The organism is Nocardioides sp., from assembly GCF_014360585.1.
GTDB lineage: Bacteria > Actinomycetota > Actinomycetes > Propionibacteriales > Nocardioidaceae > Nocardioides.
Genome location: NZ_JACIXG010000001.1, coordinates 130,001 through 177,367 on the forward strand (window position 1 = coordinate 130,001; position 47,367 = coordinate 177,367).

Annotated in this window: 51 protein-coding genes, 3 tRNA genes and 2 rRNA genes (1 of these 56 running past the window's edge); 29 read left to right on the forward strand and 27 right to left on the reverse strand. The window is 67.4% G+C overall.

The window, feature by feature from the left end; all coding sequences use genetic code 11:
* From H5T77_RS00575 to H5T77_RS00585, 3 genes are all read left to right on the forward strand, one after another.
* Positions 1–2,076 (forward strand): 23S ribosomal RNA (locus H5T77_RS00575) (it extends 1,017 nt beyond the left edge of the window).
* A 119-nt stretch (positions 2,077–2,195) separates the two neighbouring features.
* Positions 2,196–2,312 (forward strand): 5S ribosomal RNA (rrf, locus tag H5T77_RS00580).
* 94 nt (positions 2,313–2,406) lie between these two features.
* Complete coding sequence (locus H5T77_RS00585) at positions 2,407–2,583, forward strand: hypothetical protein (protein ID WP_292643895.1); 177 nt, start codon at positions 2,407–2,409, stop codon at positions 2,581–2,583.
* Between the two features lie 77 nt (positions 2,584–2,660).
* Here H5T77_RS00585 and H5T77_RS00590 read toward each other — a convergent pair whose 3' ends face one another.
* The 4 genes from H5T77_RS00590 to H5T77_RS00605 form a co-directional block, all read right to left on the reverse strand.
* Positions 2,661–3,950, reverse strand: coding sequence for an MFS transporter (locus H5T77_RS00590; RefSeq protein ID WP_292643897.1), 1,290 nt, complete (start codon positions 3,948–3,950; stop codon positions 2,661–2,663).
* Positions 3,951–4,073: 123 nt separating this feature from the next.
* A complete protein-coding gene (locus tag H5T77_RS00595) occupies positions 4,074–5,339 on the reverse strand; it encodes an Nramp family divalent metal transporter (RefSeq protein ID WP_292643899.1) in 1,266 nt (421 codons plus the stop codon).
* Positions 5,340–5,360: 21 nt separating this feature from the next.
* Positions 5,361–6,602, reverse strand: coding sequence for an RNA polymerase sigma factor (locus H5T77_RS00600; RefSeq protein ID WP_292643900.1), 1,242 nt, complete (start codon positions 6,600–6,602; stop codon positions 5,361–5,363).
* A gap of 119 nt (positions 6,603–6,721) precedes the next feature.
* Positions 6,722–7,150, reverse strand: a complete 429-nt coding sequence (locus H5T77_RS00605; protein WP_292643902.1) for a YciI family protein — start codon at positions 7,148–7,150, stop codon at positions 6,722–6,724.
* Positions 7,151–7,297: 147 nt separating this feature from the next.
* Between H5T77_RS00605 and H5T77_RS00610 the strand changes: the two genes are divergently transcribed.
* Entirely contained in the window at positions 7,298–8,182 is an 885-nt protein-coding gene (locus tag H5T77_RS00610) for an LLM class flavin-dependent oxidoreductase (RefSeq protein ID WP_292643904.1), read from the forward strand.
* On the opposite strand, the gene H5T77_RS00615 is transcribed toward H5T77_RS00610, so the two are convergent.
* Entirely contained in the window at positions 8,179–9,000 is an 822-nt protein-coding gene (locus H5T77_RS00615; RefSeq protein ID WP_292643906.1) for a nicotianamine synthase family protein, read from the reverse strand. The genes H5T77_RS00610 and H5T77_RS00615 overlap by 4 nt on opposite strands.
* Positions 9,001–9,179: 179 nt before the next feature.
* Between H5T77_RS00615 and H5T77_RS00620 the strand changes: the two genes are divergently transcribed.
* The 10 genes from H5T77_RS00620 to H5T77_RS00665 all read left to right on the forward strand — a co-directional run bounded on the left by H5T77_RS00620 (position 9,180) and on the right by H5T77_RS00665 (position 23,039).
* Positions 9,180–9,557 carry a YciI family protein gene (locus H5T77_RS00620; protein WP_179660350.1) on the forward strand — a complete coding sequence of 126 codons (378 nt, stop codon included), beginning with the start codon at positions 9,180–9,182 and terminating at the stop codon, positions 9,555–9,557.
* Between the two features lies 1 nt (position 9,558).
* Positions 9,559–10,791 carry an RNA polymerase sigma factor gene (locus tag H5T77_RS00625; protein ID WP_292643912.1) on the forward strand — a complete coding sequence of 411 codons (1,233 nt, stop codon included), beginning with the start codon at positions 9,559–9,561 and terminating at the stop codon, positions 10,789–10,791.
* 76 nt (positions 10,792–10,867) lie between these two features.
* Positions 10,868–11,650 carry an HAD family hydrolase gene (locus H5T77_RS00630; RefSeq protein WP_292643914.1) on the forward strand — a complete coding sequence of 261 codons (783 nt, stop codon included), beginning with the start codon at positions 10,868–10,870 and terminating at the stop codon, positions 11,648–11,650.
* A 470-nt stretch (positions 11,651–12,120) separates the two neighbouring features.
* The gene (locus H5T77_RS00635; protein ID WP_292643915.1) at positions 12,121–12,975 is read left to right on the forward strand and encodes an urea amidolyase associated protein UAAP1; all 855 of its coding nucleotides are present in this window, start codon (positions 12,121–12,123) and stop codon (positions 12,973–12,975) included.
* Entirely contained in the window at positions 12,972–13,772 is an 801-nt protein-coding gene (locus H5T77_RS00640; protein ID WP_292643917.1) for an urea amidolyase associated protein UAAP2, read from the forward strand. Before H5T77_RS00635 ends, H5T77_RS00640 begins: the two co-directional genes overlap by 4 nt.
* Positions 13,769–17,449 carry an urea carboxylase gene (uca, locus tag H5T77_RS00645; RefSeq protein WP_292643918.1) on the forward strand — a complete coding sequence of 1,227 codons (3,681 nt, stop codon included), beginning with the start codon at positions 13,769–13,771 and terminating at the stop codon, positions 17,447–17,449. The genes H5T77_RS00640 and uca overlap by 4 nt, the downstream gene beginning before the upstream one ends.
* Entirely contained in the window at positions 17,446–19,143 is a 1,698-nt protein-coding gene (gene atzF / locus H5T77_RS00650; RefSeq protein WP_292643920.1) for an allophanate hydrolase, read from the forward strand. Before uca ends, atzF begins: the two co-directional genes overlap by 4 nt.
* Positions 19,144–19,416: 273 nt before the next feature.
* A complete protein-coding gene (locus H5T77_RS00655; protein ID WP_366816600.1) occupies positions 19,417–20,130 on the forward strand; it encodes a TetR/AcrR family transcriptional regulator in 714 nt (237 codons plus the stop codon).
* A 160-nt stretch (positions 20,131–20,290) separates the two neighbouring features.
* Positions 20,291–21,535: a hypothetical protein gene (locus H5T77_RS00660; protein WP_292643924.1), complete on the forward strand. Its 1,245-nt coding sequence runs from the start codon at positions 20,291–20,293 to the stop codon at positions 21,533–21,535.
* Positions 21,536–21,647: 112 nt separating this feature from the next.
* On the forward strand, positions 21,648–23,039 hold the full coding sequence (locus H5T77_RS00665) for a cytochrome P450 (protein ID WP_292643926.1): 1,392 nt from the start codon (positions 21,648–21,650) through the stop codon (positions 23,037–23,039).
* 63 nt (positions 23,040–23,102) lie between these two features.
* Here the strand turns inward: H5T77_RS00665 and H5T77_RS00670 are convergent, their stop codons facing one another.
* Positions 23,103–24,053, reverse strand: coding sequence for a helix-turn-helix transcriptional regulator (locus tag H5T77_RS00670; protein WP_292643928.1), 951 nt, complete (start codon positions 24,051–24,053; stop codon positions 23,103–23,105).
* 83 nt (positions 24,054–24,136) lie between these two features.
* On the opposite strand from H5T77_RS00670, the gene H5T77_RS00675 reads away from it, so the two are divergent.
* From H5T77_RS00675 to H5T77_RS00685, 3 genes are read left to right on the forward strand one after another with little or no spacing between them, the layout of a single operon-like run.
* Complete coding sequence (locus tag H5T77_RS00675) at positions 24,137–24,772, forward strand: histidine phosphatase family protein (RefSeq protein ID WP_292643929.1); 636 nt, start codon at positions 24,137–24,139, stop codon at positions 24,770–24,772.
* Complete coding sequence (locus H5T77_RS00680) at positions 24,769–25,098, forward strand: YnfA family protein (RefSeq protein ID WP_292643931.1); 330 nt, start codon at positions 24,769–24,771, stop codon at positions 25,096–25,098. The genes H5T77_RS00675 and H5T77_RS00680 overlap by 4 nt, the downstream gene beginning before the upstream one ends.
* 10 nt (positions 25,099–25,108) lie before the next feature.
* Positions 25,109–25,696 (forward strand): NUDIX hydrolase, encoded by a 588-nt coding sequence (locus tag H5T77_RS00685; RefSeq protein ID WP_292643933.1) that lies wholly within the window; start codon positions 25,109–25,111, stop codon positions 25,694–25,696.
* A gap of 272 nt (positions 25,697–25,968) precedes the next feature.
* Here H5T77_RS00685 and H5T77_RS00690 read toward each other — a convergent pair whose 3' ends face one another.
* Positions 25,969–26,184, reverse strand: a complete 216-nt coding sequence (locus H5T77_RS00690; protein WP_292643935.1) for a hypothetical protein — start codon at positions 26,182–26,184, stop codon at positions 25,969–25,971.
* Between the two features lie 165 nt (positions 26,185–26,349).
* On the opposite strand from H5T77_RS00690, the gene chrA reads away from it, so the two are divergent.
* Positions 26,350–27,486 carry a chromate efflux transporter gene (chrA, locus tag H5T77_RS00695; protein ID WP_292643936.1) on the forward strand — a complete coding sequence of 379 codons (1,137 nt, stop codon included), beginning with the start codon at positions 26,350–26,352 and terminating at the stop codon, positions 27,484–27,486.
* A gap of 40 nt (positions 27,487–27,526) precedes the next feature.
* On the opposite strand, the gene H5T77_RS00700 is transcribed toward chrA, so the two are convergent.
* The 3 genes from H5T77_RS00700 to mobA all read right to left on the reverse strand — a co-directional run bounded on the left by H5T77_RS00700 (position 27,527) and on the right by mobA (position 29,825).
* Positions 27,527–28,120, reverse strand: a complete 594-nt coding sequence (locus tag H5T77_RS00700; protein WP_292643938.1) for a bacterial proteasome activator family protein — start codon at positions 28,118–28,120, stop codon at positions 27,527–27,529.
* 14 nt (positions 28,121–28,134) lie between these two features.
* The gene (locus H5T77_RS00705) at positions 28,135–29,109 is read right to left on the reverse strand and encodes an NAD(P)H-quinone oxidoreductase (protein WP_292643940.1); all 975 of its coding nucleotides are present in this window, start codon (positions 29,107–29,109) and stop codon (positions 28,135–28,137) included.
* Positions 29,110–29,255: 146 nt separating this feature from the next.
* The gene (gene mobA / locus H5T77_RS00710) at positions 29,256–29,825 is read right to left on the reverse strand and encodes a molybdenum cofactor guanylyltransferase (protein ID WP_292643942.1); all 570 of its coding nucleotides are present in this window, start codon (positions 29,823–29,825) and stop codon (positions 29,256–29,258) included.
* A gap of 106 nt (positions 29,826–29,931) precedes the next feature.
* Between mobA and H5T77_RS00715 the strand changes: the two genes are divergently transcribed.
* The 4 genes from H5T77_RS00715 (at position 29,932) to H5T77_RS00730 (ending at position 32,955) form a co-directional block, all read left to right on the forward strand.
* Complete coding sequence (locus tag H5T77_RS00715) at positions 29,932–30,708, forward strand: carbon-nitrogen hydrolase family protein (RefSeq protein WP_292643944.1); 777 nt, start codon at positions 29,932–29,934, stop codon at positions 30,706–30,708.
* 85 nt (positions 30,709–30,793) lie between these two features.
* The gene (locus H5T77_RS00720) at positions 30,794–32,545 is read left to right on the forward strand and encodes a hypothetical protein (protein WP_292643946.1); all 1,752 of its coding nucleotides are present in this window, start codon (positions 30,794–30,796) and stop codon (positions 32,543–32,545) included.
* Positions 32,546–32,593: 48 nt separating this feature from the next.
* Positions 32,594–32,824, forward strand: a complete 231-nt coding sequence (locus tag H5T77_RS00725; RefSeq protein WP_292643948.1) for a biotin/lipoyl-binding carrier protein — start codon at positions 32,594–32,596, stop codon at positions 32,822–32,824.
* A gap of 43 nt (positions 32,825–32,867) precedes the next feature.
* Positions 32,868–32,955 (forward strand) — tRNA-Ser (locus H5T77_RS00730).
* 23 nt (positions 32,956–32,978) lie between these two features.
* Here the strand turns inward: H5T77_RS00730 and H5T77_RS00735 are convergent.
* Positions 32,979–33,305, reverse strand: a complete 327-nt coding sequence (locus tag H5T77_RS00735; protein WP_292643950.1) for a hypothetical protein — start codon at positions 33,303–33,305, stop codon at positions 32,979–32,981.
* Positions 33,306–33,382: 77 nt separating this feature from the next.
* On the opposite strand from H5T77_RS00735, the gene H5T77_RS00740 reads away from it, so the two are divergent.
* The 3 genes from H5T77_RS00740 (at position 33,383) to H5T77_RS00750 (ending at position 34,362) form a co-directional block, all read left to right on the forward strand.
* Positions 33,383–33,868 carry a hypothetical protein gene (locus tag H5T77_RS00740; RefSeq protein ID WP_292643952.1) on the forward strand — a complete coding sequence of 162 codons (486 nt, stop codon included), beginning with the start codon at positions 33,383–33,385 and terminating at the stop codon, positions 33,866–33,868.
* Between the two features lie 44 nt (positions 33,869–33,912).
* A tRNA-Ser gene (locus H5T77_RS00745) sits at positions 33,913–34,006 on the forward strand.
* 179 nt (positions 34,007–34,185) lie between these two features.
* Complete coding sequence (locus H5T77_RS00750) at positions 34,186–34,362, forward strand: hypothetical protein (protein WP_292643954.1); 177 nt, start codon at positions 34,186–34,188, stop codon at positions 34,360–34,362.
* Positions 34,363–34,403: 41 nt separating this feature from the next.
* On the opposite strand, the gene H5T77_RS00755 is transcribed toward H5T77_RS00750, so the two are convergent.
* On the reverse strand, positions 34,404–35,450 hold the full coding sequence (locus H5T77_RS00755; RefSeq protein ID WP_292643956.1) for a TrmB family transcriptional regulator: 1,047 nt from the start codon (positions 35,448–35,450) through the stop codon (positions 34,404–34,406).
* Positions 35,451–35,557: 107 nt separating this feature from the next.
* On the opposite strand from H5T77_RS00755, the gene H5T77_RS00760 reads away from it, so the two are divergent.
* Positions 35,558–35,630, forward strand: a tRNA-Arg gene (locus tag H5T77_RS00760).
* A gap of 106 nt (positions 35,631–35,736) precedes the next feature.
* On the opposite strand, the gene H5T77_RS00765 is transcribed toward H5T77_RS00760, so the two are convergent.
* The 11 genes from H5T77_RS00765 to H5T77_RS00810 all read right to left on the reverse strand — a co-directional run bounded on the left by H5T77_RS00765 (position 35,737) and on the right by H5T77_RS00810 (position 42,623).
* A complete protein-coding gene (locus H5T77_RS00765) occupies positions 35,737–36,921 on the reverse strand; it encodes a tyrosine-type recombinase/integrase (RefSeq protein ID WP_292643957.1) in 1,185 nt (394 codons plus the stop codon).
* Positions 36,918–37,124, reverse strand: coding sequence for a helix-turn-helix transcriptional regulator (locus H5T77_RS25610; RefSeq protein WP_366816601.1), 207 nt, complete (start codon positions 37,122–37,124; stop codon positions 36,918–36,920). The genes H5T77_RS00765 and H5T77_RS25610 overlap by 4 nt, the downstream gene beginning before the upstream one ends.
* A 12-nt stretch (positions 37,125–37,136) precedes the next feature.
* A complete protein-coding gene (locus tag H5T77_RS00770) occupies positions 37,137–38,720 on the reverse strand; it encodes a replication initiator (protein ID WP_292643959.1) in 1,584 nt (527 codons plus the stop codon).
* Positions 38,717–38,959 carry a hypothetical protein gene (locus tag H5T77_RS00775; RefSeq protein ID WP_292643961.1) on the reverse strand — a complete coding sequence of 81 codons (243 nt, stop codon included), beginning with the start codon at positions 38,957–38,959 and terminating at the stop codon, positions 38,717–38,719. Before H5T77_RS00775 ends, H5T77_RS00770 begins: the two co-directional genes overlap by 4 nt.
* Positions 38,956–39,225 (reverse strand): WhiB family transcriptional regulator, encoded by a 270-nt coding sequence (locus tag H5T77_RS00780; RefSeq protein WP_292643963.1) that lies wholly within the window; start codon positions 39,223–39,225, stop codon positions 38,956–38,958. Before H5T77_RS00780 ends, H5T77_RS00775 begins: the two co-directional genes overlap by 4 nt.
* Positions 39,222–40,943, reverse strand: a complete 1,722-nt coding sequence (locus H5T77_RS00785) for an FtsK/SpoIIIE domain-containing protein (protein WP_292643965.1) — start codon at positions 40,941–40,943, stop codon at positions 39,222–39,224. The genes H5T77_RS00780 and H5T77_RS00785 overlap by 4 nt, the downstream gene beginning before the upstream one ends.
* Positions 40,943–41,230 (reverse strand): hypothetical protein, encoded by a 288-nt coding sequence (locus H5T77_RS00790; RefSeq protein WP_292643967.1) that lies wholly within the window; start codon positions 41,228–41,230, stop codon positions 40,943–40,945. The genes H5T77_RS00785 and H5T77_RS00790 overlap by 1 nt, the downstream gene beginning before the upstream one ends.
* Positions 41,230–41,511 carry a hypothetical protein gene (locus H5T77_RS00795; RefSeq protein ID WP_292643969.1) on the reverse strand — a complete coding sequence of 94 codons (282 nt, stop codon included), beginning with the start codon at positions 41,509–41,511 and terminating at the stop codon, positions 41,230–41,232. The genes H5T77_RS00790 and H5T77_RS00795 overlap by 1 nt, the downstream gene beginning before the upstream one ends.
* A 124-nt stretch (positions 41,512–41,635) precedes the next feature.
* Positions 41,636–41,812: a hypothetical protein gene (locus tag H5T77_RS00800; protein ID WP_292643971.1), complete on the reverse strand. Its 177-nt coding sequence runs from the start codon at positions 41,810–41,812 to the stop codon at positions 41,636–41,638.
* Positions 41,809–42,177 carry a hypothetical protein gene (locus tag H5T77_RS00805; RefSeq protein WP_292643973.1) on the reverse strand — a complete coding sequence of 123 codons (369 nt, stop codon included), beginning with the start codon at positions 42,175–42,177 and terminating at the stop codon, positions 41,809–41,811. The genes H5T77_RS00800 and H5T77_RS00805 overlap by 4 nt, the downstream gene beginning before the upstream one ends.
* Positions 42,177–42,623, reverse strand: a complete 447-nt coding sequence (locus H5T77_RS00810) for a plasmid replication, integration and excision activator (protein ID WP_292643975.1) — start codon at positions 42,621–42,623, stop codon at positions 42,177–42,179. Before H5T77_RS00810 ends, H5T77_RS00805 begins: the two co-directional genes overlap by 1 nt.
* Positions 42,624–42,747: 124 nt before the next feature.
* Here H5T77_RS00810 and H5T77_RS00815 point away from each other — a divergent pair, with 124 nt between their 5' ends.
* The 3 genes from H5T77_RS00815 (at position 42,748) to H5T77_RS00825 (ending at position 44,591) form a co-directional block, all read left to right on the forward strand.
* On the forward strand, positions 42,748–43,515 hold the full coding sequence (locus H5T77_RS00815) for a GntR family transcriptional regulator (protein ID WP_292643977.1): 768 nt from the start codon (positions 42,748–42,750) through the stop codon (positions 43,513–43,515).
* A 2-nt stretch (positions 43,516–43,517) separates the two neighbouring features.
* Positions 43,518–44,288 (forward strand): protein phosphatase 2C domain-containing protein, encoded by a 771-nt coding sequence (locus H5T77_RS00820; protein WP_292643979.1) that lies wholly within the window; start codon positions 43,518–43,520, stop codon positions 44,286–44,288.
* A 132-nt stretch (positions 44,289–44,420) separates the two neighbouring features.
* On the forward strand, positions 44,421–44,591 hold the full coding sequence (locus H5T77_RS00825; RefSeq protein WP_292643981.1) for a hypothetical protein: 171 nt from the start codon (positions 44,421–44,423) through the stop codon (positions 44,589–44,591).
* Between the two features lie 111 nt (positions 44,592–44,702).
* On the opposite strand, the gene H5T77_RS00830 is transcribed toward H5T77_RS00825, so the two are convergent.
* The 4 genes from H5T77_RS00830 to H5T77_RS00845 form a co-directional block, all read right to left on the reverse strand.
* Positions 44,703–45,320 (reverse strand): hypothetical protein, encoded by a 618-nt coding sequence (locus tag H5T77_RS00830; protein ID WP_292643982.1) that lies wholly within the window; start codon positions 45,318–45,320, stop codon positions 44,703–44,705.
* Positions 45,321–45,488: 168 nt separating this feature from the next.
* Positions 45,489–45,938 carry a hypothetical protein gene (locus H5T77_RS00835; RefSeq protein ID WP_292643984.1) on the reverse strand — a complete coding sequence of 150 codons (450 nt, stop codon included), beginning with the start codon at positions 45,936–45,938 and terminating at the stop codon, positions 45,489–45,491.
* Complete coding sequence (locus H5T77_RS00840) at positions 45,935–46,219, reverse strand: hypothetical protein (protein WP_292643986.1); 285 nt, start codon at positions 46,217–46,219, stop codon at positions 45,935–45,937. The genes H5T77_RS00835 and H5T77_RS00840 overlap by 4 nt, the downstream gene beginning before the upstream one ends.
* Positions 46,220–46,565: 346 nt before the next feature.
* The gene (locus H5T77_RS00845; protein WP_292643988.1) at positions 46,566–47,066 is read right to left on the reverse strand and encodes a hypothetical protein; all 501 of its coding nucleotides are present in this window, start codon (positions 47,064–47,066) and stop codon (positions 46,566–46,568) included.
* Between the last annotated feature and the right edge of the window lie 301 nt (positions 47,067–47,367).

Below are 47,367 nucleotides of genomic sequence, written 5' to 3' on the forward strand. Positions count from 1 at the left end.
GAATGCCGGTAAGTGAGAGCGCAGCAGTGAGACAGTGGGGGATAAGCTCCATTGTCGAGAGGGAAACAGCCCAGACCATCAGCTAAGGCCCCTAAGCGGTAACTAAGTGGAAAAGGATGTGGAGTCGCAGTGACAACCAGGAGGTTGGCTTGGAAGCAGCCACCCTTGAAAGAGTGCGTAATAGCTCACTGGTCAAGTGATTCCGCGCCGACAATGTAGCGGGGCTCAAGTTATCCGCCGAAGCTATGGCACTCCGGTTTTCCGGGGTGGGTAGGGGAGCGTCGTGTAACCAGTGAAGCAGCGGAGTGATCCAGCGGTGGAGGTTACGCGAGTGAGAATGCAGGCATGAGTAGCGAATGATGTGTGAGAAACACATCCGCCGAATGATCAAGGGTTCCAGGGTCAAGCTAATCTGCCCTGGGTAAGTCGGGACCTAAGGCGAGGCCGACAGGCGTAGTCGATGGACAACGGGTTGATATTCCCGTACCGGCGAAGTGACGCCCATGATGAGGCGCATGATGCTAACCATCTGAAGCATGCGTGACCGATCCCTTCGGGGTGAGGCGTGTGTGTGGAACATGGGACCCAAGTGTGTAGTAGTCAAGTGATGGGGTGACGCAGGAAGGCAGCCGATCCGGCGCGATGGTAGTCGCCGGCCAAGCATGTAGGACTGAGTCTAGGCAAATCCGGGCTCTGTATGTCTGAGATGTGATGGGGAGCCGTTAGGCGAAGTCGGTGATCCTATGCTGTCGAGAAAAACCTCTAGCGAGTCATGAGCCGCCCGTACCCCAAACCGACTCAGGTGATCAGGTAGAGAATACCAAGGCGATCGAGCGAACCATGGTTAAGGAACTCGGCAAAATGCCCCCGTAACTTCGGGAGAAGGGGGGCCTGGATCGTGAACCCACTAGCTGGGGGAAGCGTGAAAGGCCGCAGAGACCAGGCCCAAGCGACTGTTTACTAAAAACACAGGTCCGTGCGAAGTTGTAAGACGATGTATACGGACTGACTCCTGCCCGGTGCTGGAAGGTTAAGAGGACGGGTTAGCCTCACGGCGAAGCTCAGAATTTAAGCCCCAGTAAACGGCGGTGGTAACTATAACCATCCTAAGGTAGCGAAATTCCTTGTCGGGTAAGTTCCGACCTGCACGAATGGAGTAACGACTTGGGCGCTGTCTCAACCGTGGACTCGGCGAAATTGCACTACGAGTAAAGATGCTCGTTACGCGCGGCAGGACGGAAAGACCCCGGGACCTTTACTATAGTTTGGTATTGGTGTTTGGTTCGGCTTGTGTAGGATAGGTGGGAGACTGTGAAGCGCACACGCCAGTGTGTGTGGAGTCAACGTTGAAATACCACTCTGGTCGTACTAGATGTCTAACTTCGGACCATGATCTGGTTCAGGGACAGTGCCTGATGGGTAGTTTAACTGGGGCGGTTGCCTCCTAAAGTGTAACGGAGGCGCTCAAAGGTTCCCTCAGCCTGGTTGGCAATCAGGTGGCGAGTGTAAGTGCACAAGGGAGCTTGACTGTGAGACAGACATGTCGAGCAGGGACGAAAGTCGGAACTAGTGATCTGGCCACGGCATGTGGAAGCGTGGTCACTCAACGGATAAAAGGTACCCCGGGGATAACAGGCTGATCTTCCCCAAGAGTCCATATCGACGGGATGGTTTGGCACCTCGATGTCGGCTCGTCGCATCCTGGGGCTGGAGTAGGTCCCAAGGGTTGGGCTGTTCGCCCATTAAAGCGGCACGCGAGCTGGGTTTAGAACGTCGTGAGACAGTTCGGTCCCTATCCGCCGCGCGCGTAGGAAACTTGAGAAATGCTGTCCCTAGTACGAGAGGACCGGGATGGACGAACCTCTGGTGTGCCAGTTGTACCGCCAGGTGCATGGCTGGTTGGCTACGTTCGGAAGTGATAACCGCTGAACGCATCTAAGCGGGAAGCACGTTTCAAGATGAGGTTTCCCACCCTTTATGGGTTAAGGCCCCCTACAGACCATGGGGTTGATAGGCCGGAGGTGTACAGCAGTGATGCCCAGCCGACCGGTACTAATAGGCCGAGGGCTTATCTTTCATAAACCCTCAACAAAAACAACAACCATCGAAGACAACATTCTTTGATGAGACTGTTCGCGTCCACGAACCAACTGTTGTAACACAGGTTTGGTCACCCGATGGGTGATCTCAAGAGTTACGGCGGCCATAGCGAAGGGGAAATACCCGGTCCCATCCCGAACCCGGAAGTCAAGCCCTTCAGCGCCGATGGTACTGCAACCGAGAGGTTGTGGGAGAGTAGGACGCCGCCGGACATAACTTTGCGCAGGGCCACCTCTTCGGAGGTGGCCCTGCTGCCATTTGTAGCCACTTTTGAGCCGGCGTATCGGGCCGCTCGAGACGATTGGCGTGGCCACTTTGCGCCACGCCCGGTTGACGTGGGTAGTGACGCGGGGTTCCAATGTCATAGTTGGCAGTCCGTATCACTATCTCGAACTAGGAGTTCCCATGGTCAAGAAGCTGATCATCGCCGCCGTCGTCGCCGCGGGTCTCGGTGTGGCCATCAAGCTGGTCGCCAGCCGCTGATCCCCAGAGCTTCGTCGGTTGCCCGGTGCCCTCGAGGTGCCGGGCAACTGTCATCTAGACAAGCTCGATACATCGCATCAGGTGCTCTGCGTGGCTTCTGCGTCCGGGGCAACCTCGGCGGGAGGGACGGGCTCTTCCTTCGGCTGGTCGACCGCGGCCAGGGACCGGCGCGCGCTGGGGATGGCGAGGATCCCGGCCACCACGACGAAGAGCAGCACTCCGGCGAGGATGAGCAGGGACTCGACCGAGAACTGATCCGCGAGCGGGCCGAAGACGACCATCGACAGCGGCATCGCGACCGACATGACGATGCCGACGATGCCGAAGACGCGTCCCTGCATCGCTGGCTCGACGCGCTCCTGGAGGATCGTCATCGCAGGTGCGCTCAAGAACGAGAAGAGCACACCGATCAGCAGCCCGCAGGTGAAGAAGATCCACATGTTCGTCGAGACTCCGAGCCCGACCACCAACAGTCCGATGAGGATGACCGATCCGACCATCAGCCGGATGCGGTGCACGATCTTGGGCCCCAACGTGGCGATGGCGGCGCCACCGGCCAGCATGCCGAAGCCCCAGAACAGCTCGTTGGCGGTGAGCTTCCAGACCTCGTCACCGAAAGTGCGGGTGACCATCAGCGGGGTGAGATAGGACGGTGCGCCGACCATGACCATGACCAGCGTGAACAGGACGAGGATCCAACGCACCTGCGGATGCGTGGATGCGTACTTCAGGCCAGCTCGTAGGTCTCCGAAGTAGGAGACCTTTCCCTTGTCGGCACGGACGATGCGGGCAACCGGGACCAGCGCGAGGAGGCCTACCCCGATGAGCGCTGTGATCGCGTCGATGAAGAAGACTGCGACGATGTCCATGCTGGCGTAGATGACCGCAGCGAGCGCGGGAGCCAGGAGCGTCATCGCGGCCTGGACGGTCTGGAACGCTCCGTTGATGCGGAGCAGCTGGGACTCCGGAACGATCTGCGGGATCATCGCGGTGACTGCCGGCATCTGGATGCCGGCGAAGACAGAGCGTACGGCCAAGGCGAGGTAGATGATCCAGAGGTCGTCGATGCCACTGGCCATCAAGCTGGCGAGGATCAGGGTGGCGACCGCGATGGTGGCGTCGGAGCCCATGATCAGGAACTTGCGGTGATGTCGGTCGGCCCAGACGCCACCGAAGATCGACATGAAGGCCTGCGGCAGCATCCCGAAGACGAGACTCAGCATCAGGACGGACCCGGAGCGGGTCTCGATGGTGAGATGCCACATCACGGCGTACATCACCAGCATCGAGCCGAGCAGGGAGACCGTTTGGCCGGCGAGGAAGATCGCTGCGTTGCGCCTCCAGCCGGAAAGCTCGTCGGCGGGCATGCCGTCCAGCCTCGACCCGGACTGAAGAGGCGTCAACCGACTTTCTCTCGTCAGCAGAGACGACGAAGGCGGCGAGCAGATGCTCGCCGCCTTCGTCGTTTTGCAGGGTGTGGTGTGCGGGCTCTAGCCGAGCAGGCTCTCGATGGACGTGCGGATCTGGTCGTAGGCCAGCCAGGCGAAGATCAGGGCGCAGAGCACCAGGCCGATGTTGGAGACCCACTTGCTGCGCCACTCCACGGGGGTGTGGCGGGTGTTGAGGAGCCAGAGCAGGGTGACCGCCAAGAAGGGCATGAAGAAGGCGCCGAGCACGCCGTAGATGAGGATCAGCCAGGTGGGCTCGTCAGCGAGCAGGAGCCAGATCATCGGGGGGAAGGTGAGCCAGAGGATGTAGGCGCGGTACCAGAGGCCACCGCTCTTCGCCTCGGGCTCGTCCGCCTTTCCGCGGATGGTCCCCATGAAGTCTGCGAACATCAGGCTGACGCCGTTCCAGACGCCGACCAGGGACGACATCGCCGCGGCCCAGAAGCCGATCAGGAAGAGCTTGCCGAACCAGTTGCCGTAGCGGTCGGCGAGCACCCTGGACAGGTCGAGCATGCCCTGGTCGCCGGTGCCGATGGCGATCCGAGCCGAGTAGAGCAGCTCGGCACCCACGATGAGGGTCGCGACCACGAAGATGCCGGTGACGACGTACGCGGTGGTGTTGTCGATCCGCATCACCCGCATGAACTTCGGGGTGCTCCAGCCCTTCTCACGCAGCCAGTAGCCGTAGGCGGCCAGCGTGATCGTGCCGCCGACGCCGCCGGCGACCGAGAGCACGTTGACCAGGGCGCCGTCCGGGATCGTCGGCGCCAAGCCCTTGAAGAGCTCGGGGAGGTTGGGCACGGTGATGATCGCGGCCGCGACCATGGTGACGAACATGATCCCGACCAGGCCGGCGAGGAACTTCTCGAACAGGCTGTAGCGGCCGGCCCACACGATGGCGAGGCCGATCAGGCCGGAGGCGATGCCCCAGACCTTCACCGAGGCGAACGAGAACAGCGCGGTCAGGGCCAGGCCGGTGCCGGCCATCGCCGCGGCGCCGTAGATGAAGCCCCAGATCACGATGTAGGGACCGAAGTAGATCGTCGTCCAGATGCCCAGACGTCGCCAGCCCTGGAAGATCGTCTCGCCGGTCGCCAGGCTGTAGCGCCCCGCGCCCTCGACGAGCACGACCTTCAGGACACATCCGATGACCACGGCCCAGAGCAGGGCGTAGCCGTACTTGCTGCCCGCGATCAAGGTGGCGACCAGGTCGGCGGCACCGACACCGGTTGCGGCTACGACGAGGCCGGGGCCAAGGATCCGCCAGCGCGGGGTTTCGGACGACTCAGTCCTCGCTGCTTGTGACATGAGCGACAGGTATACCCCGTTTTAGGGGAGATCAGCGACTTTTTGCTGAAGTACGGCGCGCTCGCGCTCGTTGGTGCACATCTCCGCAGCCCGCTCCAGCTCCTCACGCGCCTCGACGGTCCGGCCCAGCCGGCGCAGCAGCTCGCCGCGTACGGTCGGCAGGAGGTGGGTGTGGTCGAGGCGCCCCGCCCCTGTGATCGGGTCGGCGATCCGATCGACCAGCTCCAGCGCAGGCATCGGCCCGTGAGCCATCGCCACCGCGACGGCCCGGTTGAGATCGACGATCGGGTTCGGTGCGATCCGCCCGAGGGCCTCGTAGAGCACGATGATCCGTTCCCAGTCGGTCGTCGCGACAGAGTCCGCGACCGCATGCGTCCCGGCGATGGCGGCCTGCAGACCATAGGGTCCCAGGCCGCGAGGCGTCGCCTGTTCCAGCGCCGCCAGCCCGCGCCGGATCGAACCCCGGTCCCATCGCGTCCGGTCCTGGTCCTCGAGGAGGATGGCATCACCGTTGCTGTCGGTGCGCGCCGGGAAGCGGGAGGCGGTCAGCTCCATGAGCGCGAGCAGGCCGTACGCCTCCGGCTCATCGGGCAGCACGCCGATCAGCACTCGGGTCAGCCTCCGTGCCTCCCGGGCTAGATCCGTGCGGATCAGCTCCTCGCCGGAGGTCGCGGTGGAGCCCTCGGTGAAGATCAGGTAGAGGACGTTGAGGACACCGGGGAGCCGCTGCCTGCGCTCCTCTGGCGAGGGCGCCTCGAACGGCACCTTCGCGGCCGCGATCGTCTTCTTCGCGCGGGTGATGCGAGCCTGGATCGTCGGCACCGGCACCAGGAACGCCCGAGCGATCTCCTCGCTGCTCAGACCGCCGACGACCCTGAGCGTGAGCGCCACCCGAGCCTCCTTCGACAGCACCGGATGGCAGGAGATGAACATCAGCGCGAGGACGTCGTCGTCGATGCGCTCGATGTCCAGGTCGTCGGCGTACGTCTCGTCCTGGTCGTGGGCGATCGACTCGTACTTCTCGCGCTGGACGCCGGCACGGCGGATCGTGTCGATCGCCCGCCGTTTGGCCGTGGTCATCAGCCAGCCGACGGGGTTGGCGGGCTGGCCGTCGCGCGGCCAGGAGACCAGCGCCTCGGCGAGGGCCTCCTGGGCCGCGTCCTCGGCGAGGGCGAAGTCGCCGGTGTAGCGCGCGAGGGCGCCGACGATGCGGGCGGACTCGATTCGCCAGATCGCCTCGACGGCGCGCGTCGCGTCACTCACTTGGGTCTCCTCATTTCGTGCTCGGTCTCGACCCGCCGTCGCGTCGGCGCGGCTTCGCCTTGCCGACGCGGGCTCGCTCGACCTGGTCAGCGTCCTGAGCTCGCTCCTTCGTCGCGGTCTCAGAGCTGACCAGTCTTGGTCCGCCAGTCGAGCTCCTTCTGGATCCACGGGTTGTCCTGCGGAAACTCGTCGATCGTCGGAACCCGACGGAGCTCGACGGCGGAGCCAGGGAAGTAGCTGAGCCGCTTGGCCCACTCGATGGCCTCCTCCTTCGAGGCGACCGAGATCAGGTAGAAGCCCCCGAAGAGCTCCTTCGTCTCGCCGTAGGGGCCGTCGGTGACCACCGGCGCCTCCTCGGCCTCGGTGTAGGTGACGACGGTGTGCTCCTCCGGATCCAGGCCCTCCATGGCGAGCAGCACGCCCGACTTGATGAGCTCGTCGTTGAGGCGCCCCATCTTCTCGAGCATCTCCTCGAAGGGGATCTCGGCCATCGCGGCGTTCTGCTTGTCCTCGTCGATGGTGCGCCAGATCAGCATGTACTTCGGCATCTCGGTTCTCCTGTGTCGGTCGGGCCGTCTTGCCGGCCCGTTCACCCCTTGGTCGAACGAGGTCTACGCGGGATCGACAACACTGCCAAGAATATTTTCGGAGGTCTCGACAGGCTCGACCACCGGTGCTCTGGGTAGGTTGGGGACGTGAAGATCTCGCTGTGGCCCAATCACACCTCCTCCACCGCCGACATCCTTGCCGAGGCGCAGGCGGCTGACCAGGCCGGTTGGTACGGCGTCTGGGTCGCCGACCACTACATGCCCAACACCGGCACCGAGGACGTGGAGGACGGGCCGACGCACGAGGTCTGGGGGATCCTGCCGGCGCTGGCCGCGACGACCCAGAACGTACGCATCGGCCCCCTCGTCTCCCCGACGACGATCCACCACCCGGCGCTGCTCGCGAACCGGTCCGCGACGATCGACCACATCGCCGGTGGGCGGTTCGTGCTCGGCATGGGGGCCGGCTGGCAGATCAACGAGCACAAGGCGTACGGCATCGACCTGCCGAGCGCGAAGGTGCTGGTCGACCGGTTCGAGGAGGCGATCGAGGTCACCCGGTCGCTGCTCGACAAGCCCCGCACGACCTTCGAGGGGACCTACTTCCAGCTCACCGACGCGCCGTGCGAGCCGAAGCCGGTGGCCTCGCCGCTGCCGATCCTGGTCGGCGCCAAGGGCCCGCGGATGCTGAAGGTTGTCGCCCGGCACGCCGACGAGTGGAACACCTGGGGCACGCCCGAGAGCGCCGGCGCGGTGCGGGCCAAGCTCCTGGAGGCGTGCGAGCAGGTGGGTCGCGATCCCGAGACGATCAAGACGACCACCAATTTCATGCTCGATCTGGACGGTGCGAACCCGGGCTTCGCCAGGACGCAGACCGGCTCGGCCGGGGAGCTGCAGGACCTGATCGGCCGCTATGCCGCGGCCGGGTTCGACGAGTTCATCCTGCCGACGTGGAACCTGGGTGAGACGGGTGCCGAGCGGATCGAGCGGGCCGCACAGCTCAAGGCCGAGGTCCTCGACCCCGCTCTCTAGGAAGGGCGGGCGAGGATCGCGCTGTTGATCACGTCGGTTCCCGCGGCGTCGACCTCGGGGTTGGCCTCCGCGACCACGGTCAGGCCGGCCAGAGCCTGCGGACCGACCGGCGGATAGAGCAGCGTACGCAGCCCCCGGGCGCTCCGAGCCAGGACGAGGCCGCGCGGGTCGAGGTGGGTGACGGCCTGGTCGAGCACCTCGGCCTTGGCGGCATCGTCGGCTCCGACCAGGCCGGCGAGGAGCACGACGTCGACGGGTCGCGGTGGCGTGGCGGCCGCGGCGTCGGCGTGCTCGAACGTCACGCCGACCGTGCCCACGCGATCGGCGACGACGGAGGACAGCCGGATCGCCTCGGCATCGTGGTCGACACAGTGCACCGCGATCCCCAGGTCGGCCAGGCAGAACGCGGTCAGGGGCAGCGGCCCCGAGCCGAGGAGCAGCACCTGCCGGGGAACGGTGCCTTCCCGGTGTACGGCCGCCAGCTCCATCTCGACGAGGAGCCGGTAGTTCTCGCGGTAGGGGAAGCGGGCGAACGCCCGCGCGGGGTCGGGGGAGCCGGCGATCCGGTCGGCCCAGACCCGCTCGAGGGCGTGCTCGCCCGCGGACGCGACCGAACGGAAGACAGCCGGCGAGCGTGTGGGCGGCAAGGCGGCCAGCACCGTATCGGCGGCCGCCTCAGGCACGCTCAGCACCGCGGTCACCAACCGGTTGAAGAGCGCGTCGACGACGATGCCGGGCGCCAGGGACTGCTGGTCGAGCAGATCGTCGAGGGTGGAGACCAGACGTTCGTCGATGGCTTCGAACGCTCTCGGATTCACAACCGGCCACGATTCCACATCGGCGACGGCCGCTGCACGGTGTTCCACGAGGAGGGCCGCTCAGCGGAACGGAAGTGGTCGGCGGCACGCTTCTGGGACGATGTAGAACTACGCCGCCCGGTTACGACGTACCCCCGCAAGCACGCCCAGGAAGGCGTCCAGGAAAGGGAAGAAGAACCATGAAGTACGTCATTCTCATCCACTCCAACCCGCAGCCGTGGGGTCACCCGACGGGGGACTTCATCCCGGAGTTCCAGTCGCTGCCGCAGGAGACGAGGGAGAAGCTCAACGGTGCCTTCGAGACGGTCCTGGAGGAGCTCTCGGCCAACGGGGAGCTCCTCGGCGGGCAGGCGCTCGCAGACCCGGCCTCGGCAAGGCTCTACCGCTGGGACGCCGGCGAGCCGATCGTCACCGACGGCCCCTATTCGGAGGCGAAGGAGCATCTGGCCGGCTTCTTCCTGATCGATGTCGAGTCCCAGGAGAGGGCCGAGGAGGTCGTACGCAGCTTCAGCGGGCCCGGTGAGACGGTCGAGCTGCGGCCGGTGGCAACCTACTGACATGACGGTGACGGGAGTCGAGGACGTGTGGCGGCAGGAGTCCGCCCACGTCCTCGGCGCCCTGCTCCGGGTCCACCCCGACCTTCCCGACTGTGAGGACGCCGCGCAGGAGGCGCTGATCGCTGCCAGCCGGCAGTGGCCCGGCGATGGCCTGCCGGCCGATCCGCGCGCCTGGTTGATCCGGGTGGCCCACCGGCGGCTCATCGACCAGATGCGGGCTGACACCGCCCGGAGACGACGCGAGATCGCCGACGGGATGGCCCGGCGGCTCGACGAGACGGATCCCGCGGTCGTGGAGATCGGTTCGGCCTACGACGACTCGCTGCGGCTGATGATGATGTGCGCCCATCCTGCGCTGCGCCGCCCTTCCCAGGTGGCGATCACGCTGCGATGCGTGGGCGGACTGACGACGACGGAGATCGCGGCTGCGTACCTGGTTCCGGAGGCGACCATGGGGCAACGCCTCAGCCGGGCGCGGGCGACGCTGAAGAACGAGGGCTTCTGCTCGCCGGCGCCCGACGAGCTGCCCGAGCGGATCGCCTGCGTGCTCGACGTCTGTCACCTGATCTTCAACGAGGGCCACACCCGCACCAGCGGACCTGACCTGCAGGGGGTCGAGCTCACCGATGAGGCGATCCGGTTGACCCGGATCGTGCGCGGAGTGCTCCCCGAGCACGACGAGGCCACCGGCCTGCTAGCCCTCATGCTGCTGACCCGGGCGCGCTCGTGCGGGCGCGTCGACCATCTCGGCGACCTGGTCCCGCTCAAGGACCAGGACCGCTCGCAGTGGGACCGCGCGCTCATCCGCGAAGGTGTGGCGCTGCTCGAGGACGTACTCCCGCAGGGGTCGGTGGGGCGCTTCCAGCTGCAGGCGGCGATCGCGGCGGTCCATGCCGAGGCGGAGTCCTACGAGGTCACCGACTGGCTCCAGATCAACCTGCTCTACGGGATGCTCGCCCAGGTGGCGCCTTCGCCGGCGGTCACGCTCAACCGGGCTGTCGCCGTGGCGATGAGCCTCGGGCCCGAGCATGGGATCGAGATCGTCCGCGACCTGCTTGAGCACCCGGCCATGCAGCGACACCACCGAGCCCATGCGGTGCTCGCGCACCTGCTCGAGCAGTCCGGCGACCTCGTAGTGGCCAGGGAGCACTACGTGCTGGCGGCGAGGCTGACCCGGAGCGTCCCCGAGCAGCGCTACCTGAACCGACGGATCGAAGCGCTCGGCCGACCGTAGTTGAACAGTCACGCAGATGTGCCGGGCAGCGGAAGAGGTCGTTCAGCATCGGTCCGAACTTGGTTAGAGTGAGTCCATGGACGAGGGTCGCGTGCGCGCAGTCCTCTTCGGTCTTCACGACACGCTGATCCCGGGCGGCTCCAGAGCCGAGCGAGCAGCGATGGCTCGCGGGATGGGAGCGGACCTCGGGATCGACCCTGTTGCATTCGCCTCGGCAACGGCCGAGACGCTCGATGAGCGGACTCGTGGCCTGATGGCCAGCGTGCATCACACGGTCCGCTATCTGTCTCGGCGCTTGGGGGCGGTCCCCACCGAGAGCCAGGTCGAAGCAGCCATCCGGCGCCGTCTCGATTTCACGCTCTCCCTGCACGCCGCGACCTGGGCGCTTCCTGCCTTGAGCGCACTGCGTGCGCGTGGCTTCGGCCTCGGCCTGGTCTCCGACTCCTGCTGCGCTACGACCGAGGTCTGGCCGGACAGCCCGCTCAGCGAGTACTTCGGTGCGGCCTCGTTCTCGTGCCAGACCGGTGTGCGGAAGCCGGACTCCGGTGCCTACATGGTGGCCGCGGCCGCGCTCGAGGTGCCGACCACCGAGTGCGTCTACGTCGGGGACGGCGGCGATGGTGAGCTGTACGGTGCAGAGGCCCTGGGGATGAGGGCCGTGCGTTTCCTGGCTGAGGATCCGGCGCAGCGGCCGGAGGTCGTGCCCGATCTCGATCCCGAGTGGAACGGCCCGACGATCGGTGATCTGAGCGAGCTCGTCGCGATGGTCGGGGTGCCGGAGCCGCGCAACGGGTCCGCATCGCGGACTTTTGTGTCCGGAAATGTCGTGCCGTGGGGATCGGCGCGATCGCGGCGCTGACCGTCAACTGAGCGCGCGACCGCCGCATCGGCGGCGACTAGGGGCCCGTCGCGCCCGGGTCAGGGTCCCACTCGCGGGAGGCCGATGTAAGTGGAATCCGTGATTCGACCGACGATCCGGTCCGCTCCTCGGCACGGTTGCGGATCCCTCTCGGATCGGTGTCCGGCCCGCCATGAGCTCTGTTACCTGTCCAGTGACAGTTTCTGGCGGGAGGTCGCGGACTCCGCCTCAAGGGGATCGCTCCATCAGGCGGCACCACAGGTGTGAATTCGGCACGAAATGGTCGATGCCCCCTAGCCAGCCCTGGTAGAAAACGATAAGAATCGATCGACCGACAGGGAAGAATTTCTCCGACGCCGACCCCACATTTCGGAGTCAGGTTCCCAACAGTCTTGGTTTGCCCCCGACGCCCTTGACGTACATGCTTACCTGTCAGTCGACAGGTTCATTATGTTTCGAGGAGGCCACGGGTGGCGCTAGCTGCAGACCACAGCACGGACACGGTGCTGAACGCACGGGCAGATGCTCGCGCGCAAGGGGGACAGGTCAGCGACTGGATGCCGTACCTCCCAGCATCATCGAGCCCGTTCTGTCCCGAGGACGTGGCCGCGGACAGCCTGACGTGGGCCGAGACAGTCGCTCCTGGTGGCTACACCCACAAGGTCCTTGCCCGCGGCACGCGGTTCCGGCTCGAGGATCCGACCGGCGAGGCCTGTGCCCACACGCTGCTCTACAACGCACTCGAGCCGACCGAGCGCCTCAACGTCGCCGACACCCAGAAGATCCCGTGGCAGGCGTACCTCGGCGCCGGGCACCCGCTGCTCTCCGGTGACGGCCGGGTGCTCGCCACGATCCTCACCGACACCTCGGGGCGGCACGACGCGTTCTGCGGGACGAGCACGGCCGCCTGGAACGCCCTGCGCTACGGCACCGCGCTGCCTGAGGGGCCTGCGCCCGCGGGCCGCGATCTCTTCGTGAAGGCGGCCGCCAAGCACGGGCTCGGCCCGGCCGACGTACCCCCTTCGGTGTCGTTCTTTCAGGGCGTGCGGGTCGCGGGGGACGGGAGCTTCGACTGGTTCGGCTCATCAGGTGCCGGGACCGCGGTCGAGCTCGTGGCGGAGCTGCCCCTGATCGTGCTGATCGCCAACGTCCCGCATCCGCGGGACCCACGTCCGGAGTACGTCGTCGGGCCGCTGCGGGTGCACGCCTGGCGTACTCCGGAGACCAACCCGACCACCCCGGCGGACGAGCGTTTCGACGCCTCTCCCGAGGTGCGGCGGGCGTATCTGAACACACTCGACTATGCGGAGGCTCGGGGCCTGTGACTACCACGATCGACAACCCGGTGATGAGGCCAGTGACGACTGTTCCGGTTCCGACGGCCACCTATCTGACGCCCGACGGGCAGCTGGTCTCCAGCGTGCCGGTCGGCGCGTCGTACGCCGACGACCACACTCACCTGGAGTGGGGTGACCCGCTGGTGCCGGGTGCCGTCGTGCTGGACGAGCAGGTAGCTCCGCGGGCCTCGTGGTCGGGCGTCGTGCGGGCCGGGCAGGTGCTGACGATCGTCGACGTCGGGGGGAACCAGTCGGGCGACTGTCTGCTCTACAACGCGCAGCACACCGACGAGCGCTACAGCGCCCCGGACACGCTCGCCTGGCAGGACAACGCCTACATCCGTACCGGGACCGTCCTGCGGAGCAACCTCGGCCGCGCCCTGATGACCGTGGTCGACAACGAGATCGACCGCCAGGACACCATCGGCGGCGCCTGCTCGCGCGAGTCGAACACCCTGCGCTACGGCCACCATGTGATGTATCACCACGGTTGCCGGGAGAACTTCCTGACCGAAGGTGCCAAGCACGGGCTCGGCATGCGCGACATCGTCTCCAACATCAACTGGTTCATGAACGTGCCCATCGAGGATGACGGTGCGCTCGGCATCGTCGACGGCATGTCCGCGCCCGGGAAGCGGGTCGCGCTGCGAGCCGAGATCGACACGCTCGTGCTGATCTCCAACTGCCCGCAGATGAACAACCCCTGCAACGACTTCAACCCGACGCCCCTGCGGATGATCGTCTCGGAGCCGGACACCGACCTCGAGTACGAGGCCGACGCATGACGTCTGGCCCATCCTTCGACACCGTTCTCGTCGCGAACCGCGGAGAGATCGCCCGCCGAGTGATGCGCACGGCGCGCGAGCTCGGCCTGCGTACGGTCGCGGTCTTCTCCGAGACCGACCGAGCGGCGCCACACGTGCGGGAGGCGGACGAGGCCGTCTGTCTGGGCTCCGCGCCCGCACGGGACTCTTATCTCCGTGGCGATCTGATCATCGCAGCAGCCCTGCGCACCGGCGCGGGGCTGCTGCATCCCGGCTACGGTTTCCTGTCCGAGAGCGCCGCCTTCGCCCGCGAGGTCGAGGCGGCGGGGATCCGGTTCGTGGGCCCGACGCCGGAGCAGATCGGTGCTTTCGGTGAGAAGCACTCGGCTCGCCGGCTCGCTGAGAACGCCGGGGTGCCGATGCTGGCCGGCTCCGGCCTGCTCTCCGGTCCCGACGAGGCAGCCGAGGAGGCCGCCCGGATCGGGCTGCCGGTGATGGTCAAGGCGACCGGTGGCGGTGGTGGCATCGGGATGACCGCGTGCAGCTCGGAGGAGGACGTCCGGGTCGCCTTCGAGCGGGTCGCGCGGCTCGCTCAGACCAGCTTCGGCACCGCCGGGGTGTTCCTGGAGCGCCTCGTACGGCCGGCGCGCCATGTCGAGGTGCAGGTCTTCGGCGACGGACAGGGCCAAGTCGCTGTGCTCGGCGACCGCGACTGCTCGCTGCAGCGCCGCAACCAGAAGGTGATCGAGGAGGCGCCCGCGCCGGCTCTCCCCGAGCACGTCCGGACCGTCCTGCACGACTCCGCGCGACAGCTCGCCAAGTCGGTCTCCTACCGCTCGGCCGGGACCGTGGAGTTCGTCTACGACCCGGTCCGCGAGCTGGTCTCCTTCCTGGAGATGAACACTCGTCTCCAGGTCGAGCACGCGGTCACCGAGCAGGTGATGGGCATCGACATCGTCGAGCTCATGCTGCGGTTGGCCGGCGACGGGGTCGTGGCGCTGCCCGACGAGCTCTTCCGCAAGTGCCCCGCACCCAAGGCGTACGCCGTCGAAGCACGTGTCTACGCCGAGGACCCGGCCAAGGACTCGATGCCGTCGTCCGGCCTGGTGACGCGTGTGGTCCTGCCGGAGCCGACCGACACCGTCAGGGTGGACTCCTGGATCGAGACCGGGCTCGAGGTCTCGCCTCACTACGATCCGCTGGTCGCCAAGGTGATCGCCACCGGCGCGACCCGTGACGAGGCGCTGGACACGCTGGGCGACGCACTCGCCCGGACCCGGATCGACGGCATCGTCACCAACGTCTCCGCGCTGCGGGCGATGACGACGTACGAGGAGCTCCGCTCGGCCACGCACTCCACCTCGACGTTGGCCGAACGGGCCAAGCAGGGCAGAGGTGGCGACCCGGACCCGCGCATCGACGTCCTCGACCCGGGCGTGCTCACCACCGTCCAGGATCTTCCCGGCCGGGTCGGCTACTGGCAGGTCGGCGTCCCCCCGTCGGGGCCGTTCGACCCGGTCTCCTTCGCCGAGGCGAACCTTGCGGTCGGCAACCACCGAGGTGCACCCGGGCTCGAGGTCACCGTTCCGCTGGCGACCGGCCGGACGACCTCTGGCGGGCCGGCGTTGCTCTTCTCCGATCCCGCCGTCGTCTGCGTGACCGGTTCCCCCATGCCGGTCACCGTCGACGGCGTCCCTGCCCCGCAGTGGGAGCCGATCGAGCTCCCCGCGGGCGCCACGCTGAAGCTGGGCCGCACCGACGGGCCGGGGCTGCGGACCTACATCGCGGTCCGGGGCGGCCTGGACGTGCCCGAGTATCTCGGCAGCGCCTCGACGTTCACGCTCGGCGGGTTCGGCGGGCACGCCGGACGTACGCTCCAGCGCGGCGACGTGCTCCGGCCGGGGACGGCGATCGACCCCCAGGCGCAGCCCGCGGCGACCCCGGCGTCGCGGCGGCCGGCGCTGACCAACAGCTGGCAGATCGGTGTCACCGAGGGCCCGCACGGTGCCCCGGAGTTCTTCACGCGATCAGACCTGGACCAGCTCTACTCGGCCAGCTACCGGGTCCACCACAACTCGGCCCGCACCGGCGTACGTCTGATCGGGCCGAAGCCGACCTGGGCCCGTGCCGACGGTGGCGATGCCGGGCTGCATCCCTCGAACATCCACGACACCCCCTACACGGTGGGCTCGCTCGACTTCACCGGCGACACCCCGATCATCCTCGGCCCCGACGGCCCCTCGCTGGGCGGCTTCGTCTGCCCTGCCGTGGTCGCCAGCGGCGAGCTGTGGAAGATCGGGCAGCTGCGCCCCGGCGACACGGTCCGGTTCGTACCGGTGCGCGAAGACAGGGCCGCCGGTCTGGTCGATCACCGTGCTTCCTTGGCAGTGGTCGGCGGCGCTGGTGGCGACGGCGACGACGGCGTCATGGGCGGGCTGCCCGGAACTCCGGAGCGGCCGGAGGTCACCTACCGGCGCAGCGGGGACAACTCCGTGCTGGTCGAGTACGGGCCGATGACTCTCGACCTCGGCCTCCGGATGCGGGTGCACGCGCTGCAGTCGGCACTTGCCGAGCACGCGCCTGCGGGCATCATCGACGTCACGCCGGGGATCCGGTCGCTGCAGGTCCACACCGACTCCTCGGTCCTGCGGGCCGGCCAGGTCGCGGCGCTGCTGCGTGAGCTGGAGGAGGACCTGCCCGCCACCTCGGAGCTGGCCGTGCCTTCGCGGCGGGTGCGGCTGCCGCTCTCCTGGGACGACCCGGCGACCCGGGAGGCGATCGAGCGCTACACCGCAGGCGTACGCGACGACGCGCCGTGGGCGCCGTGGAACATCGAGTTCATCCGCCGGATCAACGGGCTCGCCTCGGTCGAGGAGGTCCACCGGACCGTCTTCGACGCGTCGTACCTCGTCCTCGGGCTGGGGGACGTCTATCTGGGGGCGCCGGTCGCGACGCCGTTGGATCCCCGGCACCGGCTGGTGACCACGAAGTACAACCCGGCGCGGACCTGGACGGCGGAGAACTCCGTCGGGATCGGTGGCGCGTACATGTGCATCTACGGGATGGAGGGGCCGGGCGGCTATCAGCTCGTCGGCCGGACCACGCAGGTGTTCAACCGGTTCCGGCGCTCCACGTCGGCCGGCGGACTCTTCCACGACGAGCCGTGGGCGCTGCGGTTCTTCGACCGGATCGAGTGGTACCCGGTCTCCGCCGAGGAGCTCCTGGAGCTGCGGGCGGAGGTCGATGCCGGTCGCGGTGAGTTCGAGACCGAGGAGGGTACCTTCTCGATCAAGGAGTACGACCGCTTCCTGACCGACAACGCGGGCTCGATCGCCGACTTCCGCGACCGGCAGTCCGCCGCCTTCGACGAGGAGCGCGAGCGCTGGAAGGTGGCGGGGGAGTTCGACATCTGCGACCGCATCGACGCGCGAGGCGAGCCGTCGGAGGTCGAGGTGCCGGACGGTTGCGTGCAGGTGACCGCGCCGTTCACCTCGACGGTCTGGAAGGTGGTCGCCAGCCGCGGGGCGCGGCTCGCGCAGGACGCGCCATTGATGGTCGTCGAGGCGATGAAGATGGAGGCGAGCGTCCCGATCCCGGTCGCCGGCGAGGTGGTCGAGCTCTACGTGAAGCCGGGCGAGCAGATCGTCCCGGGACAGATCATCGCCGCGGTGCGACCGGCCGTCGGGGCCGAGGCTTGATCCACTCGCTCGCAGGTGGTGCGGTCGCCCGCGCTGCGGAGGCCCTCGACCGGATCGAGGCGTCGGACCGACCGGAGATCTGGATCTCGTTGCGTACTCGGGCGGAGCTGCTCGAGGAGGCGGCTGCGATCGACGCGAGGGTGGCCGACGGTGAGGTCCTGCCGCTGGCCGGGCGCCTGCTGGCGGTCAAGGACAACATCGACGTGCGGGGCCTGCCGACGACCGCCGGAGCACCCTCCTTCGCCTACCAGCCGGCCCGCGACGCCACCGCCGTCGCCCGGCTTCGGGCGGCCGGTGCGCTGGTCGTGGGAAAGACCAACCTGGACCAGTTCGCGACCGGGCTGGTCGGCACCCGGAGTCCCTACGGTCCGGTCCGCAACGCCTGGGACCTCACCCGGATCTCGGGCGGATCCTCGTCGGGCTCGGCGGTCGCGGTCGCTCTCGGCCTCGTCGACCTCGCGCTGGGGACCGACACCGCGGGCTCCGGGCGGGTTCCGGCGGCGCTCAACGGCATCGTCGGGGTGAAGCCATCGCGTGGGTTGGTGCCGGTCACCGGTGTCGTACCCGCCTGCTACACGCTCGACTGCGTCACCGTCTTCGCCCGGGACCTCGCGGCTGCGCGGGCGGCGGCGGAGCTGATGACCGGCCCCGACCCTTCGGACCCGTTGTCTCGTACGCTGCCCCCGGAGGCCGCGCTGCCGCCGGTGCCGAGGGTGGCCGTGCCGTCCGGTGAGCACCTCGACGGGCTCGCCCCGGGATGGGCCGACGCCTTCCGCGCGGTGGTCGCGCGTCTCGACTCGGCCGGGGTCGAGATCGTCGAGGTCGACATCTCGCCGCTGCTCGAGGCCGCTCGGCTGCTCTACGAGGGCGCCTTCGTCGCCGAGAGGTACGCCGCGGTCGGCTCGCACCTCGAAGCCAACCGTGACCTCATCGGGACGGATCTGGACCCGACGGTCGCGGAGATCGTGCTCGCCGGGGCATCAGCCAGCGCAGCCGACTGGGCGCGCGACGTGGCTCTACTGGCGCGCCTCGGAGCAGAGGGGCGAGCGGCGCTCACCGGATGCTCGGCGCTGCTGACGCCGACGACGACCCGGCACCCGACCCTCGCCGAGGTGGCGGCGGATCCTGTCGGCGCCAACGCTCGCCTCGGTCGCTACACGAACTTCGCGAACCTGCTCGACATGGCTTCGCTCGCCGTCCCCGCGGGACAGGTCGGCGGGCTGCCGTTCGGGGTGATGCTGACCGGGGCGGCTGGCAGCGACCGCACCCTGGCGGCGCTCGGCCACGCGCTTCTCAGCCCGAGCGTCGATCTCTTCGTGGTGGGTGCCCATCTGTCGGGGATGCCGCTCAACAACCAGCTGGTCGAGGCCGGTGCCACGCTGCTGCGCCCGGCCTCGACCTCGGCCGACTACCGGCTGTTCGCACTGGAGACCGTGCCGCCCAAGCCTGGACTGGTCCGGACAGGTGGTTCTGAGACCGGGGTGCGGATCGAGGGCGAGCTCTGGCGTGTCCCGGCCGCGGGTTTCGGGGCGTTCGTGGGCGGCGTACCTGCTCCGATGGCCATCGGCAAGGTCACGTTGTCGGACGGCTCCGCCGTCTGCGGATTCCTCGTCGAGCCGTTCGCCGTCGAGGGGGCTGTCGACATCTCGTCGCACGGAGGGTGGCGCGCTCACCAGTCTGAGCAGGGCGTTTAACGGCCGACGGGAGTAGTGAGCAGCGAACCGACGGCATTCCCTCTGACGGAACGCGATCCTGTTCAGGCGTCCGGATGCGGGTCACACTGGGCACGGATCCGCTGAATTCGTCGCCCTCGGGAGGATGCCGTGCCAGCTTTATCGGTCCGCCATGCCATACCGTTTACTTACGAGAACTTCAACCCTTTGGCGGGACTTTCGGCACTATTCTCTAGGGGAAGAAGACTCTTTCGAATCTTCCCCGAAACTCGGGAGGCCGCTTAGATGGCGTACATGACAACTAGGCGTTCTCGGCCCGGCCGCCCCAGGCATGTGCCCGATTCGGGCACCGCCTCACCACGTGAGCAGATCCTCGAAGCCGCTGCGAAACTCTTCGTGTCGCAGGGTTTCGCAGCGACCTCCACCCGCGAGATCGCCGACCATGTCGGCATCCGCCAGGCTTCTCTCTACTACCACTTTGCCGGCAAGGACGAGATCCTTGTCGAGCTGCTCCGCACGACGGTTCGTCCGACCACGGACAAGGTCGAGAAGATCCTCAACCAGGTGCCACCTCTGAACGTCGAGACAGCCCTCTATCTGCTTGTTCTCGTCGATGTACGCACGCTTGCGGACGTGCCGCACAACGTCGGCATGCTCTATCTGCTGCCGGACGTGACCAAAGAAGAGGTCTACGTCGACTTCCGCGAGGAGCACGACAAGCTGGTTGAGGCTTACGCCGATCTCGCCAGCAGGGTGGCCACGGAGACGGTGCTGTCGACGATCGGTCTCAAGCAGCTGGGCAACATGCTCATCCAGCAGGTCGAGGGTGTCATCAACATGCGCACCGAGGACCCGGTCCGGCGGATCTCGTGCCCGGAGGCATGGGCTATCGCGTCCTCGTGCCTGCGGATCTGCGGTGTCAGCGAAGACAAGATCATTGCTGCGAACGAGGTCGCCGTGGACATGCTCGACGATTTCCGGGAGGACAAGGTCCTCGAGGTCGCCTGACACGGTCCCAACCAGTCTGGCAGCACAGTAAATGGTGGGCACGGGCGGCGCGTGTGAGTTGCCCCGATGAGGCTTGACCGACACACTTTCCGAGCCCTTGCTCGCTTCCCCCACCACAAGGACCCCCACACGTGTGCAACGACCCTTCCGGAGGCCTCTGATGGCCCGGAAGCAGACAGCCATCCTCTCCGTCAACCGCGGTGTGACGACGCTCAACGGCTTGGTGGTGGATCGTCCGTGGGGGGAGGATCCGCATCAGGCAGGCATACGTGCCGTGCGCGAGCAGCTCGCCGGCCCGAGCCGCAAGCCCGTCGAGGTCGTCGCCACCGACGATGACGCTCGGGTCCGGATGCTCGTCCATCCCGACGGTCAGGTCACCGACGTCGAGACGCTCGAGGTCTTCGGGACGTACGCCTCGCCGGGACAGGCTCCCGGGGCGGCCTGGCTCCCTGCCTCTGCGCCGACGGTCGTCCAAGGGGTCGCCGAGCCGGTGGAGGAGCCGGAGCCCGAGGTGGAGGAGCCGTACGTGCCGCCGGTCCTGGCGGTGCCGGCGCCTGTTGCCGAGCCGGAGCCCGAGCCGGTGGAGCCCGAGCCGGTGGAGCCGGAACCTGAGCCTGAGCCCGACCCGGAGCCGGAATCCGAGCCGCCCCCGCCCCCGCCGGCGCCGCCGACAGGGCCGCCGCCGGCCCCCGTACTGATCCCTGAGCCGATGCCTGAGCCGGAGTCCGGCCCGGAGGCGGAGTCCGTCGCTGAACCGGTCTCCAGGAAGTCGTCCGGGCCGTTGGTGCCGTTGCACCACATGGAACCGGGCCCGTACCGGCGGTCTCGGATGACCCGTCGTGGTCGGGTGGTGCTGGTCATCGCCGCCGTGCTCCTGCTGATCCTGGTCTACGAGGTCGTACGCGGTGTCGTGACCGGCTCCGACGCCGGCTCGTCCGACAAGGAGCCGCAGAGCGAGCAGTCGGCGCCCACCGCCGGTGCCAGCGACGAGGTCATCGAGCCGCCGTCGGAGGCGACCTCGCCGAGCGCGCCGCCGTCCTCGGGCAATGTCGAACCGACCCCGAAACCAACACCGAAACCGACCCCCACGCCGACCAAGAAGCCGAAGGCTGAGCCCGCGCCCACCAGGAAGCTGTCGGTGGAGGCGATCGCGATGACCGAGGCCATCGGTCTTCGGATCGACACCAGCAGGCTGCCGGTGACGGCCAGGATCGCGATGGATCCGTGGGGCGAGCCGGAGCGGTTCACGCGTACGGTCACGATCACCGAGCCCAACCAGCTCGTCGTGGTCAAGCCGGTCGCCTCGGGCCACGCCGAATGGAGCGTCCGGGTCGACGGTGCCGCGAAGGTCACCGGCTACACGCACTCCTGGCCCAAGGGCGATCGCGAGTTCATCAAGCGCTGACCACCGCCCCACCGCCCGGCGACGGCCGGATTTGCTACCACGGTCGGATGTGGCGGCCTTCGGCCCCGGCGTACGCTGCATGAAACGTGTTCCTGTGCCTCGGAGGTCTCGCATGCCGCTCAAGATCACGCCGCCCGTCGGCGCTCGCTCGATTGCCGGACGGACGCTGGGCTGGACGCTCGGGCCGGTGGAGCGCACCGCCAAGCAGGGGGTGCGCTGGGCGCTGGGGCACGGGTTGCCGCGTACCGCCATCGTTCGGTCTGCCAGGAAGGGTGACCTGCAGGGCGACCTGATCCTGAGCGGGCCCGGGTCGCACACCTTCGACCTGGTCGACCTGTTCGAGGAGTTCCGTGCGCGTGGGCCGCTCTACCAAGGCGGCTTCAGCCATCTCGCGGTCGATCACGAGGTCATCAAAGAGGTGCTGACCAGCAACGACTTCGTCACCGGGTTCTTCGCGCCCGACGAGTCGGGGACCGGTCTGCTGGCGCGAGCGGCGACCTGGTCGGCCAGCGACGTGTTCGCTCCGCTCCAGCCGCCGTCGCTGCTCGCGACCGAGCCGCCGGAGCACACCCGCTACCGCAAGCTGGTCACCCGCGTCTTCACCGTGCGAGCGGTCGAGCGGCTGCGGACCCGCACCGAGGAGATCGCCCAGGAGCTGCTCGACGACCTGGAGAGGGAAGCGGCCTCGGGTGCCAGCGTCGACCTCGTCACCCGCTACTGCGGGCTGCTGCCGATCACGGTGATCTCCGAGGTGCTGGGTGTGCCTGTCGAGCTGCGCGAGCGGATGCTGGAGCTCGGCAAGGGCGCGGCGCTCAGCCTCGACATCGGGCTGGGCTGGCGGACGTTCCGGGAGATGGAGACGTCGCTGGAGGAGTTCGACACCTGGCTGCGCGGCCATCTGGCATATCTCGCCGACCACCCCGGCGACGACCTGCTCAGCCAGCTCGTCGCGCTCCGCGACGACGGCGACCGGCTCAGCGACAAGGAGCTGCGGGCCGTCGCCGGCCTGGTCTTCGCGGCCGGCTTCGAGACCACCGTGAACCTGATCGGCAACGGCATCGCGCTGCTCCACGACAACCCCTCGCAGCTCGAGGTGCTCGAGGCCCGGCCCGACCTGTGGGCGAACGCGTCCGACGAGATCCTGCGGCTCGACCCGCCCGTGCTGCTCACCGGCCGGGTCGCTCGGCGGAACTCGACCATCGCCGGCCAGGAGATCCCGCGCGGCACGATCATCAACACGGTGCTGGCCGCCGCCAACCGCGATCCGGCCGTCTTCACCGACCCGCACACCTTCGACGTCACCCGGGAGAACGCCCGCGACCACCTCTCCTTCTCCAGCGGCCGCCACTTCTGCCTCGGCGCAGCGCTGGCCCGGATGGAGGGCGAGATCGGGCTCCGGCTCCTCTTCGAGCGGTTCCCCGACCTCGAGCTCGTCGGCGACCGCGAGCGCCACCCCACCCGCATCCTCCGCGGCTACTCCCACCTGCCGGCAAAGCTCCTCTGACGCCGCTGGTCGAGCCGCGAGCGCCAGCGAGCAGGCGGCCTCGCGGCTCGACCAGCGGGAGGGTCAGTGTTCGGCGGCGTCGAGGAGTCGCTGACCCAGAGCGGCCACGCAGCGGCGTACCTCGTCGCCCTCGACAACCCGGAACGGGACGGCGCGACGGGCGAGCTCCTGGGCGTACCAGTCCGGGCTGTTGGTGCTCCCGATGAGACGGCAGTGCCCGTCGTCGATGGGCTCGAGGCGGCCCAGGACGCGGGGGAGGTAGCGGTCGACCTGCGCGAACGGCGCCTCGAAGACGACCTCGACCGAGTAGGCCCAGCCCTCGCCGAGGTGTTCCTCGACCTCGGTGACGGGATCGATCTCAGGGCGTACGAAGGTGGTCTCCTCGATGTCGACCGCGGCCATCCGGTCGACCCGGAGCACCCGGCGCGCGTCTGCGGTGTGTGACCAGCAGAGCAGGTACCAGCGGGCGTGGCGAACGACGACTGCCCACGGGTCGACGACCATCTTGCGCTCGTTGCCGTTCTCGGTCGTGTAGGTGATGGTGGTCCGCCGCCGGGAGTCGCAGGCCTGGACCAGGCTGGTGGTGATGTCCGGGTCAGGGGTGGCGGCGCTCTGGTCGGGGACGGCCGAGATCGTACGCCGCACCGCGGCCACCGTCTGCGACAGCGACTCCGGCAGCACCCGTCCGATCTTGCCGACGGCGCTGCCGACGGGGCCGGTGGCGTCGGCGATGTCGTGATGGCCGTCGAGCAGGGCCATCGCCAGACCGAGGGCCTCCGCGGTGGTGAAGATGAGCGGCGTACGCATCCCGCGGCCGAGGCGGTAGCCGCCATATGGGCCGCGCTCGGACTCGACCGGAATCCCGGCCTCTCGCAGGATGGCGACGTAGCGGCGGGCGGCGCGCTCGGTGACCCGCAGCCGCTCGCCCAGCCGTTCGGCGGTGATGCCGGGGGAGGACTGCAGCAGCTCGAGGGTGAGCAGTGCCCGAGCTGTCGGGCTCTCGTCGTGTCCCATCGTGCGGCTCCCGGAATTGGTTCGTCCGGATTCAGATTAGTCCGTCGCTCTCGGCACGGCAGGTCCCGTACCCTTACCGGCATATGAGACTTCTGCTGATCAGACACGGCCAGACCCCGAGCAACGTCTCGGGGGCGCTCGACACTGCCTTCCCGGGCGCGGGGTTGACCGAGCTCGGCCTCTCGCAGGCCGCAGCGGTGCCTGACGCGCTCGCGGGGGAGAGGATCGCGGGGCTGTACGCCTCGCGCCTGGTCCGTACGCAGCTGACCGCCGAGCCGCTCGCCGCCCGGACCGGGCTTCCGGTCGTGGTGCAGGAGGGCTTCGAGGAGATCAACGCCGGACACCTGGAGATGGCCACCGACAAGGAGTCGGTGACGGCCTATCTCGAGGCGCTCGCCGACTGGATCGGCGGCGCTCTCGAGACCCCGGTCCCGGGCGGCGAGGCGGGCCACGAGTTCCTGGCACGCTACGACGCCGCGGTGCAGGCTGTGGCCAAGCAGCACGAGCCCGACGACACGGTCGCGATCGTCTCGCACGGCGCCGCGATCCGGATGTGGACGGGGCTGCGCACCACGCAGTCGCCCGCCTTCGGCGACGACAACCGGATCCGCAACACCGGCCTCGCGGTCGTCGAGGGCGGCCCGGACGAGGGTTGGACGACGATCTCCTGGAACAACGACCCGCTGGGCGGCGCCCACCTGATCGGCGAGGGCTTTTGATCCTCCGCTCGCTCCTGCTCTTCGCCCTGGCCGCGGTCGCCGAGATCGGTGGCGCCTGGCTGGTCTGGCAGGGGCTGCGGGAGCACCGCGGCTGGCTCTGGGTGGGCGCTGGGTTCATCGCGCTCGGCCTCTACGGAGTCGTCGCCACGCTGCAGCCCGATGCTCACTTCGGGCGGATCCTGGCTGCGTACGGCGGGGTCTTCGTCGTCGGCTCGATCGCCTGGGGGATGGCGATGGACGGCTTCCGGCCGGACCGTTGGGACATCGCCGGTGCGGCACTGTGCCTGGCCGGGATGGGCGTGATCATGTACGCACCACGTGGGTGAGGATGGGGACATGGGTTCCGAGGAAGTCTCCCCACGCACCTTCGTCCCGGTCGCGCCCGGAGAGCGGCCCCGTCGTAGCCGCAGCACGGCTCGCGTGCTCCTGATCGACGATCGCGACCGGATCCTGCTCTTCGCCGACTCGGACCCGGGGGCCCCGGGGGTGGGCTGGTGGATCACTCCCGGCGGCGGCATCGACGACGGTGAGAGCGAAGTGGTCGCTGCCGTGCGCGAGGTCGAGGAGGAGACCGGCCTGCGGATCACCGAGGCCGACCTGCTCGGGCCGACGATGCGGCGCACCGTCGTGCACGGCTACAGCGACGTGGTCATCGACCAGCAGGACGTCTTCTACGCGTGCTGGGTGCCCGAGTTCGAGGTCTCCACCGCCGGCCACACCGAGGAGGAGCTGCTCACGATGGCCGGCCACCGCTGGTGGACACGCACGGAGCTCGCCACGACCGACGAGACGATCTGGCCGGCGGCGCTCCTCGACCTGTGGAAGGACGCCGACGTACGCCGCGCCGCGGCCGCCTCCGGAGCGGCTGATCCTGTCGAGGCGGCAGACGGCGGACGCGTGGAGGAGTCGACGGTGCCGGCCTGAGGGCTCGACCTCCAGCAACACCACAGCCGACCATCCCCCCCAGGATGGTCGGCTGCAGTTCTTGCGAGATCTGGTCGTAAGGCCCCCCGGTATGACGAGATCTCTGGTGTGTGTCGTCGCTTCGAGTGCGGACCCCCCGATCGGCACGTGCGACGACACTCAGTCCGTGGAGCGGCCTCCCGGCCGCGCCCTGTGCCGCCCCCTCGGTCGGCGCAGGGCGTCCAGCCACAGCCTCAGGCTGTGGGCGACGGACCGACGATGGTTGCGCATGGTCAGCGAACGGCCCCGAGCGCGACGATGCCGACGGCAGCCACGGCGGCGACGCCGAACATCGTGTTGCCGACGGCCGGCGGCATCCCACCGCGGTGCTTGTGCTCGGACGGGTCGTTCTTGCGGATGCTGCGGACGGCGTCGAGGACGTTGTTGCGGATCGACTCGACGGCGGTCAGGTCACTGCGGTGACGTGCGGTGATCGTGGTGGTAGCCATTGGTTCTTCCTCTTCTCGGCGAACGGCGCTGGCCGTCCGGGTCCGGCGGCCTTCACGTGAGAGAGACGGGGGTGCGGGGTCGGCATGACGCGACTATTTGCCACTTTGAAGTTACGGAATATCCACATCTGAGAAACATCACTTCGAGCCCGTACGCTGCGCGTCATGACCACGTCGCTGGTGGAGATCACTCGGGAGTGGGGGCGCATCGGCGTCATCGGGTTCGGCGGTCCGCCCGCCCACATCCGGTTGCTGCGTGAGACCGTCGTCGAGCGCCGCGGATGGGTGGAGCCGGAGGAGTTCGAGGACGCGATCGCGACCTGCAACCTGCTCCCCGGGCCCTCTTCGACGCAGCTGGCGATCTTCACGGCCTGGCGGGTCGGAGGCGCGCGCGGTGCGCTGGTCGGGGGACTCGCGTTCATCCTCCCGGGGCTGGTGCTGATCCTCGCGTTGGCGGCCCTCTTCCTCGGTGACCCGCCCGCGTGGGTGCTGGGCGCGGGCGCGGGGGCCGGTGCGGCGGTCGCTGCCGTGGCGGTCCAGGCGGGCTGGGCGCTCGTGCCGTCCTCCTACGAGCGGACCCCGTCGCGTCCGCGGTGGATCCTCTACGCCGTCGTCGGGACTGTCGCCGCCGCGACCACCGGGGCATGGGTCGTCCTCGTGCTCGTCGGTGCCGGACTCGTCGAGGTGGCGATGCGGAGGCCGTGGCGTACGAACTCCTTCCAGTCCGTCCTCACCGTGCCGTTCCTGGTCCAGGGCGGACTCGCCGCCGCGGTGGCGGCGCCGCTGGCGTGGACGGCCTTCAAGGTCGGTGCGCTGTCGTACGGCGGCGGGTTCGTGATCATCCCGCTGATGCAGTCCGACGCGGTCGGGCGCTACGGCTGGATGAGCGACGCCGAGTTCCTCAACGCGGTCGCGCTCGGGCAGATCACCCCGGGCCCGGTCGTCCACACGGTCGCGGTCGTCGGGTTCGCGGCCGCCGGTCTCCTCGGGGCGCTGGGTGCCGCAGTCATCGCCTTCGGGCCGTCGTTCGCGATGGTCATCGCCGGCGGGCGGCAGTTCGAGGCGCTGCGTTCCTCACCGTTCGCCCGCGCGTTCCTCGACGGCGCCGGGCCGGCGGCGATCGGTGCGATCCTCGGATCGGCGGTCCCGCTGGCACTGGCGACGAGCGAGTGGTGGCAGTGGGTGGTGCTCGCCGCGGCCGGCGTACTCCTGCTGCTGCTGAAGCGCGGCGTGGTGCTCACGCTGCTGCTCGCTGCCGCGGTCGGGGTGGTTGTCGCGCTGGCTGGTGGGCCGCTGCCGTGAATGCTGACCGAGGTAACTCGGTGAACATCCGCGCCCTCGCCTAGAGGTAGAGCCCGCCGGAGGCGTCGCCGTGGTCGTTCTGGGCGCCCGGCTGCTGGGGTCCGCCCTGGCCGGGGGTGGGATGGCCCTCGGCGGAGAGGGTCACGCCCGGCGGCAGACCCTTGCGGATCTGCTCGAACTGGGCGCGGGCTGCGACCTGCTGAGCGTAGATCGCGGTCTGGATGCCGTGGAAGAGGCCCTCGAGCCAGCCGACCAGCTGCGCCTGCGCGATTCGGAGCTCGCCATCGGACGGGGTCTGCTCCTCGGTGAAGGGCAGCGAGAGCCGCTCCAGCTCCTCGACCAGCTCCGGCGCGAGGCCGGACTCGAGCTCCTTTATCGACGCTCGGTGGATCTCGCGGAGCCGGTTGCGGGAGGCCTCGTCGAGCGGGGCGGCCTTCACCTCTTCGAGCAGCTGGCGGATCATCGATCCGATCCGCATCACCTTCGCGGGCTGCTCCACGAGGTCGGTCACGTCGCGCTCTTCGTCCTCGGGGGCCTCCTGCGTGGTGGCGTCCTTGAGTACGTGGGCGGGCACCGAGATCGGCTGCCCGTCCGGGCCGATGACCACGACTTCCCCGGTCTGCTCCTGCGTCATGCGCTCAACCCTACCTAGCCGGCCGTAGCCAGCAGGATCTTGCCGGTGTGCGTGCCGGATTCCATGAGCCGGTGGGCCTCGGCCGCATCCTCCAGCGGAAGTACGTCCTGCACGACCGCCTTCACGTCACCGGCCTCGATCATCGGCCAGACGTGCGCGACGACCTCTTCGCAGATCGTCTCCTTCTGCTCGACCGGGCGCCCGCGAAGGTTGGTGGCGATCACCGCGCCCCGCTTGCGGAGCAGGGCGCTGATGTCGAGCTCCGCCTTGCTGCCGCCCTGCATGCCGATGATGACCAGCCGGCCTTCGGGGTTGAGGGCGTCGATGTTCCGGGCGAGGTACTTCGCGCCCATGTTGTCGAGGATGACGTCGGCGCCGCCGTAGACCTTGGCGACCTCGACGAAGTCCTGGTCCTTGTAGTTGATGGCCGCCTCGGCGCCGAGAGTCTTGACGAGCTCGGCCTTCTCCGCCGAGCCGACCGTGGTGATCACCCGGGCGCCGAGCCGGCTGGCGAGCTGGATCGCCATCGTGCCGATCCCGCCGGCGCCACCGTGGACCAAGAACGTCTCGTCAGGGGTCAGGCCGCCGACCATGAACACGTTGGACCACACGGTGGTGGCGACCTCGGGGAGGGCTGCGGCGGTGACCAGGTCGACGCCCTCGGGCACCGGCATCACCTGACCGGCCGGGACCGCCACCTTCGTCGCATAGCCGCCACCGGCCAGGAGCGCGCACACCTCGTCGCCCTCCTGCCACTCCTCGACGCCTTCACCGACCGCGGAGACGACGCCGCTGCACTCCATCCCGATGATGTCGCTCGCGCCCTTCGGTGGCGGGTAGAAGCCCTGCCGCTGGAGCAGGTCCGCCCGGTTGAGTCCCGCGGCGGCGACGTCGATCACGACCTCGCCAGGTGCGGGCTCCGGGTCGGGGCGGTCGGTGACGGTGAGGACCTCGGGCCCTCCTGGCTGCTCGGCTACGACGGCTCGCATGCCACCCAGCCTAGGGGGCTGCGGGGAGTGGCGAGCTGTGCGCCGACGACGTGTAACACGTCGTTCGTAGGTCTATCCGGTCGTTATAACGACCGGATAGACGGTGTAACAGCGTGTTACAGCTCGCGTGGCGCCGCGGCGATCCCTCAGAGCGACTTCAGGTCGGTCCAGGTGTCGATGTCGCGGTGCTCGTCGCCCTCGGACGGGACCTCGACCAGCTTCAGATCGGTCAGTAGCCTGCGCAGCGACATCCCGTGCTGCCCCTCGTGGTCCGGGCGGACCTCGGTGAGCCGTGCGGCGGAGAGCACCAGCGCCAGCTGCCGGCGCCCGTCGGGGCCGGTGAGCACCGCGCCGTCGTGACCGAATGCCGCCTGCCGCAGCCGCGACAGCGTCCGCGGTCGCAGGAAGGGCATGTCGACGGCAACCACCCCGACGTACGCCCGCGGGGCCAGGAGCGCGTCGACGCCGGTCAGCAGGGCGGCGACCGGGCCGCCGAACCGGGGATCCTCGCGGACGAAGGTCACCGGACGCTCGGTCCTCACCGGGTCGCCCACGACGACGACCTCGGTTGCGTCGACGACGGCGTCCAGCGCCCAGGCCAGCATCGTCCGTCCACCGAGCTCGATCCCGGACTTGTCGACCCCGTCGAGGCGAGAGCTACGTCCTCCGGCGAGCAGCACCGCTGCGTACGGCTCCCATTCGTCCCAACCAGTCACGCCGCCACCTCCGTTGCGGAAGCGCCAGAATACGGATGCGGCGACGTGATGATTCGACGGCTCACTCGCTGGCGCTCGTTCACGCGGCCGACTCTAGTCTGGAGATATGACCACCTGGAACAGCCTCCGGATCAGTCTCGTGCAGCACGCCTCGGGCCTCGAGCCCGACGCCAATCGGGCGCTCCTCGACGAGCTCGCCCCGGAGGGCAGCGACCTGGTCGTCTTCCCGGAGGTCTTCGCGCGCGACTTCGGGAAGCCGGGGTCCGACCTGAGCCCGTACGCCGAGGAACCTGGCGGGCCCTTCGGGACCGAGCTGTCCCGGGTGGCGGAGAAGCGCGGGAGCACCATCGTGGCCGGGATGCTCGAGACCAGCGGCGATCCCGACGGCAGGCCGTTCAACACGTTGCTCGTGCGGGGCGGGGCGGAGGCGGCGTACCGGAAGATCCATCTCTACGATTCCTTCGGCTACAAGGAGTCCGACGCGCTGGTCGCGGGTGCGACCGAGCCGGTGGTGGTCGATGTCGGCGGGGTGCCGACCGGCCTGATGACCTGCTACGACCTGCGCTTTCCCGAGCTCGCCCGGGGGCTGGTCGAGCAGGGCGCCGAGCTGATCGTGCTGCCGGCGGCGTGGGTGGCCGGACCGCGTAAGGTCGATCACTGGCGCACCCTCGTGCGAGCACGCGCGATCGAGAACACCGTCTTCATCGCGGCCGCGGCTCAGTCGGCGCCGCGCTACTGCGGACACTCGATGGTCGTCGACCCGCTCGGGGACGTGCTGGTCGAGGCCGGGGACAGCGACGAGATCATCTCCGCGACGATCGATCGGGCCGTTCTGGACGAGGCTCGACGGACCAACCCGTCCCTGGTCAACCGCAGAATGTGACCCTCGTCAACAAGTCCCCGTCACAGCGGTAAACGGATATCGATGACTCGTTAGGTTCACCCCTTCCCCGGTATCCTCGCCTGTTATGGACCGAGCCCCCCGCCGTCGCGCTGACAAGAGCAAGCGTGGCCGTCGTGCAGCCGGTCGCAGCGAGCCCACACCCGCATATGTCGAGCCCACCTCGAGTGAGGCGCTGGCGTATGACCAGTGGGCGGAGGACGACTGGTCCGGTTATCAGGAGCCCAGCCAGGGCACCGGTCAGCCCTTCGATACGCAGAGCAACGGGCAGAGCTGGAGCGCGAACAGCTGGACCGACGAGACGTGGTACGACGAGCGTCAGCCGTCCTCGGAGGGTCCGCCCACGGGTGGTGGCCGACGGATCGCCGGGCGCGCCGAGGAGGAGCAGCCGGACGAGCCGAACGGCTACACCGGCAAGCGTGCTGCGCGGACGGCGCCGGAGGAGGACCCCTATGGCGGCTACCCGGCGCCCGGGTTCCGCACCGAGCCGGAGCCCGCGCTGAGCGGGCCGACCGCGCCCCCGCCGAGCGCACGGCAGATGCCGGCGTACTCGACCACGGGGACCTATGTCGGGATGGCCGGTCTGGCGCAGGCGCCGCACACGCCGTCCCACGTTCAGCAGCCCGCCTACCCGGCTGACCCCTACCAGGCTGACCCTTACCAGTCCGATCCCTACCAGTCCGGCCACCTCGAGCCGGTCCGCGGTCCGGCTGCTCCCTACGAGCCGGAGTCGGCCGGACGCCCCGCCGCGGCGGCCAAGGTGACCTCGTTCCTCGCCCAGCCGCGAGTCCCCGGAGCCGGCGCCGCCCGCGCCGGCCTCGGCATCATCGAGAGCCTGACCGCCGGCACCGTCCGGGCGATCTGGCTGGCCGCGCTCGCCGTCGGCCTGCTCGGCCTCGCGGTCAGCGCCTTCGACCTGGGTCCGCAGATCCTCGGTGGCCTCGGCGCAGCCGTCGTCGGCACCGCCTTCACCTTCGCGTTGGCCCACCGCACCGGCGGCCGGCCGCTGATCTTCGGCTCGTTGGCCGGGGTCGCCGGGCTCGTCGTGGTGCTCGTGGACAACGAGGCGCTGCGTACGGGGGCGGCGGTTCTGGTCGCATCGGTCGCAGCGGTCCTCGCGGTGATGAGCACGGTCCCGTCGCGTCGCTTCCCGAAGACGGTCCGAGAGGCCTTCATCGCCGTCGGCATCGCCGCGCTCGGAAGCTTCGCCGCGCTCGGCTTCCAGCCGGTCGTGACGGTCTCCCGATTCGAGTACGCAACGCTCGCCTGCTCGCTCGCGATCGCCTTCTTCGCGGTCTACCGCCTCGGTGCCGGCCTGCACGGTCTCGGCCGGCGCGGCGCGATCGTCGTCGGTATCGGCGGCCTGATGCTCGCGCTCACCCTGATCTACGCCGAGATGCTGCGCCGCTACGGCAGCACCGACCTGATCGACTCGGTCGACGACATTCAGCGCTGGTGCCGCATCCACCTCGGTGGCTACCCACACCCGATCCAGGCGCTCTTCGGGGTCCCTGCGCTGGTCTGGGGCACCCACATGCGTGCTCGTCGCCGTCAGGGCTGGTGGGTCTGCCTCTTCGGTGTCACGCTCACCGCGCCGGTCGCCAGCACCTTCCTCAACCCCGACGTCGGGCTCGCCGAGGCTGCGCTCTCGATCGTCTACAGCATCATCATCGGTCTGGCGATCGCCTTCATCATCATCCGCATCGACCTCGCTCTCACTGGCTCGACGCAGGCCGGCGGCGGCCGCAGGGCGGCGCGTGAGGCCGACGAGGCCAGCGCCGTGCGGCCGGAGCCAGGCCGCACCCACGCGCTGCTCTGAGGCGCCTCCTGGCTGGGTCTACCTTCGGGTAACCCATAGGTTCGGGCTATGAACCGCAAAACCCCCACCACGATCGCTGCCGAGATGGTCGCGAACGTCATGAGCGTCGGAGTGCAGCCTGGAGACAGGGTTGCCGCTGGGGACACCGTCATGCTCCTGGAGTCGATGAAGATGGAGATCCCGGTCCTCGCCGAGGCAGCGGGCACCGTGGTGGCGGTCAAGGTCGCCACCGGAGATGTCGTCCAGGAGGGCGACATTCTCGTCGAGTTGAGCGCCTGAGGCTCAGGGCTACTAGACTCAGTTCCCGCGCCCACGGGCGCATGGAGGGGTGCCGGAGTGGCCGATCGGAACCGCCTTGAAAGCGGTCGTAGGGAGACCTACCGCGGGTTCGAATCCCGCCCCCTCTGCCAAGCGCCAGCGAAAGTTGGCTGAGCTAGACCTCCTGCATGTGCCGATCGACATCGATCATCAACCGCCGCAGCTCGAGGAGAAGATCCTCGATGTCGGTGCGGTCGAGCACGTCGTCGGCGAGGACGGCGAGCCGGCTCAGTATGGTGCCCCGGTCGCGGAGCGCGTTGACGTCGCTGAGGGCACGCCACTCCTGGCCGGTGTCGAGGACCATCAGCGCCTCGCGCACGCCTGCGAGGCGCTGACGCACCGACCAGCGCCATAGGCCGACGTTGGCACCAGGGCGGGGAGCGGCGATCGCGGTATCCAGGGCCCGAAGAGCATCCGACATATTGGGAAGCACACCTGTCATGAAGAGATTGTGACCTAGGTCACGTCAAGGGGCAAGCCGATGCGGCTCTCGAGCCGCGTGTCGGCGACAATGGGGGCGTGTCATCTGTTGAGCTCACCTACTACCGGCTTGCTCCCACCGTGCAGGCCCGCCTCCTCGGCACCGCCGTGGTCGGCCTGGCGCTGCTGGTCTTCGCCGGCACGGCTGTCGTGATCGCGGCTCGGATCGACTTCGCGTGGCTCTTCCTTCCGCTGGTCCTCGGCATCGCCGCAGTGATCGGGTTCGGTTGGTGGCTCCGCAACAAGGCGTACGTCCTGCGCGCCAGCGCCCAGGGCTACCGAGTCGCGTTCGTGCGCGGTGCCGGGGTGCGCGAGGCTCGCTGGGCCGACATCCAGGAGGCGGTGACCACGATGCCCGCCGGCTCGCCGTGCCTGGAGCTGCGGCTCAAGAAGGGCGGCGCGACCACCATCCCTGTGACCATCATCGGCATCGATCGGGAGCAGTTCGTGCGCGAGATTCAGGGCTATCTGAAGGCCACGATCAAGCCCCTCGACACGACCTCAGGCCAGACCGACCCCTCCTGATTGGTCCCAGGCGCTCAGGTGTTGCTAGCCTGATCGCGCGGTATGGAGGCGTCGCCTAGTCCGGTCTATGGCGCTCGACTGCTAATCGAGTTTGGGGCTTAAACCCCATCGAGGGTTCAAATCCCTCCGCCTCCGCCAGTTTCAGCGAGTTTGGCCCCCTTTGTGAGGGGGTCAAACTCCGTTCTGACCTGCATCTTTGCGCACTGCGAAAGTCCGCACGCCGGAACATGGGTTACCCGAAAGAACCCAACCTGCACAATAATCATCCCGTAGGCCTCTCGGCACCTGTTCGGCCTCGAGATCAGGAAGGGAAGAACATGAAGCTCGTACGCACTGCTGCGGCTCTCGCGCTGGCCTCGGCGGCGACGGTTGCGGTCACGCTGTTCCCCGCAGGGCCGGCTCAGGCCGACATCAGCTGGGGTTTCGGTGACCGCTCGGCGGACACTGCTCAGGCCTCACAGTCCGTTCAGTCGCGGGACATCTCCTGGGGCTGAGCACCTTGTGCCGGGCGTGAGCGCCCGGCATCTCGGCGGATCTAGGTGTCGTCGACCTCGGAGCCGCTGCGGCCGATCTCGTAGCCGAGTTGGAATCGGGTGTCGACCTCGTATTCGTCTTTGAGATCGGCGACGTAGCCAGCGTACGTTCGAGGACTGACGCCGAGGCGTTTGGACGCGGCAGGATCGGAATGACCTTCGATCAGCATGCGAAGGGTCATCGACCGCTGCTCCTTCGCGATGTCCCTGAGGGTGGACGGGTCGCCGTGGCCGAACGGCCGTCCGCGCTCCCAGGCTCGCTCGAAGACGTCGACCAGGTAGGCGACCACGGACGGTTCGCGGACTGCGACTGCGACGTCGACGCCGTCCGGGCTGGGGATGATCGCGATCCGGCGATCGAAGATCAGGATCCGATTGAAGAATTCATCGAGTGTGCGGACCTCGCCGCCCGCGGCTGTGACAGCCGTGACGTACTCCCGCGTCTCACTGCTGCGCCGGGCGGCGTGCTGGTAGAGCGTGCGCATCTTGACGCCGCGCCTGATCATGGCTTGCTCCTTGGCGATCACCTCTTCCATGACCGTGCCGCCCGCCCGTCGGTTCTGGGGTTGCGCAGTGAGCGCTTCGAACTCGCACTCTGCGGCCAGCGAATCGACAAACGGCTGGATCGCGGGGCGATGCACATAGGTGAACGGGCCGCGTTCGTCGTCGGGGGCCGAACGCCGCCACGCGCTCCGCAGGGCTGTGAAGTTGTTGGCCCATTCGGCTGACTCCTGGAGCAGACGGATGCCCTCCTGGGTCATCGGCGCAACGATCTGTGCCTGAACGGTCGCCGGGTCGACCGGGACCCAACTGGATGCGTCTTCGCCCGCCTTGCGCACGAGTCCGAGCTCAGACAACACCTCCAGCGCGTCTGCGTACGCCCCGCCGCTGCTGATCCGCTCGTCGGATGTCGGGATCCCGCCCCGATCTGCGATGAGTTCGAAGAGCTCGATGCCCTTAGCTTCGAGTGTTGCACGCGTCTTCGGCGTGCGGCCCCCGTCGGTCACGTTCTTCTCCTCGCCGGACGGCGTGGGTTGACGCTTGCTCACGCTCCACCTCCCCGATGCTGTGGCTGGCGCCAGATCCTCTCACACGTGGCGATTTCTGGTCACGGACCATTATCCGCTAATCTTCTACACGTTGCTTCGGTAACACTGCGCCTGTAGCTCAACGGATAGAGCATCTGACTACGGATCAGAAGGTTTGGGGTTCGAATCCCTACAGGCGCGCAGAACGCGAAAGCCGCCCTTGACCAGCCGAAACGCTGGGACGGGGCGGTTCTCCTTTCCCCACACTCGGCAGCCGCTCCCCGCCACTCTCCCCGCCACACCATCGTTATCCCCGCTCCGAGTACGCGGTCAGAGCGGCCGCAGCAAGGGTCAGCGCATCATCGTGGGGTCGGGCGTAACCGTTGGTCACCCGAAGGTCCGTATGCCCCAGGATGTCGCGAACGACATGCGAAGGAACGTTAGCGCTCAAGAAGTTGGTCGCCGCCGTCGCCCGCAGGTCATGGATGCGGAAGTCGGCGAAGCCGAGGCCAGCAACGAGCTTCTTCCAGTCCGTCCGCTTCTTCAACACGTTGCCACGAATCACGTACTGAGTCCGCTCCGAACGAAACACCTGCGCATCGCGGCGCTGATCACGGGCGAGGTCCATCAGCTCGGCGGCCAGGTGCTGGGGGATAGGCACCAGACGAGACCGGCCACCCTTCGGAGGACCCCACACGAGATTGCCCTCGCGCCGGTACCCAGGTGCCAGGTCCTCGCCGTCCTCCTTCTTCATCTCCGAGACACTGCGCTGCACAACGAGCACACCGCGACCGAAGTCGAGATCTCCTACCTGCAGTGCAGCTGTCTCGCCATAGCGGAGACCAGCGGACCCCATCAGATCCACCATCACCGCGTAGCGTCCCCCTCCCTCCATCGCCCTGATGGTCTCGACCAGGAGCCGCAGCTGCCGCGGGGTCAGAGTCATTCCGACCTTCCTCTCGTGCCGGCGCTGCTTCTCAGCCTTCGATGACTCCGCAGAGCGAGCCGGGTTAGACGGAAGCAACCCGTCACGGACCGCGACGCGGAGCACTGCGGACAGGGCGTAGCGAGCCTGCCGCGCGGTGTGAATGCTGCTCTCACGCGTCCAGGCGGCTTGTGCCCGCTCCACATCTCCAACTGAGATCGAACCCACCTTCGACTTGCCGAACGTCGGGAGCACACGAAGCTTCCAGCCGTCCTTGTAATAGCTGAAGGTCTTCGGCGCGAGACGGCGACGGAGAACAGGTTCAGCCCGCTCCCACAGACCAGAGTCGGCCAGCGTCGTCCGCTCGAGGTCGAGGTTGCGTCCCCGAGACCGATCCCGCTGCTTCCTCTCCCACGTCTCCGCAGCCGCCTTCGAATCGAACTCCTCCTCGATCTCACGGCGAGGACCGTGCGGCGGATAGGTCCACACGCGAGCACGCCAGACCGTCCGGGTCCTGGCCCGACCATCAGATGTCGTCTCGGTGTAAACGCGCTTCTTGACGCTCATGCGGCACTCTTCTGTCCGCGCGACTGCACGAAGGCGTCAACGTCCTCAGCGAGCCAGCGCCAGGCACGGCCAACCTTCCAGGCCCTCGGGATCGACTTGTGACCCCGACGAGCTAGATCCTGCAGAGTGCTCTCTGGAATGCGCAGAACCGCCGCGACTTCGGCCTGAGTCATGATCCGCGCGCTCTCAACTTGGGTGGTCATCACATCTTCCTTTCATCGGTTGGTGTTCTTGGTCTGGGCCTTCCACTGGTCGTACTCACGCGCTCGAGCAGCAGCAGCCAGTGCAAGAGCTTCGTCGCCAGGGTTCGTCCAGCCGGAGCCCTGATACGCCCATTCGCCGATCACGAGGGTGGTTTCCTCCTCGTCGGCCAGGAGCAGTGCCTCAAGCTGGCCGACGTCGAGCAGCTGCGCACGTGCTTCTTCATCGGTGTGCGAGGCAGCGACCAGGGCTTGGTAGCGAGCCCGGGCACGACGCAGGCGACCCAGGGTGATCGAGTAGCGCCGGGACTTGGTCGAGAAATGACCACGGAACCCGAGCATGTGAGCCCACTTGCCGAGGTAGCGATACGGGTTGAGGGGCTTGCCTTTCTCGTCGGTGCCGTAGCCGTAGTGACCGGCAGCAGACTCGGCCAGCTCGCGGCATTCCTCCACGAGACGGGTCAGGTGTGGCCGGGGCGTGTCGGCGCGGACGGAGTTGGCGTCCTTGGTGGCGTACTTCGCCAGATACCCGGCTACCTGCCCGGGAGTGAGGTCGCTGTCAGGGTCCTCGAGGCGATCACCTTCACGCACGACTCGGATGTCGAGCTGCTTGCCCCACCGCAGCCGCCGAGCCGGGTCACCCGCAAAGGCCGGCGGAGCATCGAGGAACACCTCGGCCGCAGCGGCCTGGAGGATCTGGGCCAGGTCGAGACCATCCAGCGGCGCAGCAGATCCCGGGCCGTCAGGGCCGTCGAGCCGGATCAGGGCATGGAAGTGGACCAGGCCACGGGATTGGTATTCGGCGACCTTGACGAACTGCAGCGAGGCGATCTTGCCCAGGCGCGAGTCCGGGACCCCGAGACGGCGAGCGAGCGCACGGCGCAGAGCTTGGGTGGTGTAGCGCCACAGCTCGGGCAGGCAGTACTGCCAGATGACGGCGCTTTGCCAGTCGTAGCACTCGAAGCACAGTGGCGCGCCATTGATCGGTGCGTCTTCGTCGTGGCGCTGGTGACAGGCCGTTGGGCGACCGTGGGGGCAGCGTTCGCCTTTGTTGCGGGAGCGTGGCCGGCAGGGCTTTCCGCCCCGGTGTCCGTGGACATGGCCGAAGGAGGGGGCGGTGAAAGTGGCGAACAGCAGCGGGTTCTCCGCCACCGTGTCAGGCACCGTCTTTCCACCAACCAGGCCGGCGTTGATCATCGCGAACGTGTCCCGGGCATAGGTCCTGGAGCAGGAGGGGCAGACGTCGGCGCGTCGGTTGCCGCAGGCCCGATACAACAGCCCCAGGGGCGCGTCGGTGGAGCTGTACGAGGACAGCAGCCCGCCAACCTCACCCGTGACGGGGTCGAGTTCGTAGGTCTCGGATCGGCCCACCAGCCGTATGGGGTGCGCACAGTTCTTCACCGCGGCCGCAGTCTCGGCGAACGCGTCGAAGGTCTTGTCGATCACCCGAGTAGTGAGGGCCTGGAAGCCGGCGTCGGTCAGGCCGGACAGATCCAGCGGCGCATCCTCCCCGAACCCAGGAAACGACGCGCTGCCGCTGTTCCAGGTCGAGGAGGATGCGTCACTGTGGATGCCCGGAGCATCAGCTAGCAGGGTCACGCTGCGACCTCCTGCAGTCCAGAGCAGAGATGGTCTTGGGTCCACCACTCGATCGGGTCGTGAGAGCACGAGGGGCAGGCGCCGAGCTTGTGCGTCACGGGGCGGGGTTGTACGACGACGCAGCCGCACCAGGAGAACTGAGACAGTGACTGCTTGCCACGGAGCATCGCCGGGGTGGGGTCGACGGTGAGGGGCTCCCAGCCGGGGATGTCGAGGACGAGTTGCTCCCAGCTGGTCATGCCGCCACTAGCTTCGGCAGGGTGTCGATCAGCTCGAGGAGATCGCGAGGCTCAGCGGCACGGTCTGACCCAGCCCACATGCCACCAGAAACCCGCTCTTCGAGGGCGTACGAGTTGCAGGCGGAACGGACAGCGCAGCTGTCGCATGTGGACCGCATCAGATCCACGATGACCTCGGGAACCTCGATGGTGTCGGTGGTCCACGGCAGCGCCCGCGCCTCGCGAGTGGTGCAGGCAGCGTCCTCCATCCAGACCGGGGTACTCATGAGTGCACCTCCGCATCGGTCGCATCGGTGGAGCTGACGACCTCGCCGGTAACGACGTCGGGCGACGGCTCCCCGTGGCGGGTACGGGGCTTGCGGGGTTTGCGCGTACGGGGCGCACCGCCAGGAGTGACCGGGCCGCGCGGGGGTCGGTTGTCGCCCGGGCGGGTGTTCTTCGTCAACGACCGTGCGGGGACTCGGTCGGTCTCGGCCAGGCCGATGCGGTTGCTGGTCTCGACGGGCTGGGTGTCGAAAGTCGTCGTGTCGTGGTGGTGCTCGTCGCGTCGACCGGTCGGGGTCAGCGTGAGCCCGCCGGCGGGGTAGGTGGCGTTCATGTCTTGGATCTCCTCGTCGGTGACGTAGCCGGCCCGGACCCGGACGGGTTCGGCGCGGCCCTGGAGGCGGACGTAGCCGATGCCGGGGAGGTCTTCGGGGATTGCCTCGCAGTACGCACCCGCGTCGTGGGCTCCTTCGCCCAGGGACATGTCGACCTGTCCGAAGGTCTTGAGGCGCAGAGCGATGCGGATGGTGAACTGGTCGCGCCACCTCACGACGTCTTTGGTGACGATCTGGGTGCAGGCGACCACCGAGAACCCGGGGGCGCGGCCCTTGGTCAGCAGCCGGCCCATGGCGTTCTCGATCCGGTTCTGGATCTGGCGGTCTTCGTTCAACTCGGTCACGTCGGCCAGCTCGTCGACCAGGACGATCACCAGCGGCGTCTCCGGGGAGACCGTGAAGGAGCGGGCGACGCCGCGTAGGTCGATGGTGCGGTCATCCATGACCCCGACGGCGTCTTCGAAGAGTTTGGCCATGGCTTCGTAGTTGTCGCGTTCGTAGCGCTTGAACATGTCGCGGCCGAACTCCAGCTCCATCCCGCCCTTGGGATCGATGGCCCACACCTGCACCAGCCCAGCAGTGATCAGGGGTGCCAGGGAGCGGAGCATGGACCAGATGACCGACCCCTTGCCCGCGCCGGTCTCGCCCGCGATGAAGAGGTGGTTACCGCGGATCTTGAGCAACCAGGGCTCGAGGTGGTCGGTGTAGCCGATGTGCAGCCCATCGAGACGTGCCGCGTCGAGAGCACCGCCACCAGTCGGGACCGGGATGGCGGGGATGGTCTTGGCCAGGGGGTTGCGCTTCTCCAGCTCGAGCCAGCACATCCCGGGCTTGTGCTTACGGACCCGTGCCTCACTCGCGCGCATCGCGTTGGCCAGGGCGTCGTCGCAGCCCTCCAGGGCACCGGGGGCCATTCCTGCCGGCAGACGCACCAGCAGCCGGTCCAGAGCCGGAGTGGAGGAGACCTTGACCAGCCGCGGGGCCAGGACCCGGCCAGAGGTCTTGTCGGTCTTGGTCAGGCCACAGCGCCGCATCCAGAAGCCCCACAAGATCCCGTAGCGGACCCAGCGACCGACCCAGTTCCGGGCGATGCGGCCAGCGGTGCGACCGGTCGGACCCACGAACCGGGCGAACGATGAGGGCGCGAACCGCCACCAGACAGCGAGCAGACCAGCGAGGCCAGCGACCGATCCGAGGACGACGCTGCCGGCCAGGAGCCAGCCGAGACGACCGGCGACCTCGACCAGCCCAGCGATCAGGCAGCCGAGCACAGCGGCCGGGAGAAACAGGCCGGGTCGGGTGCACAGGAACCAGACCGCCAACGCGGCAGCCTTGAGGCACTTGAGAGCCGCTCTGCGCAGGAGGCGGCCGAGCCAGTCACCCATCACGACTCACCCCGCTCGTGACGCCCGAAGGCCTCTGAGATCGTCTTGAGACAGTCCCGGGACTCGTGAAGGCTCTCGGCAGCCGTGCCGACGAAGTCCCGGGCCGCATCGGCGTAGGTGCCCGAGCGAACCGACTCCGGCAGCTTGTTCTTGAGCCGGGCCAGGTCGGTGATGATCGCCTCGAGCTCGGAGTCCAGACGCCGTACGGCAGCGATGCCGTCGGTGTCGTTGCTGACCCCGAGCGCGGTGGCCCAGGCGTCCAGGTCGAGGTTGCGCCGGCCCCACATCAGGCGACTCCCCGGTCGTGGCGCTCGAAGGAGCGGCGCAGCTGCCACAGCTCCTCAGAGGCGTCCAGGGTGCCGGTTGCGGCCTCGTGCAGCGCGACCATCACGCCGTCGCCACCGAGGACACCGGAGGTGGAGAACTTGTTCTGGAACCAGTTGAGTTCTCCGGCGATGACCAGGAGACGACCGTGCAGGCTGCGCAGTGCGGCCATGGCGTCGGCGTCGTTGGTGACGCCGAGGAGCTGGGCCCAGGCGTCGAGGTCTTTGCGTCGTGCTGCCACCATCAGACTTCCCTTTCCGTGCTGTCAGTGCTGCTGCTCTCGTTGTTGATGTCGTTGTTGGGGTTGGTTCCCGCCAGCCGCCGCGCCTTCCCAAACGCGACGGCCAGCGGGCGAAGGTGGGGTGTGCTCACAGACCTGCCGCCTTGCCGCGACAGACCGGGCACACCGGGGTGGAGAGGTCGGGGTAGTCCCACGACCAGCGGCTGCCCGCGTTGGGCTCGCCGCACAGGGTGAAGTCGGCGTTGAGGCCGGCCAAATGCGCCGGGTCGGCCCCGTCACCGATCCACACCAGGTAGAGGCTCACGCCGCCACCGAAGCCTTCTCACGGCCGTTGGCGCGGAGCTCGGCGGCGGTGACCTTGACTTGGCAGGCGACCTGTCGGGAGCCCTCGTGTGCCCAGCCGCGCCATTGGTGCCAGGCGTACTCGGCATCGTTGGCCGCCGTCGCGGGCATGTCTGCGCCCTCGACCTTGGTGAGATGAAGCGCCGAGACCAGCTCCTCGGCTTCGAAGAGCGTCGGGGCCAGAATCTGCACGACCGCGACGGGTACCTCCTCGCCGTTGACCTGCATGCTTTCGGCCACGACATCGACACTGAGGACCTCGACGTCGGGCAGCAGGATCAGCAGCTCGGCCACCCACGCCGCCTCGTGCGAGCTGATCCGCGACATCAGGCGGCCGCCTTCGAGGAGGAGGCACCGCCGTTACCGGCAGCAGGCTTACGGCCCGCGGGCTCGGTCATTCCTCGAGCCATGAAGGTCCACTCCAGTCGGGAGAAGTCGCCCTCCGTCTTGACGTAGTAGCCAACCTCGAGGTCGGTGAACTCGACCGGGATGAACGGCATCCCCGAGTTGTTCACCGGCGGGACCGGCTGAGTCGCGGAGAGGATCTTGACGTTGACTGTCTTCTGGTTCTTCTTCGCCTCCGGGTCCGCGTCCAGGATCGGGACCGTCCAGACCATCAGGCCGGTCTCCTGGTCCCGCTTCTGCGGACGGTCCACACCCTTCGGCGGAGCAGGCGCGTCGTAGTCCCGCACCGGCTCGACCTCGCCCACCACGAACGCCCCGTTCGGGAACACCTGCTCGGTCGTGAGCTGCATCTTCTTCGGCATCGCCATGACTAGATCTCCCTTGTGAGTGGCAGCAAGCCTTTCTCGCTGCCTAGGCACCTAACTAGTTAGGTACAAATCGAAGGTAGCACCGGCTAGGCAGCCTGTCTAGTTAGGTGCAAGAATTAGTTCCATGTCCGTGAACCGAGCCGGGGACGCATCGCCCTCACAGCAGATCGCCGCAGACCTCCGACAGGAGATCCGCTCCGGCGAACTTCCCGAGGGCGCACGCATCCCCTCGACCGCTCAGCTGATGGAGCGCTACGGCGTCGCCTACCAGACCGCACGCCAAGCAGTTGCAGCTCTGCGATCCGAAGGTCTCGTAGACAGCAAGACGGGTAGTGGAGTCTTCGTTCGCCGGCGCCCGTACATGGTTCGCCTCGGGTCCGATCGATACGCGAGGAGCGTCCGCGAGCGCGGGCAGGCACCATTCCAGGCTGAGGCCGAGTCGGCTGGTCTGAGCTGGTCTCAGGAGGTGCTTGAGCTAGGTACCGTTCCCGCGCCCGCATGGGTGGCCGAGTGGTACGAGATGGAGCCTGGTGCAGAGGTGTTCGTACGTCGCCGGCGCACGTGGCTTGCCGACGATCCCACCCAGCTCGCAGACAGCTACTACCTTCCCGAGATTGTCCAAGGGACGGCGATCACGGCCGAGAATTCCGGACCCGGCGGCTCATATGCGCGCCTTGAAGAGGCCGGCTATCGGATCGAGCGTTTCCGCGAGGAGCTCCAGGCACGACCGCCGACGCCAGAAGAGGCGAAGGGACTGCACTTGCACCCAGGCGTGCCGGTCATCGAGCTACACCGGATCGCGTACGCTGCGACCGGTCCGGTCGAGGTGTTCCGATCCGTGCTCGCTAGTGACCGGCACACGTTCGCCTACGAATTCGAAGCCCCGGAGTGAGCATGCGCCTCAGCGCCGAGATCTACACCGAGACATCGCCAGATCACGAGCACAACGAAGACTTCGTCCTCGCCGGTAGCGACTTTGTCATTGTTCTCGACGGCGCGTCACCGGTCCCTGGCTTGGAAAACGGATGCATCCACGATGTGCCGTGGCTAGTACGCCAGCTTGGCCTCCGCCTGGCCGAAGGACTTACCGCCCCAGCCGCATGGAGCCTGGCCGCCATCCTGGAGCACGCGATCCAGCAGGTGTGCGACGCCCACGCTGACACATGCGATCTCAAGGACCCCAACAGCCCATCGTCAACAGTCGCCCTCCTTCGGCTGCACGGTGACCGCCTCGACTACCTGGCACTCGCGGACTCGTCCGTCGTGCTCCGCATGGCCGATGGCGGGATACTCCCGATCACAGACGATCGGCTCGATCACCTGCAGGACTACTCCGTTCCAGGAGTCGCCGCAGCTCGAAACACCGACAAGGGATTCTGGGTCGCAAGCACGAAGCCTGAAGCGGCGCGTCACGCTGTCTCTGGCAGCATTTCCCTCGCCGCCCAGCCGGTCCAAGCTGCTGCCGTCCTGACCGATGGAGCCGCAACCCTCGTTGAGCGACACGACCAATCCTGGGGCAGCCTCTTCAGCATTCTTGAAACCGGGCCACACGAGTTGGTCCGCCAGACCCGCGAGGCCGATGAGACCGCCGCGGGGAAATTCCGTGGCAAGCGACATGACGATGCCACCGCTGTTCTGTGCCACTTCGTTGGCAGCCAGCCCTGATTCAAAAACTCGAACGTTTGTTCGATACCCTGAGGCGTGTCGGCCAACCCTCCCAAGAACGACGCCTGGCCCGAGCCCAGGCACTGGTTACACGTCTGGGTGCACCGCCAGCGTCGGAACTATCCGCCGCCCATGCCCGGCCTCGTGCTCAAGTGGGAGCTGCACAAGGGCAGGTGGCGCGCGTGGGTGATCTGGGTCGACACCACGTACGCCGCGCCAGAGATCCGCCATGCGTGGCTCCCCGTCAGCGAGATCCGGCCAGCAAGGAGTGACATCAACGTGTGGAACGACCGGCGTCGATAACGGGGTCGCGTCCAGTAAATTTCCGGCTGGTTTCCTGGTGCGTGCGTCAAGCGAGGTTCGGCTCGACGCCGACGCTCGGCATGATGCGAACGAGGGGAACGCCTTCGCCCGCTACGACCTCTGTCGCACCGGTCGCCAACCTCTCAAGTGGCGAAGCGGCCCAGGTCCAGCGCCCACACTCCGCAACACCCTAATTGCGAGCCAACGACGCAGCCGCGCACGCAGGCGACGTACCCCGGTGATCAGCGCCGGAAGGTGATCGCGCTGAGTGAACAACAACCAGCCAAAGGTCGCCAGAGCCACCCCCGCCATGATCCAATTTGGCAAGTTACTCGCTAGGTCACTCCCCGGGCGATCGGCTCCTTGCATGGGCTCGACCTGGGGAGTGTTCTCGAGACGCTCAACTTCTTCCCTTACAAGATCCTCAACTTCTTGCTTGGTCAGGTTGTCGGCATTGGCCCCTTGTGCGCCGTCTATCCGGATGTCGCAGGTCAGAGTCCGAACATCACCCTCCTTGGGATGGCACATCCACTCTGGCGGCACCTGCTTATCTTTCGATACAGGAACAGAGAGGAAGTATCCTTTTGCATCCCGGTGGTAGTTGTATTCTCCGTAACCCTGTAGATTCCCAGGGGTCACGGTGCACGAAAATAAGACGAGCAGAAGAATGAGAATGATTGCGCCAATAACGATACCGCCGATTGTGCGGTTCCTTGCAGTTGTTTCCATCAGTCATTTCCTTGTCGGTACGGCGCTTAAAATTTCGCCATAGGCCGCGCGTTCTTACAGAGGCAGACTGAGAGCTGCTGATCGAAGATCCGATACGGATTGGCTTCAGTGATTCTCGAATGGGCTAAGCAAATTCATCCCAGCATTCAGATCCACGCTAGGGGCTAACTACTTCGCGACGATCTTGATGTCATTCTTTCGCATCAGCGGCAGGTAGAATGCATCAATTCCAAGCCTGTTGGTAATGGTAGCCAGGAACTCGCGATGAAAAGGCGTCACCTGGACGATCGCGGAACGCCCCAGTTGGGTGACCAATTCCGTCTGGTCGACATCCGCGGAGGACAAGTCACCCTCGTATGTAATCGCGAAGGTTGCACTGACCGTGACGATAGACTCTTCGTCATCGTTTGTGAACTCCCACGTGCCTTTAGCAAGCACGAGGATGAGACCGTCCTCAGACAGGCCGGGCTCCAAGTTGATGGACCCGTTCACATGCTTGGTCGATGACCCCGGAGCGCTGCCACGCTCTACCGAGCAGTCCCAGAGAACGATGCCCTCAAGGGTGAGCCCCCGGAGAATCTGCCCGATCGTTGCCGGGCGAGGCGGCTCGTCAGTCATTGAGATACCTCATCTCCAAGACGGAGCGCCTCATCGGTCCGGTCGGTCCACTCATCCAAATCAGAACCCAATCCGAAACCGGCAGTAAGAGCGGACAACATCGCCCAATCGACCTTCACTCGAGGAGAGCCCGGCGCTTCCATCGACCCCACGTGTTGCGGCATACCCAGAGGCTCAATGGCTCCCCTCAATGACGGCGGCCGCTCGACCACGGCAATCTGAGTCGCTACCACACCCACATCGCAGGCAAAGACCTGCTCAAAGAAGTCATAGCTCCGCACGCTTCTCCCTGGGGCCGGCCTCGCTGACCGAGATCCCGAAAGGTGCGGAAGACCCGAATCTGATTCACGAGGACGAGCCGACACCTCAAGTTCGTAGCCCATCGCGGACAGAAATCTAGCAATCGTTGCTACATGGAGATTCCCGTCCCCGTTTAGAACCTGGCTCACTCGGCCCTCGGATATACCCAGGGAACTGGCGATATCCGAATTCTTGATCTTGGCCGCTTCTTTGGCTCGCTGAAGCAGACCGGCCATCCGGTGCGAGGCTCGCCCGGCCGCAAGGCTGGCTCGACCTTCACTGGTCTCCTCGCGCTGGCGAACTAGAGACTGCCTACCTTCTGCACGCCTAGACATCATGCTCCAAATCCTCTGCTCGCAACTTCAAGCACTCAGCGATATTCGTCGGACCAGCGACTTGACCGGTCTTCGGGAACGGATAACCAAGCCGTATATATTCATCAAAGATGGGATACCACCAGAACTCTTCGTCATCGGGGCTCTGACTGTTAGCACGGTCGCGAATCTTGTTCTTGGGGATGTAGCTTCCACCGCCATCGGTGTCAAAGTAACTAAGCCGAGCAGCCCCAATCTTGAACTCCCAAACACCGTCCTCCAAGAAGTTCACAGACGTCCGCCGAGGCGGGTAGCCATCTTCTGCCAGGAGATCAAACCAGGACAACAGGAGGTCGACATGCTTGATCTGCGCATCATCTGGGAAGTCGGCCGCGCCAGGGTCCTCCCGCCACTGCCCACACCGCATGGCCTCGATGAACTCCGCGGCCGGGCTCGTCATGTCGGACCGCAACCCACACTCGACCGCATGAACTCGACCATCCGCCACCAACATTCGTTCGACTTTAGTCAATCCTAAACCCCAACTCCCAATTGCGCTGTGATCTAGATCACATGTCGTGCTGCGTGGCGGCACCCTAAAGGTCAAGTTTAGGAGGCCCGCGCATCCCGCGAGGCCGCCTTCGCGACAAGAACGGATGTTCGTCCCCAATCCTTGGTAGGCCAAGCCTGCCGTGAGAACTTTCTCTACTGACTCAAGGCGCGCTCCGCGCGCTGGCCCGCCGCCGGCGGGCCAGGGACCCCCGCGCTCCGGGCATGCGGCCTGGCGGCCGGTCCCTACGCGCACCCCCGTCCCG

What these genes read in the sequence shown, in the direction of transcription:
- H5T77_RS00720 (WP_292643946.1), top strand. Translation starts at nt 30,794, where the DNA reads ATGGACCGAGCCCCCCGCCGTCGCGCTGACAAGAGCAAGCGTGGCCGT.
- H5T77_RS00715 (WP_292643944.1), top strand. Translation starts at nt 29,932, where the DNA reads ATGACCACCTGGAACAGCCTCCGGATCAGTCTCGTGCAGCACGCCTCG.
- H5T77_RS00665 (WP_292643926.1), top strand. Translation starts at nt 21,648, where the DNA reads ATGCCGCTCAAGATCACGCCGCCCGTCGGCGCTCGCTCGATTGCCGGA.
- H5T77_RS00625 (WP_292643912.1), top strand. Translation starts at nt 9,559, where the DNA reads ATGACGGTGACGGGAGTCGAGGACGTGTGGCGGCAGGAGTCCGCCCAC.
- H5T77_RS00780 (WP_292643963.1), bottom strand. Translation starts at nt 39,225, where the DNA reads ATGAGTACCCCGGTCTGGATGGAGGACGCTGCCTGCACCACTCGCGAG.
- H5T77_RS00725 (WP_292643948.1), top strand. Translation starts at nt 32,594, where the DNA reads ATGAACCGCAAAACCCCCACCACGATCGCTGCCGAGATGGTCGCGAAC.
- H5T77_RS00690 (WP_292643935.1), bottom strand. Translation starts at nt 26,184, where the DNA reads ATGGCTACCACCACGATCACCGCACGTCACCGCAGTGACCTGACCGCC.
- H5T77_RS00845 (WP_292643988.1), bottom strand. Translation starts at nt 47,066, where the DNA reads ATGTTGGTGGCGGATGGTCGAGTTCATGCGGTCGAGTGTGGGTTGCGG.
- H5T77_RS00660 (WP_292643924.1), top strand. Translation starts at nt 20,291, where the DNA reads ATGGCCCGGAAGCAGACAGCCATCCTCTCCGTCAACCGCGGTGTGACG.
- H5T77_RS00795 (WP_292643969.1), bottom strand. Translation starts at nt 41,511, where the DNA reads ATGGTGGCAGCACGACGCAAAGACCTCGACGCCTGGGCCCAGCTCCTC.
- H5T77_RS00705 (WP_292643940.1), bottom strand. Translation starts at nt 29,109, where the DNA reads ATGCGAGCCGTCGTAGCCGAGCAGCCAGGAGGGCCCGAGGTCCTCACC.
- H5T77_RS00790 (WP_292643967.1), bottom strand. Translation starts at nt 41,230, where the DNA reads ATGTGGGGCCGGCGCAACCTCGACCTGGACGCCTGGGCCACCGCGCTC.
- H5T77_RS00785 (WP_292643965.1), bottom strand. Translation starts at nt 40,943, where the DNA reads ATGGGTGACTGGCTCGGCCGCCTCCTGCGCAGAGCGGCTCTCAAGTGC.
- H5T77_RS00830 (WP_292643982.1), bottom strand. Translation starts at nt 45,320, where the DNA reads ATGGAAACAACTGCAAGGAACCGCACAATCGGCGGTATCGTTATTGGC.
- H5T77_RS00590 (WP_292643897.1), bottom strand. Translation starts at nt 3,950, where the DNA reads ATGCCCGCCGACGAGCTTTCCGGCTGGAGGCGCAACGCAGCGATCTTC.
- H5T77_RS00670 (WP_292643928.1), bottom strand. Translation starts at nt 24,053, where the DNA reads ATGGGACACGACGAGAGCCCGACAGCTCGGGCACTGCTCACCCTCGAG.
- chrA (WP_292643936.1), top strand. Translation starts at nt 26,350, where the DNA reads ATGACCACGTCGCTGGTGGAGATCACTCGGGAGTGGGGGCGCATCGGC.
- H5T77_RS00820 (WP_292643979.1), top strand. Translation starts at nt 43,518, where the DNA reads ATGCGCCTCAGCGCCGAGATCTACACCGAGACATCGCCAGATCACGAG.
- uca (WP_292643918.1), top strand. Translation starts at nt 13,769, where the DNA reads ATGACGTCTGGCCCATCCTTCGACACCGTTCTCGTCGCGAACCGCGGA.
- H5T77_RS00700 (WP_292643938.1), bottom strand. Translation starts at nt 28,120, where the DNA reads ATGACGCAGGAGCAGACCGGGGAAGTCGTGGTCATCGGCCCGGACGGG.
- H5T77_RS00675 (WP_292643929.1), top strand. Translation starts at nt 24,137, where the DNA reads ATGAGACTTCTGCTGATCAGACACGGCCAGACCCCGAGCAACGTCTCG.
- H5T77_RS00835 (WP_292643984.1), bottom strand. Translation starts at nt 45,938, where the DNA reads ATGACTGACGAGCCGCCTCGCCCGGCAACGATCGGGCAGATTCTCCGG.
- H5T77_RS00595 (WP_292643899.1), bottom strand. Translation starts at nt 5,339, where the DNA reads ATGTCACAAGCAGCGAGGACTGAGTCGTCCGAAACCCCGCGCTGGCGG.
- H5T77_RS00750 (WP_292643954.1), top strand. Translation starts at nt 34,186, where the DNA reads ATGAAGCTCGTACGCACTGCTGCGGCTCTCGCGCTGGCCTCGGCGGCG.
- H5T77_RS00605 (WP_292643902.1), bottom strand. Translation starts at nt 7,150, where the DNA reads ATGCCGAAGTACATGCTGATCTGGCGCACCATCGACGAGGACAAGCAG.
- H5T77_RS00735 (WP_292643950.1), bottom strand. Translation starts at nt 33,305, where the DNA reads ATGACAGGTGTGCTTCCCAATATGTCGGATGCTCTTCGGGCCCTGGAT.
- H5T77_RS00775 (WP_292643961.1), bottom strand. Translation starts at nt 38,959, where the DNA reads ATGACCAGCTGGGAGCAACTCGTCCTCGACATCCCCGGCTGGGAGCCC.
- H5T77_RS00630 (WP_292643914.1), top strand. Translation starts at nt 10,868, where the DNA reads ATGGACGAGGGTCGCGTGCGCGCAGTCCTCTTCGGTCTTCACGACACG.
- H5T77_RS00825 (WP_292643981.1), top strand. Translation starts at nt 44,421, where the DNA reads ATGCCCGGCCTCGTGCTCAAGTGGGAGCTGCACAAGGGCAGGTGGCGC.
- H5T77_RS25610 (WP_366816601.1), bottom strand. Translation starts at nt 37,124, where the DNA reads ATGACCACCCAAGTTGAGAGCGCGCGGATCATGACTCAGGCCGAAGTC.
- H5T77_RS00620 (WP_179660350.1), top strand. Translation starts at nt 9,180, where the DNA reads ATGAAGTACGTCATTCTCATCCACTCCAACCCGCAGCCGTGGGGTCAC.
- H5T77_RS00805 (WP_292643973.1), bottom strand. Translation starts at nt 42,177, where the DNA reads ATGTCGCGGATCAGCTCGCACGAGGCGGCGTGGGTGGCCGAGCTGCTG.
- H5T77_RS00655 (WP_366816600.1), top strand. Translation starts at nt 19,417, where the DNA reads ATGACAACTAGGCGTTCTCGGCCCGGCCGCCCCAGGCATGTGCCCGAT.
- H5T77_RS00815 (WP_292643977.1), top strand. Translation starts at nt 42,748, where the DNA reads ATGTCCGTGAACCGAGCCGGGGACGCATCGCCCTCACAGCAGATCGCC.
- H5T77_RS00810 (WP_292643975.1), bottom strand. Translation starts at nt 42,623, where the DNA reads ATGGCGATGCCGAAGAAGATGCAGCTCACGACCGAGCAGGTGTTCCCG.
- H5T77_RS00685 (WP_292643933.1), top strand. Translation starts at nt 25,109, where the DNA reads ATGGGTTCCGAGGAAGTCTCCCCACGCACCTTCGTCCCGGTCGCGCCC.
- H5T77_RS00765 (WP_292643957.1), bottom strand. Translation starts at nt 36,921, where the DNA reads ATGAGCGTCAAGAAGCGCGTTTACACCGAGACGACATCTGATGGTCGG.